This is a genomic window from Streptomyces sp. CB01373, from assembly GCF_002803075.1.
GTDB lineage: Bacteria > Actinomycetota > Actinomycetes > Streptomycetales > Streptomycetaceae > Streptomyces.
In genome coordinates this window covers 1-57,671 of the sequence record NZ_NNBK01000020.1, presented here as the reverse complement: position 1 = coordinate 57,671, position 57,671 = coordinate 1, and the positions used below count along the sequence as shown (strand labels likewise).

The window sequence follows — 57,671 nt, the reverse complement described above, 5'->3', positions numbered from 1 at the left end:
GTCTGAACTTCACCACCAACAGCCTCACGGTCAGCAGCAGCTGATCCCGGCGGGCCCATGAGTGTGCGGCCGGTCCCGTATAGGGGAGGGACCGGCCGCACGTACGTCCGCGCCCGCGCCGCGCTACCCGGCGACCGGGAGTTCGGCTCCGTCCCGCAGGAACAGCGGAATGCGGTCCAGCGGCGCGTCGACCGTCACGGCCGTACCGCCCTCGTACTCCCGGCCGGTCCACGCGTCGGTCCACCGCGCGCCCGCCGGGAGGTACGCGGTGCGGGCCGTGGCCCCGGCCGTCAGCACCGGGGCGACCAGCAGGTCCCGGCCCAGGAGGTAGGAGTCGTCCGCCGTCCACGCCGTCTGGTCCGCGGGGAACTCCAGGAACAACGGCCGCATCACCGGCAGCCCCTCCTCGTGGGCCTCCCGCATGACCTCCAGCACGTACGGCTTCAGACGCTCGCGCAGCCGCAGGTACTTCTCCAGGACCGGATAGGCCCGCTCTCCGTACGACCAGACCTCGTTGGGGCCGCCGGTCATCTCCGGGCCCAGCGGCATGCCCGGGTCCCGGAAGCCGTGCAGCCGCATCAGCGGGGACAGCGCGCCGAACTGGAACCAGCGCACCAGCAGCTCCTGGTAGGCGGGGTCGTCCGGGTCACCGCCGTGGAAGCCGCCGATGTCGGTGTTCCACCAGGGGATCCCGGACAGCGCGGTGTTCAGGCCGGCCGCGATCTGGCGGCGCAGGGTCGCGAAGTCGGTGCCGATGTCACCGGACCACAGGGCGGCGCCGTGGCGCTGACTGCCCGCCCACGCCGAGCGGTTGAGGGTGATCACCTCGTCCACGCCGGCGGCGCGCAGGCCCTCGTCGAAGGTGCGGGAGTTCTCCGCCGGATAGAGGTTGCCGACCTCCAGGCCGGGACCCGCCCAGTAGCGCAGGTTCTCGGCGAAGCCCGGCTTCAGCTCCGGCTCGCAGGCGTCCAGCCAGAACGCCGTGATGCCGTACGGGTCCAGGTAGTTCTCCTTGATCCTGGACCACACGAAGTCGCGCGCCTTGGGGTTGGTGGCGTCGTAGAAGGCCACCTGGACGGTGGAGGCGACCTGCTTGTCGGGCCAGTCGGCGTGCGCCATCGGGCCGTACTGGGTGCCGATGAAGTAGCCGCGCTGCTCCATCACCGGGTGGTTCTCGCTCAGCGGCGACACCGACGGCCAGACGGACACCACCAGCTTGATGCCGAGGTCCGCCAGCTCGCGCACCATCGCCGCCGGGTCGGGCCACTCCGCGGGGTCGAACCTCCACTCGCCCAGGTGGGTCCAGTGGAAGAAGTCGCAGACGATCGCGTCGATGGGCAGGTTCCGCCGCTTGTACTCGCGGGCCACTTCGAGGAGTTCGTCCTGGGTGCGGTAGCGCAGCTTGCACTGCCAGAAGCCGGCCGCCCACTCGGGCAGCATCGGGGTGCGGCCGGTCACCGCGCTGTAGCGGCGCTGGGCGTCGGCCGGGGAGCCCGCGGTGATCCAGTAGTCGATCTGCCGGGCGGAGTCCGCCACCCAGCGGGTGCCGTTCCCGGCCAGCTCCACACGGCCGATCGCCGGGTTGTTCCACAGCAGGGTGTAACCGCGGCTGGAGGTGAGCACGGGGATCGTGACCTCGGCGTTGCGCTGGACCAGGTCGACGACCAGGCCCTTCTGGTCCAGCCGGCCGTGCTGGTGCTGGCCGAGCCCGTACAGCCTCTCGTCGTCGTAGGCGGCGAAACGCTGCTCAAGGCGGTGGTGGCCGTTGCCGACGGCGGTGTAGAGGCGGGGGCCGGGCCACCAGAAGTGGGCGCGTTCCTCCGCCAGCAGTTCCGTGAGGTCGTCGGTGCGCAGGAAGCGGACGAGGCCCGAGGCGTCGACGTCGACCGTGAGCGCGCCGACGGTCAGGCGTCCCCGGCCGTCCTCGATCTTGACGGTGCTCTCGGTGGCCGGCGCGTGGGCGAGGAGCGCGCCGGGCAGGTCGTCCAGGACCGGGCCGCCGAGCCGGGCGCGCACCCGGACCGCGTCCGGCCCCCACGGCTCGACGCGTACGGTCTCCTGGCGGCCGCTCCACTCCAGCACGCCGTCCCGGTCGCGGAACGTGCCGACCGTGGGGGAGGACTGGGCGAGGCTGACCGGGCCGTGCGGGGGCTGGTTCTCGGCATGCTGGTTCACGGGTGCTCCTTGAAGGAGTGCGGACGGGGGAGTCCTGCGAGAAGGCGTGAGAAGGCATGGGGCGCCCTGGGCGGGTCGGGGCCCGAGACGGAGCGGAGCGGAGTCAGGAGCCGGAGGCGACCGGCCCCGAACTCGTCCGGACTGTCAACTCCGGCGCGATGAGCACCACTTCGTCCGCGCCCTGCCCGTCGAGCTTGGCCACCAGGCGCGCGACCGCGTGCCGCCCCATCTCCTGGGCGGGGATGCCCACCGAGGTCAGCCGCACCGAGGCCTGGACGGCGACCTGGTCCGGGCAGATCGCGACCACGGACACGTCCTCGGGGATCGCCCGGCCCTGCTGGCGCAGCAGGGCGAGCAGGGGTTCGACGGCGGACTCGTTCTGCACGACGAAGCCGGTGGTGCCCGGGCGCTCGTCGAGGATCCGGGCCAGGGTCAGAGCCATCGCGTCGTACCCGCCCTCGCACGGGCGGTGCAGCAGTCCCAGGCCCAGCTCGCGGGCCCGGGAGCGCAGGCCGTCGAGGGTGCGTTCGGCGAAGCCGGTGTGCCGTTCGTAGACCGCGGGCGCCTCGCCGATGACGGCGATCTCGCGGTGCCCGAGCAGCGCCAGATGCTCCACGCACAGCGCGCCCGTCGCACCCCAGTCCAGGTCCACACAGGTCAGCCCGGTGGTGTCGGCGGGCAGCCCGATCAGGACGGTCGGCTGATCGGTCTCCCGCAGCAGCGGCAGCCGTTCGTCGTCCAGCTCGACGTCCATCAGGATCATGGCGTCGGCGAGCCCGCTGCCGGTGACCCGGCGCACGGCGTCGGGGCCCTCCTCGCCGGTGAGGAGCAGCACGTCGTAGCCGTGGGTACGGGCGGTGGTGGCCACGGCGATGGCGATCTCCATCATCACCGGCACGTACATGTCGGTACGCAGCGGGATCATCAGGGCGATGATGTTCGACCTGCTGCTCGCCAGGGCGCGGGCGCCCGCGTTCGGGTGGTAGCCGAGCTTCCGGATGCTCTCCTCGACCCGTTGCCGGGTGCTCGCGGAGATGGACCGCTTGCCGCTGAGGACGTAGCTCACCGTGCTCGCCGAGACTCCGGCGTGCTGGGCGACCTCGGCGAGGGTGACCATCCAGCTCTCCAAGGTGTGTGAAGCGCTTCGACAGTGCGCAGTACCGGCATCGGGAGGTAAGGGTGGTTCGACAGTAGCCCCGGCAGGAGTGGGTGTCCATAGGCTGTCGAAGCGCTTCGACTGTTTTCTTTTCCCGCTCCCGGACGGGCCATCCGAACGGAGTACAAGGAGTGGTCGTCACGCCCCGCACACACGATGCTGGGTGGGACAGACCGAAACAGACGGTGGACTGCGAGCGTCCGTGCGCGTGGGGTGGTGGGTCCGCCCGGTATCGGGTACATACGATCCAGTAGCACCGGTCGGTAACGTACCGCACCCTCCATCCCTCTTCGCGGCGAGGTGAGCCTCATGTCCGCACCAACGTCCAACAAGCCCACCGTCACCGAGCGCGAGGCCCGCCAGGTGGCGGAGGCCGCTCGGGAGCAGGACTGGCACAGGCCGAGCTTCGCCAAGGAGCTGTTCCTCGGCCGCTTCCGGCTCGATCTCATCCATCCGCACCCGCTGCCCGCGGCCGACGACGTGCAACGCGGAGAGGAGTTCCTCGCCAAGCTCCGCGACTTCTGCGAGACGAAGATCGACTCGGCCCGCATCGAGCGCGACGCGCGGATCCCGGACGAGGTCGTCACCGGGCTCAAGGAGCTCGGCGCGCTCGGCATGAAGATCGACACCAAGTACGGCGGCCTCGGCCTGACCCAGGTCTACTACAACAAGGCCCTCGCCCTGGCCGGCTCCGCCAGCCCCGCGATCGGCGCGCTGCTCTCCGCGCACCAGTCGATCGGCGTGCCGCAGCCGCTGAAACTCTTCGGCACACAGGAGCAGAAGGACACCTTCCTGCCCCGCTGCGCCCGCACGGACATCTCCGCCTTCCTGCTCACCGAGCCGGACGTCGGCTCCGACCCGGCGCGCCTGGCGACCACGGCCGTCCCGGACGGGGACGGCTACGTCCTCGACGGGGTCAAGCTGTGGACGACCAACGGGGTCGTGGCCGACCTCCTCGTCGTCATGGCGCGTGTGCCGAAGTCCGAGGGCCACCGCGGCGGCATCACCGCGTTCGTCGTCGAGGCTGCCTCCGAGGGCGTCACCGTGGAGAACCGCAACGTCTTCATGGGCCTGCGCGGCATCGAGAACGGCGTCACCCGCTTCCACCGGGTGCGGGTCCCGGCCGCCCACCGCATCGGCGCCGAGGGCCAGGGTCTGAAGATCGCCCTGACCACCCTGAACACCGGCCGCCTCTCCCTGCCCGCGATGTGCGCGGGCGCGGGCAAGTGGTGCCTGAAGATCGCCCGCGAGTGGTCCGCGGTCCGCGAGCAGTGGGGCAAGCCGGTCGCGCTGCACGAGGCGGTCGGCTCGAAGATCTCGTTCATCGCGGCCACCACCTTCGCGCTGGAGGCGGTGCTCGACCTGTCGTCCCAGATGGCCGACGAGAACCGCAACGACATCCGCATCGAGGCCGCCCTCGCCAAGCTCTACGGCTCGGAGATGGCCTGGCGGATGGCCGACGAACTGGTCCAGATCCGCGGCGGCCGCGGCTACGAGACGGCCGCGTCCCTCGCCGCCCGCGGGGAACGCGCGGTCCCCGCCGAGCAGATGCTGCGCGACCTGCGCATCAACCGCATCTTCGAGGGCTCGACCGAGATCATGCACCTGCTGATCGCGCGGGAGGCGGTCGACGCCCACCTCTCGGTCGCCGGCGACCTCATCGACCCCGACAAGTCCCTGTCGGACAAGGCGAGGGCGGGCGCGAACGCGGGCGTCTTCTACGCCAAGTGGCTGCCCAGGCTGGTCGCGGGCCCCGGCCAGCTCCCGCGCTCGTACGCCGAGTTCCACCCGCCCGGACACGTCGACCTGTCCGGCCACCTGCGCTACGTGGAACGCCACGCCCGCAGGCTTGCCCGCTCCACCTTCTACGCCATGTCCCGCTGGCAGGGCCGGATGGAGACCAAGCAGGGCTTCCTCGGCCGGATCGTCGACATCGGCGCCGAACTGTTCGCGATGAGCGCGGCCTGCGTCCGCGCCGAACTCCTGCGCACCCAGGGCGACCACGGCCGCGAGGCCTACCAGCTCGCCGACGCCTTCTGCCGGCAGTCCCGCATCCGCGTCGCCGAACTCTTCGACCGCCTGTGGACCAACACCGACGACCTCGACCGCAAGGTCGTCAAGGGCGTCCTCGGCGGCGCCTACACCTGGCTGGAGGAAGGCGTCGTCGACCCGTCGGACGACGGCCCGTGGATCGCGGAGGCGACCCCCGGTCCGAGCGAGCGGGAGAACGTGCACCGGCCGATCAGGTGACGGCCGGCCGACGGCCGTGACACGCGGCACGGCAGCCTGTCGTCGACATCCACCGGCCGCCCGGCGGCACCGGCCGCCCGGCGGCCGACCGCGTCCCCCGACGGGGCGCGCCGGTGGCGCGTCCGCGACGCGGCGACCGGCGACTCGCTCCCCCCTTCGAGGGGGCGCGCTGTCCGTCCGGGCACCCGGTGCGGCCACAATGGGGGGATGAGCGACAGTCCAGCCCCTCTCGCCGACCCGCACCTCGTCTTCGACCCCGTCGCCGGGGACGGCCCCAAGGACGTGGTGGTGCTCGGGTCCACCGGGTCCATCGGCACCCAGGCCATCGACCTCGTCCTGCGCAACCCGGACCGCTTCCGGGTCACCGGGCTCTCCGCCAACGGCGGACGGGTCGGTCTCCTCGCCGAGCAGGCGTACCGGCTGCGGGCGCGGACCGTCGCCGTGGCCCGCGAGGACGTCGTACCGGCCCTGCGCGAGGCGCTCGCCGCGCAGTACGGGGCGTCCGAGCCCCTCCCCGAGATCCTCGCCGGACCGGAGGCCGCCACCCACCTCGCCGCCTCCGACTGCCACACGGTCCTCAACGGCATCACCGGCTCCATCGGCCTCGCCCCGACCCTCGCCGCCCTGGAGGCGGGCCGCACCCTCGCGCTCGCCAACAAGGAGTCGCTCATCGTCGGCGGCCCGCTGGTCAAGGCGCTCGCCAAGCCCGGCCAGATCATCCCGGTGGACTCCGAGCACGCCGCCCTCTTCCAGGCGCTCGCGGCGGGAACGCGGGCCGATGTGCGCAAGCTCGTCGTCACCGCCTCCGGCGGCCCCTTCCGCGGCCGGACCAAGGCCGAGCTCGCCGACGTCACCGTCGAGGACGCCCTCGCCCACCCCACCTGGGCGATGGGCCCGGTGATCACGGTCAACTCCGCCACCCTGGTCAACAAGGGCCTCGAGGTCATCGAGGCACACCTGCTGTACGACATTTCCTTCGACCGCATTGAGGTCGTCGTGCATCCGCAGTCTTATGTCCACTCGATGGTTGAGTTCACCGACGGATCCACCCTCGCCCAGGCGACGCCCCCGGACATGGGCGGGCCCATCGCCATCGGCCTGGGCTGGCCGGAACGCGTTCCCGACGCCGCGCCCAGCTTCGACTGGAGCAAGGCGTCGACCTGGGAGTTCTTCCCGCTCGACACCGAGGCCTTCCCCTCCGTGGGGCTCGCCCGGCACGTGGGCGGGCTCGGCGGCACCGCCCCGGCCGTGTTCAACGCGGCCAACGAGGAGTGCGTCGACGCGTTCCTGCGCGGCGCCCTGCCCTTCAACGGGATCATGGAGACCGTGACACAAGTGGTCGAGGAGCACGGCACACCCCCGACGGGAACTACCCTGACGGTGCCGGACGTCCTCGAAGCGGAGACCTGGGCCCGCGCCAGGGCCCGGGAACTGACAGCGCGAACGGCGACAGCGGAGGCGCGTGCATGACGTCCTTGATGATGATCCTCGGCATAGTCGTCTTCGTGGTGGGCCTGCTGGTCTCCATCGCGTGGCACGAGCTGGGGCATCTGTCCACCGCCAAGCTCTTCGGCATCCGCGTGCCGCAGTACATGGTGGGATTCGGCCCGACGCTGTGGTCCCGCAGGAAGGGCGAGACGGAGTACGGCGTCAAGGCCATTCCGTTCGGCGGCTATATCCGCATGATCGGCATGTTCCCGCCGGGCGACGACGGCCGGATCACGGCACGCTCCACCTCGCCCTGGCGCAGCATGATCGAGGACGCCCGCTCGGCGGCCTTCGAGGAGCTCGGCCCCGGTGACGAGAAGCGCCTGTTCTACACCCGTGCCCCGTGGAAGCGGGTCATCGTGATGTTCGCGGGCCCCTTCATGAACCTGATCCTCGCGGTCGCGCTGTTCCTGACCGTCCTCATGGGCTTCGGTATCTCGCAGCAGACGACCACCGTCAGCTCCGTCTCCCAGTGCGTCATCGCGCAGAGCGAGAACCGCGACAACTGCAAGAAGACCGACGCCCCGGCACCGGCCGCGGCCGCCGGCCTGAAGGCGGGCGACAAGATCGTCTCCTTCAACGGGGTGAGCACCGGCAACTGGAACCAGCTGTCCGACCTGATCCGCGCCAACCCCGGCAAGGACGTGTCGATCGTCGTCGACCGCAAGGGACAGGACGTCACCCTGCACGCGAAGATCGCCACCAACCAGGTCGCCAAGAAGGACTCACGCGGCCAGATCGTGCAGGGGCAGTACGTCAGCGCCGGCTTCCTCGGCTTCAGCGCCGCGACCGGCATCGTCCGACAGGACTTCGGCCAGTCCGTGACCTGGATGGGCGACCGGCTCGGCGAGGCCGTCCACTCCATCGCGAGCCTGCCCGGCAAGGTGCCGGCCCTGTGGAACGCGGCCTTCGACGGCGCTCCACGCCAGCCCGACTCCCCGATGGGCGTGGTCGGCGCGGCCCGCGTCGGCGGCGAGATCTTCACCCTGGACATCCCGCCCACCCAGCAACTGGCCATGGCTCTGATGCTGGTCGCCGGCTTCAACCTCTCGCTGTTCCTGTTCAACATGCTCCCGCTGCTCCCGCTGGACGGCGGGCACATCGCGGGGGCGCTGTGGGAGTCGCTGCGGCGGAACCTGGCGAGGGTGCTGCGCCGGCCTGACCCCGGTCCGTTCGACGTGGCGAAGCTGATGCCGGTGGCCTACGTGGTGGCGGGCGTCTTCGTCTGCTTCACGATCCTCGTCCTGATCGCGGACGTGGTTAACCCGGTCAAGATCAGTTGATAAACCGTCGTTTTCTGTCGTGATGGTCGTGATGGTCGCGATGCCGTGCCCTTCGCCCATTTAACTCGGGTGGGTGAAGGGCGCGGATTACTCGTACGACGTGAACGCGGGCTTCGTACTTTCTTGCTGTACATGGGTGACCCCAGCGGTGCGCCAACACCCTGGGGTCCGGCCAGTCTGAGAGGGACTGACATGCAGCAAGTTACTGCCACGCGTGCGGATGACAAGAGCCGGGGAGTGCAGACAGTCGACGTAGCCGCGTACATGCGGGTCTCGACCACCGAGCAGAGGGGCAAGTACGGGATTCCGGTCCAGGCGCAGGCCATTCGCGCCTTCGTGGAACAGCAGGACGCGTGGTGTCTGGTCCAATCCTGGGAAGACATCGGCGAATCGGGTTCGACGCACTTCCGTCCCGGTCTGGAGGCACTGCTGGCGGACATTTCTCTGGGGGGCGTCAAGCACGTCCTGGTGCATCGCCTGGATCGCCTGGGGCGGACGGAAGCGGCCATCTGGCGTTGCATCTGGCAGATCGAGGACGTCGGGGCGCAGGTGGAATGCTGCACCGAGCCCCTGGGTGAACCGGGTGTCGAGAGGTGGCTCACAGTCGACCGCCTGGCGCAGAGCGTGGAGGCGGACTACCGTCGCATTGTCGCTCGCACACAGTCAGGTCGGCAGCTCAAGGCGGTCAACGGTGGGTGGCCGGGTGGGCCTGCCCCCTACGGCTATCGCATCAGAGGCAAGGGCACCTTCGGTTCGACGCTCGAGGTGGACCCGGCTGAAGCAGGTGTGGTGAAGCTTCTGGCCGACCTCGTGATCGACGGCGGGCGCACTCTCGTCGGCATCGCCAAGGAGCTGAACAGCCGCGGAATTCTCACTCGGAGCGGCAAGCCCTGGACCGGTACGAACCTCCACCGACGGTTGAGGGGTGCGACGTTTCTCGGAGAGGCGGTATTCCGTCGCACTGATCGGCAATGGGGTGGCCACCGCACCAGACTCGGCAGTGACGGACGTCCGCTGCACGGCGAAAGCGTGGTGATCCCACTGCCTCCGATCCTCCCGGCGCACCGGATTCGTTCCTTTCAGGAGGCACTGGCCGCGTTGACCAGACCCCGCAAGAACCCGATCGGGGAGTACCTGCTCAGCGGGCTGATCCACGGGCACTGCGGGCGTCCCTACATTGGATGTTTCCGGAGCAAGGACGGGCTACGGACGTATCGCTGTTCAGGGTGGAACGCCGATGTCTCCTGCGGTTGTGTCTTTCTGCCCGCTGACCTCGTGGAGGAGGAGGTGGCGAGCCACCTCAACGCTCTGTTGGCCTCGATTCCGCCGAACAGCAGGCCGATGATGCCGCTCTTCTCTCTGGCGCACACGCAGCTGATTCAGCACCTTGAGCGGGTGAGATCGCTGGAGCGGCTCGCTGCGCGGTGCGCAGAGGAACTCGACACACTGCGGGTGAAGACGCAGCAAGACCGCGTCATCGCCGCTGCGATGCGCCAGCTTGAGTCCGAGCAGAAGGCCTTCGACCGGATCCTGGCTTACGCGCGGGACTGGCTGAGCGAACTCCATAATCTGAGCAGCAAGGATGCCCGGACGACAGCCGTTCTGGAGGCCGCCGCTCCGGACATCCGGTCGCTCTCGTCGTCCGAGCAGCGGCGCCTGTTCGAGTCGGTCAAGGTACGCGTGGACATTGTGGACCCGACGTTTCGGTACCGGGAGGGGACGAGATGCTGGACGACGAGGTGGCATCAGCGCAAGGGGACATCCGTCCCTGCCGATCCCACGGACAGCCAGTGGTCCCGTATCGAAGAATTGCTCCGCTGCAGGTATCCGGCGCATCACTTTCGGTCGCCGCTGGACCTGCGAGCGGCTTTCTTGGGCATGCTGCATCGCCTGCGTAGCGGAATCCTGTGGCGCGACCTTCCGGAGTGCTTCGGCGACCCCGAGAAAGTTCGTTGCCGGCAACGCACTTGGTTGGCGGACGGAGTGTGGGCGGAAATCGTGACGCTTCTCAACGAGGAGGGAGAGGGCACGCCGGTTCTGAGCGATGAGGCCGGCCCCGCTCTCGCTATCAGCACGGGGCTCGATGTCGAGGTTCTCCGCTGAGCGTTCCAGACGGTCCAGGCATGGTGATCAACCGGGGATCATGTCCTGCGGTGTGGCCATCATGCCCGGGCTGTCGGGATCGAACGCCAATGGGTGGACCACTGGGACGCCGTGTGCTTCCGTTCCTGCCAGTGCCGTAATCTCGATGCCTGGAGCCCGCCGCTGAACGAGGCCGGACCTTGATCCACGACTTGGGGTTGCACAGCAGATGACTGCGATTTCTCTCGGCATGCCGTCCGTTCCTACCAAGATCGCCGAGCGCCGCAAGAGCCGGCAGATCCAGGTCGGGTCCGTGGCCGTGGGCGGGGACGCGCCGGTGTCGGTGCAGTCGATGACGACGACGCGTACGTCGGACATCGGTGCGACGTTGCAGCAGATCGCGGAGCTGACGGCGTCGGGTTGTCAGATTGTGCGGGTGGCGTGTCCGACGCAGGACGACGCGGACGCGTTGGCGACGATCGCGCGGAAGTCGCAGATTCCGGTGATCGCGGACATCCATTTCCAGCCGAAGTACGTGTTCGCGGCGATCGAGGCGGGCTGTGCGGCGGTGCGGGTGAACCCGGGCAACATCAAGCAGTTCGACGACAAGGTCAGGGAGATCGCGCGGGCGGCGAAGGATCACGGGACGCCGATCCGGATCGGTGTGAACGCGGGTTCGCTGGACCGGCGGCTGCTGCAGAAGTACGGGAAGGCGACTCCGGAGGCGCTGGTGGAGTCGGCGCTGTGGGAGGCGTCGCTGTTCGAGGAGCACGACTTCCGGGACATCAAGATCTCGGTCAAGCACAACGACCCGGTCGTGATGATCGAGGCCTACCGGCAGCTCGCCGGGCAGTGCGACTACCCCCTCCACCTGGGTGTCACCGAGGCCGGCCCCGCCTTCCAGGGCACGATCAAGTCGGCGGTGGCCTTCGGCGCGCTGCTGTCCCAGGGGATCGGTGACACCATCCGTGTGTCGCTGTCCGCGCCGCCGGTCGAGGAGATCAAGGTCGGTATCCAGATCCTGGAGTCGCTGAACCTGCGCCAGCGTGGTCTGGAGATCGTGTCGTGTCCGTCCTGCGGCCGTGCGCAGGTGGACGTGTACAAGCTGGCCGAGGAGGTCACCGCCGGTCTGACCGGTATGGAGGTGCCGCTGCGCGTCGCGGTGATGGGCTGCGTCGTCAACGGTCCCGGTGAGGCGCGTGAGGCCGACCTCGGTGTCGCCTCCGGCAACGGCAAGGGGCAGATCTTCGTCAAGGGCGAGGTCATCAAGACCGTGCCGGAGTCGAAGATCGTGGAGACCCTGATCGAGGAGGCCATGAAGCTCGCCGAGCAGATGGAGCAGGACGGCGTCGCCTCGGGCGAGCCGGAGATCTCGGTCAGCGGCTGACCACCGGCGCGGCGACCGACCCCCGCCGCGTCATACCGGAGCCCCGCCCCTGAAGGGCGGGGCTTCCTGGTCTCCGGGAAGCGTTTTCAGCGAAATGTTGCGACGGTTCGTGCTTCGCCGCTGTCCACGCCCTCTTCCCGCTCGCTTGTGACTGCTAACTTGCTGACGAGCGGGCTGAGAAATCGCTGTCTCGGCACCGGACGACTCCAGGGGGGATGCGATGACCACAGCGCGGCGCACCGGAGAGCGCGCCGGGAACGGCGGCGAGGGGCCCGCGAGACGGTCCTCCGGCCGGGGGCAGAAACGCGTCACCATCGCCGACGTGGCCCGTGCCTCCGGCGCCTCGGTGTCGACCGTCTCACGGGTGATCAACCAGGTCGGCACCGTCGCCCCGGACCTCGCCGACCGGGTCCGCGAGGCCGTCGCCGACCTGGGCTACCGCCCCAACGCCGCCGCGCAGGGCCTGGCCCGGGGACGGTCCGGCACGCTCGGGGTGCTCGTCCCGGACCTGGCGAACCAGTACTTCCACGACATCATCAAGGCTCTCTCGACGGTGGCCAGATCCAGCGGGTCCCGCGTCCTGGTCATGGACTCCAACGAGGACCCCGCCGCCGAACGGGAACTGGCCGAGGACCTCGTCCGGTACGCCGACGGCCTGCTGCTCTGCTCCCCGCGCATGCCGCGCGCCGACCTCGTCGCGCTGACCGGCCGCGACACCCCGGTCCTGGTCACCAACCGGCAGGAGCCGGGCCTGGGGCTGCGGGCGATCACCGTCGACTTCTTCCGCGGCGTCCTCGCCCTCTGCGGTCACCTCGCCCAGCTGGGGCACCGGGACGTCGTCTACGTCGCCGGGCCCGGCCGCGCCTGGGCCCACCACGAGCGGGTGCGCGCCCTCGCCGCCGCCGAGGACTTCGGGCTGCGCGTGCGCACGGTCGAGGGCGGCTCCACCGCCGACGACGGGTATGCGGCGGCCGACGCCGCCCTCGGCACCGGCGCGAGTGCCGTGATGGCCTACAACGACTTCGTGGCGCTCGGTCTGCTCGCGCGGTTCGCCGAACTCGGTGTGCGGGTGCCGGGCGACGTGTCGCTGACCGGATTCGACGAGATCGACATGGCGCGCTTCTCGGCGCCGCCGCTGACCACGGTAGCGATTCCCCGGGGACGGCTCGGGCAGGCGGCCGGTGCGGCGCTGCTGCGGCTGATGGCCGGCGAGGACGACATCGAGTGCGAGTCCATCCCGGTTGACCTGCACATCCGTTTTTCGACCGGCGCACCTTCTTGACAGATCCGATGGCGGGCAGGATTTTGTTCGGGCACAAGGCCGAGAAAGCGTTTCCTCACCGTCGCTGACGATATCGGGCCGACGCCCGCAGGGAGTTGCTGCTGTGTCCCGCACCGTCCACAGAGCCAGTCTTCGTATGCCGTCCGTTCAGCGCCTCGTCGCCGCCGGCTTGTTGCTCGCGGTCACGGTGGTCGGATGCAGCGCGCCGAGCAGTCAGTCGTCGGGGGACAAGGGGCAGTCCACCCGGAAGGTGCCGGACAAGCCCAGCAAGCCGGTCTCGCTGGAGATCCTCGACGTCGCCGGGAACCTCCAGCTGACCCAGGGCATGATCGACGAGTTCCAGAAGACGCACCCGGAGATCGTCAGCAAGGTCTCGTACTCCAAGGCGCCGGCTCCGGAACTCGCCGGCAAGATCAAGGCGCAGCAGCAGGCCGGCCGCGTCCAGATCGACATGGTGCTCACCGGTACCGACGGCCTCGCCGCAGGTCTTGAGCAGGACCTCTGGGCGGACATGTCCACGCACCAGGACGCCATCGGCAATCCGGACTACCTGCCGCCGGCGGCGGAGATGGCGAAGCTGGCGCAGGGCAAGGGCACGGCCGTCGTGTACTACCCGTCGGGGCCGCTGTTCGAGTACGACCCGGCCAAGGTGCCGAACCCGCCGAAGAGCCCGCAGCAACTCCTCGACTGGGCCAAGGCGCACCCCAAGCGCTTCCAGTACGCCGACCCCGCCAACTCGGGTCCCGGCCGCACCTGGCTGATGGGGCTGCCGTACCTCCTCGGCGACAAGGACCCGTCCGATCCCGAGAAGGGGTGGGACAAGACGTGGGCGTATCTGAAGGAGCTCGACAAGTACGTCGACGTGTACGCCTCGGGCACGTCCGAGACGATGAAGAACCTGGCCACCGGTCAAGTTGACATGATCATGAGCACCACGGGCTGGTACATCAACCCGCGTGCGCTCGGCACCGTGCCCAAGAAGATGAAGGCCGGCCACTTCGACGACATGACCTGGGTGACCGACGCCCAGTACGCCGTGGTTCCCAACGGCGTCAGCGCCGACAAGATGTCCGCGGTGCTCAACCTGCTGCACTGGATGCTCACCCCCGAGCAGCAGGCGAAGGCCTACGACGACGGCTACTTCTACCCGGGCCCCGCCGTCAAGGACGTGCCCCTGTCGATGGCGCCCGCCAAGTCCCAGCAGGTCGTCAAGGAGTACGGCGTCCCCGAGTTCGACACCTGGATCGACCAGTTCCCGAAGAAGCCGTCGCTGTCCTCTCAGGCGCAGGTCAAGGCGTTCGACCTGTGGAACCGCCAGGTGGCCGGCCAGTGACGGGGGCCCGTATCTCGGCCCTGCGCCTGGACGGAGTCACCCGCAGCTTCGGCGGGCACCAGGCGCTGCGGGGACTGGACCTGGAGATCGCGGGCGGCGAGTTCGTGGCGCTGCTCGGCCCCTCCGGATGCGGAAAGTCCACTGCCCTCAACTGCCTGGCCGGACTGCTGCCGCTGACCGGCGGCCAAATCTTCCTCGACGGCGAACGCATCGACCGACTCGCCCCGGAACGGCGCGGGTTCGGCATGGTCTTCCAGAACTACGCCCTGTTCCCGCACATGACTGTCAGGAACAACGTCGGCTTCGGCCTGAAGATGGCCAAGGTCCCCAAGGCCGAGGCCGCCGAACGGGTCAACAAGGCCTTGGACATGGTGCAGTTGACCGCCCACGCCCACAAGCGGCCCGGCCAGCTCTCCGGCGGCCAGCAGCAGCGGGTCGCCATCGCCCGCGCCATCGTCCTGGAACCGCGGCTGGTGCTGATGGACGAACCGCTGTCCAACCTCGATGCCGCACTGCGCCTGGAGATGCGGGCGGAGATCCGCCGCCTGCACCAGCGGCTCGGACTGACCACCGTGTACGTCACGCACGACCAGGAGGAGGCCCTCTCCCTGGCGGACCGGCTCGTCGTGCTGCGCGACGGCCGCACCCAGCAGATCGGCACCCCGGAGGGGGTCTACAGCCGCCCGGCCAACCGCTATGTCGCCTCCTTCATGGGCTACCGCACCCTGCTCGACGCCACCGTCACCGGCACCCGCGGCCCCCATGTGGTGGTCGACATCGCGGGCAGCCCGCTCGTCGGGCTCGACCGTGACGGCGTCGCGGCCGGCGGCCGCGTCACGGCGGCCATCCGCCCCGAGGACCTGGACGCGGTGAGCGGGGACGAACCCGATGGCACCTCCGGTACGCCGGGACTGCCCGCGACGGTCGAGGTCGTCGAGTACCACGGACGCGAACTCGCCGTACAGGCACGGCTGACCGACGGGCGCCGGGTCCACTTCCGCACCGGGAAGCGGCTCGCGCCCGACGACGCGGTACGGCTCGTCGCACCGCCCGACCGGGTCCTCGTCTTCGCCGCCGAGGACGGCGACGGACAGCCGGGCGACCGCGGTGACGGGCCGTCCCACGGCCCCGGTGCCGAGGGCGGGCCGTCCGCCCCCGAGGCCGGGGAGCCGGACTCCCACCATCCGCGGAACCCGGCGGCCGCACCGGCGGACCAGGACGCGGCGGGGCCCGCGCACAAGCCGCGGGAGGCGCGGGACACCCCGAGGCAGGTGGCCACATGAGCGCCACCGACACCCGCGCGGCGCCGCAGCCCGCGCCACCGGAACCCCCGGCCGCCCGGCCCGCGCTGCGCCACCGCCTGGCCGAGCGCGGGATCGACCGCCTTCTGCTCCTCGCGGTCCCGGGCGTGCTCGTCCTCGCCGTGCTGTTCTGCTACCCGTTCTTCTACGGTCTCGGACTGTCCTTCCAACCCGCCCAGGGCGGGGGGCCGTTCGCCAACTACCGGCTCTTCTTCAGCGATCCGTACCTGCGCGAGACCCTGTGGATCACGCTCGGGCTGGCCGTGCCCGCCGCGCTGATCAACTGCCTTGCCGCCGTACCGGTCGCGTTCCGCACCCGCGGGGCGTTCCGCGGCCGACGGCTGATCACCACGCTGCTGGTCATGCCGATCACTCTCGGGACGGTCCTCACCGCGCAGGGCCTGCTCGGCTACCTAGGCCCCAACGGCTGGTTCAACAAGGCCCTGCTGGGGCTCGGCATCGTCGACGAGCCGCTCGCCCTCGTGCACAACTACTGGGGTGTGCTGGCCTCGTTGATCATCACCGGCTTCCCCTTCTCCTACCTGCTGACGCTGTCGTACCTGACCGGTATCGACCCCAGCCTGGAGCAGGCCGCGGCGACGCTCGGCGCGGACTGGCGCAAACGGCTGCGGTACGTGCTCCTGCCGCTGCTCGCGCCGGGTCTGGCCATCACCTTCTGCCTGTCGTTCGTCCTGGCGTTCGCGGTGTTCCCGTCCGCCCAACTGGTCGGTGACCCGCGCAAGTCCACGCACGTCATCTCGATCGAGGCGTACCAGGCGGCGTTCCAGAAATTCGACTACTCCCTCGGTTCCGCCATCGCCATGATCATGGCCGCGGTGATGCTCGCGGTCGTCGTCCTGGTGCTCGCCTGGCGGTCGCTGCTGTACCGAGGGGCGACGGGAGGCAAGGGCTGATGGCCGACCTCGTCCAGGACCCCGCGGCGGACGCCGTCACGGACCCGGCCGCGCCGTCCTGGTGGCGCGGGATCCGACCCGGCACCTGGATCGCCGCCGTCGTCTTCGGGTTCTTCTTCCTCCAGCTCGCCGGAGTCATCGGCGTCCCGCTCGTCGACTCCCTGGGCACCCGCTGGTTCACCAGCTGGCTGCCGGAGGGCTGGACGACGAAGTGGTACGGCTCCGCCTGGCGGGAGTTCCAGCTCGGCCAGGTCTTCTGGACGACGGCGCTGGTGTCCGTGCTCGTCGTCGTCCTGTCCGTGGTGATCGGAGTGCCGGCCGCCTACGCCCTGGCCCGGCGGGACTTCCCCGGCAAGAAGGCGGTGCTGCTGCTGTTCGTGCTGCCGATCCTGGTGCCGCCCCTCACCTACGGCATCCCGCTGGCCACCGTCCTGTACAAGTTCCAGCTCGCCGGGACCCTCACCGGGGTGGTGCTGGCGAACCTCGTGCCGTCGGTGCCGTTCGTCGTCCTGACGATGACCCCGTTCATCGAGCAGATCGACCCCAGGATCGAGGCGGCCGCCCGGATGTGCGGGGCCCGGACCGGCTCCGTCCTGCTGCGCGTCCTCGCGCCGCTGCTGGTGCCGGGCATCCTCGCCGCCTCCGTACTGGTCCTGGTCCGCACGGTCGGCATGTTCGAACTCACCTTCCTCACCGCGGGTCCGGACAGCCAGACCCTCGTCGTGGCGCTCTACTACGCCGTGTTCTCGGCCGGTATCCGCACCCAGCAGTCCATCGACGCGATGGCCGTGATGTACACGCTGTCGATGCTCGTGCTGCTGGTCGTCGCGCTGCGCTTCGTCAACCCCACCCAGTTGGTGACCCGTGTCAAGGACGACCGGTCCGCGTAGGCGGCGGCCGTCCCCACGAGCAGGGGGACGCCGTCCGGCGCTGTTCACCGCCGGGCGGCGTCCCCCGTTCCTGGCAGGTACAGTGCGGGAACCAGTAGATCCTCGTGGTGAGGCCCCGCCGACGTGTTGACCCAGACGACCACCACGGTCCTCGGACCGAGCGACCTCGACGCCGCGCTCGCGGTCCTCGGCCGTGAGCCGGTCGCGAACGCCTTCGTGGCGTCCCGCGTACAGGTCGCCGGACTCGACCCGTGGCGGCTCGGCGGCGAGATGTGGGGCTGGTACGAGAACGGCATATTGACGTCCCTGTGCTACGCGGGCGCCAACCTCGTCCTGATCTGCGCCACCCCCAGGGCCGTCCGGGCCTTCGCCGACCGCGCCCGCCGGGCCGGCCGCCGCTGCTCCTCCATCGTCGGACCGGCCGAACCCACCGCCCAGCTGTGGCGGCTCCTGGAACCCGGCTGGGGCCCCGCCCGCGAGATCCGCGCCCACCAGCCGCTCATGGCCACCGACCGCATGCCCGCCGGCATCGCCCCCGATCCCTACGTCCGCCGCATCCGCAAGGACGAGATGGAGACGATCATGCCGGCCTGCGTGGCGATGTTCACCGAGGAGGTCGGGGTCTCCCCGCTCGCCGGTGACGGAGGCCTGCTCTACCAGGCCCGGGTCGCCGAACTCGTCGGCTCCGGACGCTCCTTCGCCCGCCTCGACGAGTACGGCAAGGTGATGTTCAAGGCCGAGGTCGGCGCCGCCACCCCCGAGGCCTGCCAGATCCAGGGCGTATGGGTGGCCCCCGAGTACCGCGGCCGCGGTCTGGCGGGACCTGGCATGGCCGCGGTCCTGCGCTACGCGCTGGCCGACGTGGCCCCGGTGGTCAGCCTGTACGTGAACGACTTCAACACCGCGGCCCGGCGCACCTACCTGAGGGCGGGCTTCCGCGAGGTCGGCGCGTTCATGAGCGTGCTGTTCTGACCTGCGTCTCACTGAGCTGTTCAGCGCCCCGTGCACGCCCTGTAGTCTCCGGGCATGGCGCACTTCCCCGATCACGGACACCGCCGCTGCGACGACGTCGTGATCGGCCCCCTCGACCTGCCGGCCCATGTCGACGAGGCGCTCTCCGTGCAGGCCGTCGCCTTCGGCCTCGGCGCCGACGAGGTGGCCGTACGCCGGCAGATCGTGCTGCGCCACATGACCTGCCGGGGGGCCCGCGCCCTCGGCGCCACCACGGCCGACGGCCGGCTCGTCGGATTCGTCTACGGCATGCCCAACGACCGCACCCACTGGTGGTCCACCGTCGTCCAGCCCTATCTGCGCGCCCGCGGCCACGACGACTGGCTCGACGACTCCTTCGTGATCACCGAACTGCACGTCCACCCGAGCCACCAGAACCGCGGTATCGGACGGGCCCTGATCACCACCATCACCGACAGCGCCAGCGAGCCCCGCTCGATCCTCTCCGCGATCGACACCGACAGCCCGGCCCGCGGCCTCTACCACTCCCTGGGCTACGAGGACCTCGCCCGCCAGGTGCTCTTCCCCAGCGCGCCGAAACCGTACGCCGTGATGGGCGCCCCGCTGCCGCTGCGCCGCCGTCCGGACCCGGCGCCGGGTCGGCTTTAACCGATTTCCACCGGCGCGGCAAGCCCGGCTAACCTCCTAGCCATCAGCTTCCCCCACTCCCGGCCTCGCCCGGGCGGGGGGCCACCACGGCAGGAGTACGAGAACCATGGCCAACGCACCGGTCCAGCGCATGTCCCAGTTGTTGGCGAAGACGCTGCGCGACGACCCGGCGGACGCCGAGGTCCTGAGCCACAAGCTGCTGGTCCGCGCGGGTTACGTACGGCGCACCGCCGCCGGGATCTGGACCTGGCTGCCGCTCGGCAAGAAGGTCCTCGCCAACGTGGAGCGGATCGTCCGCGAGGAGATGGACGCCATCGGCGCCCAGGAGGTGCTGCTGCCCGCGCTGCTGCCCCGCGAGCCGTACGAGGCCACCGGCCGCTGGGACGAGTACGGCGCCGAGCTGTTCCGCCTGAAGGACCGCAAGGGCGGCGACTACCTCCTCGGGCCGACCCACGAGGAGATCTTCACGCTGATGGTGAAGGACCAGGCGACCTCCTACAAGGACCTGCCGGTCATCCTCTACCAGATCCAGACCAAGTTCCGCGACGAGGCCCGGCCCCGCGCGGGCATCCTGCGCGGGCGTGAGTTCCTGATGAAGGACTCCTACTCCTTCGACCTCGCCGACGAGGGCCTCGCCGAGTCCTACGCCCAGCACCGTCAGGCCTACCAGCGGATCTTCGACCGCCTCGGCCTGGACTACCGGATCTGCGCCGCGACCGCGGGCGCGATGGGCGGCTCCAAGTCCGAGGAGTTCCTCGCCCCGGCCGCGGCGGGCGAGGACACCTTCGCCGACTGCCCGAACTGCGACTTCGCCGCCAACACCGAGGCGATCGAGTACGAGCTGGTGCCGGTGGACGGCTCCGCCGTGCCCGCGGCCGAGGAGATCCCCACCCCGGACACCCCGACCATCGAGACCCTCGCCGCCTCCCTCGGCGTGCCGGCCTCCGCCACGCTGAAGAACCTGCTCGTCAAGGTCGACGGGGAGATCGTCGCCGTCGGCGTCCCGGGCGACCGCGAGGTGGACCTGGGCAAGGTCGAGGCGCACTTCGCCCCGGCCGCCGTCGAACTGGTCACCGCCGAGGACTTCGTGGGCCGTCCCGACCTGGTCCGCGGCTACGTCGGTCCCCAGGGCCTGGGCAAGGTCAAGTACATCGCCGACCCGCGTGTGGCACCCGGAACGGCCTGGATCACCGGCGCCAACAAGGAGCACACGCACGCGAAGAACGTGGTCGCCGGCCGCGACTTCGAGGTCGACGAGTACGTCGACGTCGTGGTCGTGCAGGACGGCGACCCCTGCCCGAAGTGCGGCACCGGCCTCAAGCTGGACCGGGCCATCGAGATCGGCCACATCTTCCAGCTCGGCCGCAAGTACGCCGACGCCCTCAAGCTCGACGTCCTCGGCCAGAACGGCAAGCCGGTCCGCGTCACCATGGGCTCCTACGGCATCGGCGTGTCCCGCGCGGTCGCGGCCCTCGCCGAGCAGCACGCCGACGACAAGGGCCTGATCTGGGCCAAGGAGGTCGCCCCGGCCGACGTGCACGTGGTCGCCGCCGGCAAGGCCCTGCAGACCGAGGTCGCCCTGGAGGTCTCCCAGAAGCTCGCCGCGGCGGGCGTCCGCGTCCTGGTCGACGACCGGGCCGGTGTCTCCCCGGGCGTGAAGTTCACCGACTCCGAGCTCATCGGCGTCCCGCAGATCCTGGTCGTCGGCCGCCGCGCGGGCGAGGGCGTCGTCGAACTGAAGGACCGCCGCACCGGCGAGCGTGAGGAGCTTTCGATCGAGGAAGCCCTCACCCGCCTCACCGCATAGCGGCACGGGCACGCGGGGCCGGGTGCGCAGGCCGCAGGACACGGCTTGCCGTACCGGGCTCCGCACCCACCGATCCTCTCCGGCCGGACGCGGATGCCGGTCAGAGCCAGGTGGCGAATTCCAGGAGGAGTTCCGCGTCCTTCGGGCGGCCCACGCGGCGGGCGCGGGCGCCGGATTCCACGGCTCGGAAGAGGGTCCAGCCGCGCAGGCGGTCGCGGTCGACCTCCAGGGACTCCGCCAGCCGCTTGATGCGGCGCCGGGTGGTGGCGGCGCCGGACGGCGAGGCGATCAGGTCCTCCACCCGGTCCCGGACCAGCCGCGCCAGGTCGAAGGCGGCCTCGCCGACCACCGGGTCCGGGCCCACCGCCAGCCACGGCATCCGGTCCCCGGCGAGCACCTTGCTCTGCCGGAACGTGCCGTGCAGCAACCGCCGTTCGGGCGGCGCGGCCAGCAGTTCCGTACGGGCCGTGAGCGCCGCCTCGACCAGCGGCGCGACCTCCGCGTCGGCCTCCGCGCTCGCCCGCATCGCCTCGGCCTGCCGCCCGGTCCGCTCCTCGACCGTCTCGAAGGAATGCCCCGCGGGCGGCTCGACCCACAGCCGCCGCAGCGTGCCCGCCGCCTCCAGCAGCGCCCTCGCCTCCGGCAGTGACCGCACCGACACCTCCGGGTGCAGCCGCTCCAGCAGCAGCACGCCCTCGCCCGGAACAGGACCGGCCGGAGCGTCCTCCAGCAGCTGCACGGCGCCCCGCCCGCCCCAGTGGGCGAGCGCGGCCCGCTCGCTCTCCGGACGGGCCCGGGCAGGGGCCAGCTTCAGCACGGCCGGCGTTCCGTCCGCCGTCCGTACCAGCACGACGAGGCTGCTGCGTCCGCCGGGCATCTGCACCCGCTCGACGGTCAGTTCGCGCAGTTCCACGGCCTGCCGCGCCAGTCCGGGCAGCTTCTCCAGCCACTCGTCCCCGTCCGGAGCGGTCTCACCCAGCGCCCGCACCAGACGACGCGGCGGTTCGAAAGCCATGCGCGAGTCGTTCCTTCCTGACTTCCTGGACGCGTTCTCAGCGTTCACAGCGTTCTCAGCGGTCCCAGCGTTCCCGGCGGTCCCAGCGTTCCCGGCGGTCCTCGCGGTCGCCGTGCGTCTGCCGCCATGCGCCGTGGGCGCCTCCTGTGCCGCTCCGTTCCTCCCGTCCGCGCCCGCCGGCGGGATCCCTACGGCGTCGGTGACGTCGAGGCCGTGGGCGTGCCCGCCGCGCCGGCCCGTTCGGCGAGACCAGGGAAGGCTACGCTCTCCCCGCGCCAGCGCACCGCCCGGACCGCCGCCTCGCGCAGCGCCCCGGCGGCCTCCCGGCGCCGCTCGCCCCCGCTCGCCCGGACCAGGTCGGAGTACACCCCGGCCACGCGTCCCTCCAGCTCGGCGGCGAACCGTACCGCCGCCGCCGAGTCCGGCACCGGAAACGGCAGAGCGTAGGCGGCCGCCGCGGCCACCGGCTGCCCGCCCAGGTCCCGGACCTCGCGCACCAGGGCGTCCCGCCGCGCCCGATGGGCGTCGTACGCCGACCGCGCCTCGGCCTGCCGGCCCTCGCCGATCCGGCCTCCGACGACGCCGTACCCGTACACGGCCGCGTGCTCGGCGGCGAGCGCCGCCTGCAGGGCCTCGCGCCGCCGCCGGTCCGTCACCTGGCTCACTTGTCACCTTCCGTCAGGAGATACGCGTGGGCGGCCCCGGCCGCCGCCACGGAGGCGAGCAGGCGGGCCAGTTCGCCGGGCACCTGGATCAGGACGGCGGTGCGCCGGTCGGACAGGGAGCGCTCGGCCGCCGCGAGCCCGGCCAGGGCGGACTTCGCGGTCTGCTGGGCGGCGGGAGAGCCGGAGGCCTCGGCTCCCGCCGGTGCCCGCGACCCGTCGGGCGAGCCGGAGCCCTCGGGCGTCGCCGAGCCCGTCGGCGCTGCGGTCGAGCCCGACGGCGGCGCGGTCGGCGCCGTCACGCCGGGCGAGGCCTTCGCCGTGCCGCCGAACGCCTCCACGTGCGCCGCGACCTGCGCGCGCAGCGGCCGCAGCCGCTCCGCAAGCGCCGGATGGGCGGCCATCACCGCGTCGTACCGCCGCGCCAGCTCCTCGCTGTCACGTGCCGCACGCGCGCGTACCCGCTCGTCGGGCGACGGGGACTCGCCCGCACCGCCGGAGTCGGAACCGGTGGAGCAGCCCACGAGCAGGGCGGCCCCCGCGGCCGAGGCGAGCAGGCTCCTTCTGCGTGGACCTGTCAGGACGCGCGGAGATGAGGGGAACGGCACGGCAGACGTCCTCGGGTGCGTACGAACGAAATGGACGGGAGGGGCAGGGGCGGCTCGCCCGTGATCACGGTACCCGCGCCCCGCGCACCCTTCACTCAGCGGCACCGCCGCTCCCCAGGTGGACGGCAACACCCCTGCGGACCGGATACCCTTTGACCAGACACGCGACCAACCCACAACAGCACACGCGGCCGAGGAGTCACCCGGATGAGCACCACCCAGAGCGAGAGGCTGCGGGAACTGCTGGAACCGCTCGTCACCTCCCAGGGCCTGGATCTCGAAGAGATCGCCGTGGACTCCGTAGGACGCAAGCGTGTGCTGCGCGTCGTCGTCGACTCCGACACCGGGGCCGACCTGGACCGGATCGCCGATGTGAGCCGTGCGCTCTCGGCGAGGCTGGACGAGACGGACGCGATGGGCGAGGGCGAGTACACCCTCGAGGTCGGCACCCCGGGCGCGGAGCGCCTCCTCACGGAACACCGGCACTACGTGCGCGCCACGGGCCGGCTGGCGAAGTTCCAGCTGGCCGACGACGGCGAGCTGGTGGCCAGGATCCTCGAGGTCGACGACGAAGGGCTCGACCTCGAAGTGCCCGGAGTGAAGGGGCGCAGGCCCACGACCCGCAGGCTCGGCTTCCCGGACGTCGTCAGGGCGCGGGTGCAGGTCGAGTTCAACCGCAAGGACCAGAAGGAAGAGGAGGCGTAGCCGTGGACATCGACATGAGTGCCCTGCGGGGCTTGGTACGAGAGAAGGAGATCTCCTTCGACCTGCTGGTCGAGGCGATCGAGTCGGCCCTCCTCATCGCCTACCACCGCACCGAGGGAAGCCGCCGCCACGCGCGCGTGGAGCTCGACCGGCAGACCGGGCACGTGACGGTGTGGGCGAAGGAGGACCCCCAGGACCTCGAGGAGGGCCAGGAGCCCCGCGAGTTCGACGACACCCCGTCCGGCTTCGGCCGTATCGCCGCCACCACCGCCAAGCAGGTCATCCTGCAGCGGCTGCGCGACGCCGAGGACGACGCGACGCTCGGCGAGTACGCCGGCCGCGAGGGCGACATCGTCACCGGGGTGGTCCAGCAGGGCCGCGACCCGAAGAACGTGCTGGTGGACATCGGCAAGCTGGAGGCCATCCTGCCGGTGCAGGAGCAGGTCCCGGGCGAGACCTACCCGCACGGCATGCGGCTGCGGTCGTACGTGGTCCGGGTCGCCAAGGGCGTCCGCGGCCCCTCGGTGACGCTGTCCCGTACGCACCCGAACCTGGTGAAGAAGCTCTTCGCCCTGGAGGTCCCGGAGATCGCCGACGGCTCCGTGGAGATCGCCGCGATCGCCCGTGAGGCCGGTCACCGCACCAAGATCGCCGTACGGTCCACCCGTTCGGGCCTCAACGCCAAGGGCGCCTGCATCGGCCCCATGGGCGGCCGGGTGCGCAACGTGATGGGCGAGCTGAACGGCGAGAAGATCGACATCGTCGACTGGTCGGACGACCCGGCCGAGATGGTGGCCAACGCGCTGTCGCCGGCCCGTGTCTCCAAGGTGGACGTCGTGGACCTGGCCGCCCGCTCGGCCCGCGTCACCGTGCCGGACTACCAGCTCTCGCTGGCGATCGGCAAGGAGGGCCAGAACGCCCGGCTGGCGGCCCGGCTCACCGGTTGGCGGATCGACATCCGCCCGGACACCGAGCAGCCGTCCGAGCGGGCACCCGAGTAGCCGTCCTGGCGCGACCGCGGACGAGTTCACCCGGACGCGCGGGGCAGTTCACCCGTACGGAGGGAATGGATCCGAGCCGCAGGTCGCTTGGAATACGACAACAGCCGTTCGATCTCTGCCCCGCGGGGGTGAGGTCGGTGCGGGGAGGTAGACTGAGCTGTGTCTGGCCGGACGCGTGCCCGCGCATGCCCTGAGCGTACCTGTGTGGGATGCCGGGAGCGAGCGGCCAAGATCGAACTGTTGCGGACCGTGGTGGTCGAGGGTGAATGCGTCCCCGATCCTCGCGGTACGCTGCCCGGCCGGGGTGCGTATGTACACCCCGCCCCGGTCTGTCTCGACCAGGCGGTGCGCCGCCGGGCGTTTCCCCGGGCGCTCCGCGTCCCGGGACCGCTCGACGTAATGGCGTTGCGCCGGTACGTCGAGCAGGCACAAGGTTGCTGCTGAGGCAACACGGCAAGGAAAACGTGTCGTACGGAAGTCCCCGTGCGGCCTGGTACCTCGCGAGTCGAAAGCAGGTCGAGATTGCGATGAGCACTCGATGAGTACGCGATGAGTACGCCCATGAACTAGCGACGGTCCGGCCGCAACCCGGACCTCAAAGGAGCGAAGTGGCTAAGGTCCGGGTATACGAACTCGCCAAGGAGTTCGGTGTGGAGAGCAAGGTCGTCATGGCCAAGCTCCAGGAACTCGGTGAATTCGTCCGATCGGCTTCCTCGACGATCGAGGCGCCCGTAGTACGCAAACTGACTGACGCCTTCCAGCAGGGCAACGGCAGCGGCAGGTCCGCCGCGAAGCCGGGTGCCCCGAAGAAGGCCGCCCCCAGGCCCGCCGCGCCCTCGCCGGCGCAGGCCGGGGGTCCCTCTCGTGCCGCCAAGCCGGCGGGCGAGCGTCCCGCCGCGCCCAAGCCGGCGGCCGCGCCCAGGCCCGCCCCGGCGCAGCCCGCGGTCCCGTCGGCGTCCGCGCCGGCTCCCGGCCCGCGTCCGGTGCCGGGTCCCAAGCCCGCGCCGCGTCCGGCTCCGGCCGCGCCCACCACGCCGGAGTTCACCGCTCCGCCGTCGGCTCCGGCTCCGGCCGCGCCGAAGCCCGGTGGTGCCCGTCCCGGTGCCCCCAAGCCCGGTGGCCGTCCCGGCCCGGGTCAGGGCCAGGGCCAGGGTGCGCGTCCCGGCCAGGGTGCCGCGCGTCCCGGTGGCCAGGGTGCGCGTCCGGGCGGTCGTCCGGCCGGTCCGCGTCCGGGCAACAACCCCTTCACGTCCGGTGGCTCCACCGGCATGGCGCGTCCGCAGGCGCCGCGTCCGCAGGGCGCGCGTCCCGGCGGCCCCGGTGCCCCCGGCGCCGGTCCCCGTCCGCAGGGCCCCGGTGCCCAGGGCGGCGGTCCGCGTCCGCAGGCTCCGGGCGGTCCCCGCCCGACCCCGGGCTCGATGCCCCGTCCGCAGGGCGGTCCGCGTCCCGGCGGTCCGCGTCCGAACCCCGGCATGATGCCGCAGCGTCCCGCTGCCGGCCCGCGTCCCGGCCCCGGTGGCGGCGGTCGTGGTCCGGGTGGTGCGGGTCGTCCCGGTGGCGGCGGCGGTGCCGGTCGTCCCGGTGGCGGCGGCGGCTTCGCCGGTCGTCCCGGTGGCGGCGGCGGTGCCGGTCGTCCCGGTGGTGGCGGCGGCTTCGCCGGTCGTCCCGGCGGTGGCGGCGGCTTCGGCGGTGGCGGCGGTGGCCGTCCCGGCTTCGGCGGCCGTCCCGGTGGTCCCGGTGGCCGTGGTGGCACGCAGGGCGCCTTCGGCCGTCCCGGCGGTCCCGCGCGTCGTGGCCGCAAGTCGAAGCGGCAGAGGCGCCAGGAGTACGAGGCCATGCAGGCCCCGTCGGTCGGCGGCGTGATGCTGCCTCGCGGCAACGGCGAGACCATTCGCCTGTCGCGCGGTGCGTCGCTCACCGACTTCGCCGAGAAGATCAACGCCAACCCGGCGTCGCTCGTCGCGGTCATGATGAACCTGGGCGAGATGGTCACGGCCACGCAGTCCGTGTCCGACGAGACGCTCCAGCTCCTCGCCGGCGAGATGAACTACACGGTTCAGATCGTCAGCCCCGAGGAGGAGGACCGCGAGCTGCTCGAGTCCTTCGACCTGGAGTTCGGCGAGGACGAGGGCGGCGAGGAGGACCTGGTCGTCCGGCCGCCGGTCGTCACCGTCATGGGTCACGTCGACCACGGAAAGACCCGACTGCTCGACGCCATCCGCAAGACGAACGTCATCGCGGGCGAGGCCGGCGGCATCACCCAGCACATCGGTGCCTACCAGGTCGCGACCGAGGTCAACGGCGAGGACCGCGCGATCACCTTCATCGACACCCCGGGTCACGAGGCGTTCACCGCCATGCGTGCCCGCGGTGCCCGGTCGACGGACATCGCCATCCTGGTCGTCGCGGCCAACGACGGCGTCATGCCGCAGACGGTCGAGGCGCTCAACCACGCCAAGGCGGCCGACGTGCCGATCGTGGTCGCGGTCAACAAGATCGACGTCGAGGGCGCCGACCCGACCAAGGTGCGCGGTCAGCTGACCGAGTACGGCCTGGTGGCCGAGGAGTACGGCGGCGACACGATGTTCGTCGACATCTCCGCCAAGCAGGGTCTGCACATCGACTCGCTGCTGGAAGCGGTCGTCCTGACCGCCGACGCCTCGCTCGACCTGCGGGCCAACCCGCAGCAGGACGCGCAGGGCATCGCGATCGAGTCCCGCCTCGACCGCGGCCGCGGTGCCGTGGCGACGGTGCTCGTCCAGCGAGGCACGCTGCGGGTCGGCGACACCATGGTGGTCGGCGACGCGTACGGCCGCGTCCGGGCGATGCTCGACGACAACGGCAACAACGTGGCCGAGGCCGGTCCGTCGACGCCGGTGCAGGTCCTGGGTCTGACCAACGTCCCGGGTGCGGGCGACAACTTCATCGTGGTGGACGAGGACCGTACGGCCCGTCAGATCGCGGAGAAGCGCGCCGCCCGTGAGCGCAACGCCGCGTTCGCCAAGCGCGTCCGCCGCGTCTCGCTCGAGGACCTGGACAAGGTGCTCAAGGCCGGCGAGGTCCAGCAGCTCAACCTCATCATCAAGGGCGACGCGTCCGGTGCGGTCGAGGCTCTCGAGTCCTCGCTGCTCCAGCTCGACGTCGGCGAAGAGGTCGACATCCGCGTGCTGCACCGCGGTGTGGGTGCGGTCACGGAGTCGGACATCGACCTGGCCATGGGCTCCGACGCCATCGTGATCGGCTACAACGTGCGCGCCGCTGGGCGTGCCGCGCAGATGGCCGAGCGCGAGGGTGTGGACGTCCGGTACTACTCGGTCATCTACCAGGCGATCGAGGAGATCGAGGCGGCCCTCAAGGGCATGCTCAAGCCGGAGTACGAGGAGGTCGAGCTCGGCACGGCGGAGATCCGCGAGGTCTTCCGTTCGTCCAAGCTGGGCAACATCGCTGGTGTGCTCATCCGGTCCGGCGAGGTCAAGCGCAACACCAAGGCGCGCCTGCTCCGCGACGGCAAGGTCATCGCGGAGAACCTCAACATCGAGGGTCTGCGCCGCTTCAAGGACGACGTCACCGAGATCCGCGAAGGCTACGAGGGTGGTATCAACCTCGGAAACTTCAACGACATCAAGATCGACGACGTCATCGCGACGTACGAGCTCCGCGAGAAGCCGCGGGCGTAACGCCGCAGACACCCCGTGCCGGCCGGCGGGACCACTCCCGTCGGCCGGCACGGCCGTGTCCAGGGCCGCGAGCCGCGCCCGGGGCCGGCGGGAGAACCCGTCCCACCCGGGCCGCGGAAAACCCCGTCGAGTCACCGGCGGGGTTCGCGGTACCGTTCTTGATGTCCCTGCCCACCGAGAAGGCAGGACCATCGAACCCGTACCGGCGGGCAACCCGGGCACACACATGTACGTGGGGACTCTGTCCTTCGACCTGCTCCTCGGCGACGTCCACTCGCTGAAGGAGAAGCGTTCCGTCGTCCGCCCCATCGTCGCCGAGCTCCAGCGCAAGTACGCGGTGAGCGCGGCGGAGGTGGACCACACGAACCTCCACCGGCGGGCCGTCATCGGTCTCGCCGCGGTCTCCGGCGACGCGACGCACCTGACCGACGTGCTGGACCGGTGCGAACGGCTGGTCGCCGGCCGTCCCGAGGTGGAGCTGCTGTCCGTCAGACGCCGCTTCCACGGCGAGGACGACTAGACCGCGCCCCACCGCACCATCCAGACCGCACCAGCAGAAGAAGAAAGAACGGGAGACGGACCAGTGGCCGACAACGCGCGGGCGAAAAGGCTGGCGGACCTCATCCGAGAGGTGGTGGCCCAGAAGCTGCAGCGCGGGATCAAGGACCCGCGGCTCGGCTCGCACGTCACCATCACGGACACCCGGGTCACGGGCGACCTGCGGGAGGCGACGGTCTTCTACACCGTCTACGGCGACGACGAGGAGCGTAAGGCGGCGGCCGCCGGCCTGGAGAGCGCCAAGGGCATCCTGCGCTCCGAGGTCGGCCGGGCGGCCGGGGTGAAGTTCACCCCGACCCTCGCCTTCGTCGCGGACGCCCTGCCGGACACCGCCCGGAACATCGAGGACCTCCTCGACAAGGCCCGTGCCTCCGACGAGAAGGTGCGCGAGACGTCCTCCGGTGCCTCGTACGCCGGTGAGGCGGACCCGTACAAGAAGCCGGGGTCCGACGACGGGACGGACGACACCACCGCATGACCAGCAAGCCCACCCCGCCCGACGGCCTCGTCATCGTCGACAAGCCGTCGGGCTTCACTTCGCACGACGTCGTGGCCAAGATGCGCGGCATCGCCAGGACCCGGCGGGTCGGCCACGCGGGCACCCTCGACCCCATGGCGACCGGTGTGCTCGTGCTCGGCGTGGAGAAGGCCACCAAGCTCCTCGGCCATCTCGCGCTGACCGAGAAGGAGTACGTCGGCACCGTCCGGCTCGGCCAGAACACGGTCACCGACGACGCCGAGGGCGAGATCACCTCCTCCACGGACGCCTCCAAGGTGCCCCGGGACGCCGTCGACGCCGCCGTCGCCAAGCTGACCGGCGACATCATGCAGGTGCCGTCCAAGGTCAGCGCCATCAAGATCAACGGCGTGCGGTCGTACAAGCGGGCGCGGGAGGGCGAGGAGTTCGAGATCCCGGCCCGGCCGGTGACGGTCTCCTCCTTCGCCGTGTACGACGTCCGCGACGCCGTCGCCGACGACGGCACCCCCGTGCTCGACCTGGTGGTGTCCGTGGTCTGCTCCTCCGGCACCTACATCCGGGCCCTCGCCCGCGACCTGGGCGCCGACCTCGGCGTCGGCGGCCACCTCACCGCGCTGCGCCGCACCCGGGTCGGCCCCTACAAGCTGGACTCCGCCAGGACGCTGGACCAGCTCCAGCAGGAACTGACCGTGATGCCGATCGCCGAGGCGGCCGCGGCGGCGTTCCCCCGCTGGGACGTCGACGCCCGGCGCGCGCGGCTCCTCATGAACGGCGTACGGCTGGAGGTGCCCGACGCGTACGCGGGCGCCGGTGCCGTCGCCGTCTACGGCCCCGACGGCCGCCTCCTCGCGCTCGTGGAGGAGCAGCGGGGCAAGGCCAAGAGCCTGGCCGTCTTCGCCTGACCGCGCCCGGCGGTGACCGTGGAGCGGCGAATACGGGGTGTTCCCCATCCGCCGCTCCACGGTTCCGTCCCCCCTCGGTTCCCCCACCCATGAGCCTTGTCCAGTGGCCCGGTTCCATTCACCCGGTTGCGCGGGCGCTCGGAGTGAACGGGGGGAGCGCAGGGGGGCGCGTTCGCCGCTCGGCCTGTTCCGCTGATCATCCGCGGCCTACCGTCGAGGAAGGCACGGCGGTACGGGCGGGGAGGTTCGGGCATGGCGGGGCGGGACCTCCATGAATCCACACAGGCGCGGGGACCACAGGGACCGGAGCGCGTGGTGGAATCGCGGGACCACGTTCTGGACCGCTCCCTGGTCCGCATCCGTGACCTGGCGGGACGGCCCCGCGGCACCGGCTTCGCGGCCGACCACCGGGGCACGCTGATCACCAGCCACGAGGCGGTCGACGGACTGCCCCAGCTCATCCTGGACGCCCCCGGCCCGGGCGAGCGCTCCCGCGTGGTGACGGCCGACGCGATCACCGCACTGCCCGCCCTGAACCTGGCCCTGATCCGCACCGAGGGCCTCGGCGTGGAGCCGCTTCCCGTCACCGTGCGCGACGGCGTCCACAGCGGCACCTACGTCCGGATCGCGGCCGACCACTGGCGCGAGGCGCGGGTGCTCGGCGCGGCCACGGTGACGTACACGGCCACGGACCGCTTCCATCTCCTCGACGGCGTCACGGAGCTGGCGATCGGCACGGCGGGCCGCGAGGCGCTCCGGCCGGGCGGCGGGGCCGCCGGGGGGCCGGTCCTCGACGCGGAGACCGGCGCGGTGGTCGCCGTCCTCGGCACGGCACTGCACTCCGGTCGCGGCGACGCCGGCTTCGCGGTACCGCTGCGCCGAACCGGCGAGGGCCCCCTCTCCGACCTCCTCACCCGCAACGAGGCCACGGTCTCCGCCTACGGCCCCGACCTGAACCTGGCCGCGGTCCTCGAACTCACGGCCACCTCCCTGGCCCAGGACGGTCCCGCCGGAGCCCTGCCGTCCCCTCTCCCGCGGGCGAGCGGGCCCGGGACGCCCGCCGGGCCGGTCGAACGTGCCGAGGTGGCGCGGGAGCTGGCAGCGTTCGGTGACAGCCCGGCCGCCGTGCTGGGGCTCGTCGGGGAATCCGGAAGCGGCCGTACGACTCAGCTCGCGGCGCTGGCCGGCCACCGTGCCCGCGGCGGCTCGCCCGCGCCCACCCTGTGGCTGCGCGGGGCCGATCTGCTGGGCACCGACGCCTCAGTCGCGGACGCGGTGGGCCGGGCACTGGACCGGGCGGCCCGGATCGTCGCGGCCGCCCGGGCACCCCTGCCCACCGAGCGCACCGACCTCACCCCCGAACGCGTCGCCCGCCTCGCCCACGCCCACGGCCGCCCCCTCCTGCTCCTCCTCGACGGCCCCGAGGAGATCCCGCCCGCCCTGGCCGACCGGCTCCCCGAGTGGACCGAGCAAACCGCGCAGTGGCTGCGCGGCACGGGGGCGCGGCTGGTGGTGGCCTGCCGGGAGGCGTACTGGGAGACGGCCGGAGCGTGCTTCCCGGCGGACCTGCTCCACACCCCGGTCACGGCGCCGGCCGGCCCGGACGGCGTCACCGGCCACCTGCCGCCCTGTCTGCCCCTCGGCGGCCTCACCCCCGCCGAGGCCCACGAGGCCCGCGCCCGTCACGGCATCCCGGACGGCGCGCTGGTGGACGCCGCCGCCCGCCACCCGCTCACCCTCAGGCTCCTGTCGGAGGTGCGCGCCGCCCTCCCCGACGCCGCCGGCCACCCCCCGCTCGACCGTGACGACGTCCTCGCGGCCCACCTGGACCTGATGTGCCTGCGCATCGCCGTCCGCCTCGCCGCGGAGAACGGGCTGCGCGGCACCGCCGTACGGCGCCTGGCGGCGAAGGTCTCCGGCCAGGTGCACGAGGCCGCCCGCCGCAGCCTCGGCCCGGGGGAACTGGCCCCGGCGGCGTTCGAGGAGCTGTTCCCCCGGGGACCCGCCCCGGCCCGCCTCGGCGGCGGCACCGGCTGGGCGGCGGCCGTCCTCACCGAGGGGCTGCTCGTCCCGGTGGGCAGCGGCTACCGCTTCGCGCACGAGGAGGTCGCCGACTGGGTCCAGGGCACCCACCTCGACCTGGACGAGGCCCTGCGCGTCCTGGTCCACCGCCGGCACACACCCGGCGGGCCACGGCCCCCGCAGCCCGTTCCGCACCACCGCGTCGGCCCCGTCGTGCACGCCCTGCTTCTCCTGGCCCGCCAGCACGGCACCCGCCGACTGGCCGTCCGGCTCGAGGAGTTGCTGTGCGCCCTCGACACCGACCCGCACTGCTGGTGGGCGTCGCGGCTGCTCGCCGGCGCACTGCTGCGCGTGGCGGACGCGACACCGTACCTCCGTGTGCTGCGGCTGCTCGCCGAGCGGATCGTGGTGTGGCAGCAGTGCGACCTGCCCGTGCCGACCGGCTTCGGACCGGGTTTCTGGACCGTTCTGCACCTGTCCGACGCCGACCGCTGCGACCTGCTCGGGCGCCTCGTCCTCGCCGACGGCGCACCGCGGGACACACGAGGCGGGGCCCGCCGCCCGTCCCGCTACCTGGACGCCGTCGCGCGCCTGCTCACCGCCGACCCCGCCGCCGTGCAACGGCACCTCACCCGCTGGTTCGACGACGAGCGTCCGCTGCCCGCCGCGCCGCACGCCACCGTGGCCACGGCCGCCCAGGCCCTGCTCCACACCCACCGCGCCCGCGCCCTGGACGACCTCACCGACACCCTGGCCGGGTGCGCCCACCCGCGCGCCGAGGAGCTGCTGGCCGTGCTCGCCGAGGAGGAGCCGTCCGCGCTGTGCCGTGCGGTGGCCCGGTGGGCGCACGACGACCGTCCCGCGCTGAGGACGCAGGCCCTGGCCCACGGCCTGCGCACCGCGCCCCGGGCGCGCACCGAGGCCGACCGCGAACTGCTGTGCCAGGCCGCCCTCGCCCTGCTCGACCGCCCCGCCGACACCGCGCTGCACGGCGGCGCGCTCGCGCTTCTCGTCCGGGATCCGCACACCCGCGCCCGCCATCTGCCGCGGGCACTGCGGCACTTCGCGGCGGGCGACCGGCACCTGCCGCCGAGCGCGCTGACGCCCGCCCTGACCACCCACCCCGAGGCGGTCCTCGCCGCCATCGGCGCGTGCCTGCGCCGGGACACCGCCGGCGGGCGCGGCAGCGGCGGCGACAGCGGCACCGGGTCCGGCACCGGCATCGGTGAGGCCCTGCGCGCGCTGGGCGAGGCCGCCACGCCCGCGCTCGCCCGCCGGGTCGCCGTCGTGGTGCGCGAGGCGGTGACACGGCATCCGGAGGGCGCCGGGCCGGTGGCGGCGTACGTCGACCAGCGCCTGGACGACGACCCCGCCGCCCGATCGGTGCTGTTCCCCCTGGTCGCGGGCCTCCTCGACGGCGACGACGCCGGAAGGGGCGTCGAGGGCGGGGGCGTCGGCGACCGGGCCCACGACGGCCGCGAGCGGCTGCGCCGCGCGCTGGCCGGCGTCCTCGCAACCCCCGGCGCCCCCGCCTCCCGCCCGCTGCGCCGGGAGCTGCTGGACTTCCTCCTGGCCCACGAGGACACCCCGGCCGTCCTGGACGCGGTGCTGCGCGCCGCCGCCTCCACCGCCGAGGAGGACCTCCGCGGCCTGGTCCACCGCGTCGGACTGCTCCTCGTCCGTACCCCCGACGGCGCGGCCCTGTTCGACCGGAGCCTGCTGGAACTGGGCCGGAACGTGCCCGGCTTCGCCGCCCGCGTGGCCTGCTGGCTGACCGACGCCCCACGGGACTGGGCCGTGGTGGTGGGTCCCGGCGCCCGCCGGACGATCGAGAACACGGCGGGCATACCCGTCCCCGTCTGACGACGTGCGCCGGATCACAGCCGCCCATGCCGGTGCGGGCGGTGACCGCCGGGCATGGCACCCTTAGACCTGCGGACAAGCAGCAGGAAACAACTAGGACAACCCGAAACAACACGGACACGGGTTCGACGAGGAGCGGTCACAGTGCAGCGCTGGCGTGGCTTGGAGGACATCCCCCAGGACTGGGGGCGCAGCGTCGTCACCATCGGCTCCTACGACGGAGTCCACCGCGGACACCAGCTGATCATCGAGCACGCCGTGGACCGCGCCCGCGACCTGGGCGTCCCTGCCGTCGTCGTCACCTTCGACCCGCACCCCAGCGAGGTCGTGCGCCCCGGCAGCCACCCGCCGCTGCTCGCCCCCCACCACCGCCGGGCCGAGCTGATGGCCGGGCTGGGCGTGGACGCGGTCCTCGTGCTGCCCTTCACCGCCGAGTTCTCGAAGCTGTCCCCGGCGGACTTCGTCGTCAAGGTGCTGGTCGACAAGCTGCACGCCAAAGCGGTCGTCGAGGGCCCCAACTTCCGCTTCGGGCACAAGGCCGCAGGCAACGTCGAGTTTCTGGCCGACCAGGGCAAGACCTACGACTTCGAGGTCGAGGTCGTCGACCTGTACGTCACCGGAGAGGCGGGCGGCGGCGAGCCGTTCTCCTCGACCCTGACCCGCCGTCTGGTCGCCGAGGGCGACGTCCGGGGCGCCGGGGAGATCCTGGGCCGCCCGCACCGGGTGGAGGGCGTCGTGGTCCGCGGTGCCCAGCGCGGCCGCGAACTGGGCTTCCCCACGGCCAACGTCGAGACCCTCCCGCACACCGCGATCCCCGCCGACGGCGTCTACGCCGGCTATCTGCACGCCCAGGGCGAGGTGATGCCCGCCGCGATCTCCGTGGGCACGAACCCGCAGTTCGACGGCACCGAGCGCACGGTGGAGGCGTACGCCATCGACCGGGTGGGCCTCGACCTGTACGGACTGCACGTCGGCGTCGACTTCCTGGACTTCGTCCGCGGCCAGGCCAAGTTCGACTCGCTGGAGGCCTTCCTGGAGACGATGGCCGAGGACGTCGAGAAGTGCCGGCGGATCGTCGCACAGGACGCGAAGACGGCGTAGCCGGACCCTCGGGTCGCTCAGCCGCCGGTAACCTCACCGGCGACCGGCGACCGGCGACCGGCGACCGGCGACCGGCGACCGGCGACCGGCGACCGGCGACCGGCGACCGGCGACCGGCGACCGGCGACCGGCGACCGGCGACCGGCCTACGCCTCTGCCTCCGTGCCCGCCTCCGTCCGCGCCTCTGCCACCGCCTGTGGCCCGGTCTCTTCCCCGGGCACGGTCACGGCGCGCGCCCAGTGGCATGCCACCTGCGCTTCCCCGCCCCCGTGCAGGATCTGCAGGTCCCGGCCGCGGCACGCGTCCGCCACGCCCGCCCGTTCCGCGTCGCCGTCCGCGAGGACCTGGCAGCGGACGTGGAAGCGGCAGCCGGAGGGGATCCGGGACGGGTCCGGGGGCTCACCCGTCAGGACGACCGGTTTCCCGGGCGCCTCGGGCAGGACGGACAACAGGGCCCGGGTGTAGGGGTGCCGGGGAGCGGTCAGGACCTGCTCCACCTCACCGGTCTCCACGATCCGGCCGAGGTACATCACCGCGACCCGGTCGGCGATGTTCCAGGCCAGCCCCAGGTCGTGCGTCACCACCAGCGCGGACAGGCCGAGTTCGGCGCGCAGCCGCAGCAGCAGGGCGAGGATCTCGCCGCGCACCGAGGCGTCCAGGGAGGCCACTGGCTCGTCGGCGACGAGGAGTTCGGGCTCCAGGACCAGGGCGCCCGCGATGACCACGCGCTGGCGCTGACCGCCGGACAGCTCGTGCGGGTAGCGCAGGAAGAAACGCTCGGGCGGTCGCAGCCCCGCCCGTGCCAGGGCCCCGGCGACGGCCGCCCGCTCGTCCCCGCGGTATCCGTGGACGCGCAGCCCCTCGGCCACGGCGTCGTACACCGTGTGCCGTGGGTTGAGCGAGCCGTTCGGGTCCTGGAGCACCAGTTGGGCCCGCTTGCGGTACGCCTTCAGCGCGCGGGAGGAGTAGTCGAGCGGGGCACCGTCGAACGTGACGCGGCCCGCGGTCGGCGGCACCAGACCGAGCAGGGAGCGGGCCAGGGTCGTCTTGCCGCAGCCCGACTCGCCGACCAGCGCCACGATCTCGCCGCGCCGGATGTCGAGGTCGACCCCGTCCACGGCGCGGGCCGCGGGCCCGCCGTGCCGACCGGGGAACACGACCCGCAGCCCTTCGACGCTCAGCAGCGCGGATGTGGTCATGGCGTGCCGCTCCTCACGTCGTCCTCCGTCGTCTCCGCTTCCGGCGTCCCCGCCTCCGCTTCCGGCGTCCCCGCCTCCGCCTCCGCGTCCACGTGGACGCAGGCCGCCCGCCGTCGCGGACCGGCCTCCCTCAGGAACTGGTCCTGGGTGCCGCACAGGTCGAGGGCGACCGGGCAGCGCGGGTGGAAGGCGCAGCCGGAGGGGACGGCGGACGGGTCCGGCGGATCGCCCGCCAGACCGCGGGGAGCGAAGCGGGACGCCGGGTCGCCGATCCGGGGGAAGGCGTCCGACAGGGCCTTGCCGTAGGGATGCCGGGCGTCCTCGTAGACCTGCCCGGCCGGGCCCTCCTCCACCACGCGGCCCGCGTACATGACCGCGAGCCGGTCGCAGGTGTCGGCCAGCACGGCGAGGTCATGGCTGATCATGAGCAGGCCCAGGTCCTGCTCGCTCACGAGCCGTTCGATCAGGCGCAGGATCTGCGCCTGGATCATCACGTCGAGCGCGGTGGTGGGCTCGTCGGCGACGACCAGCCGAGGGTCGCAGGCCAGCGCCATCGCGATCATCACGCGCTGGCGCTGTCCGCCGGACAGCTCGTGCGGGTAGGCGCCGGCCCGCGCGGCGGGCAGCCCCACCTGCTCAAGCAGTTCACCGGTCTTCTTCCGCGCGTCGGCCGGCGTGGCCTTGCGGTGCAGCAGGATCGGCTCGGCGATCTGGTCGCCGACGCGGTGCACGGCGTTGAGCGAGTGCATCGCGCCCTGGAAGACGATCGACGCCCCCGCCCAGCGGACCGCCCGCACCCGGCCCCACTTCATGGCCAGCACGTCCTCGCCGTCGAGCAGGATCTCGCCGCCGACCCGGGTCCCGGCCGGCAGCAGCCGCAGCAGCGCCAGCGCCAGTGTGGACTTGCCGCAGCCGGACTCGCCCGCGATGCCGAGCTTCTCGCCGGCGGCGAGCGTGAGGTCCACCCCGCGCACGGCGGCGGCCCCCGACGCGTACGCCACTTCCAGGTCGCGCACTTCGAGGAGACTCAACGGGACACCCCCAGCCTGGGGTTGAGAACGGCTTCGACGGCCCGCCCGCACAGGGTGAACGCCAGCGCGACGACCGCGATGGCGATGCCCGGCGGCACCAGATACCACCAGTCGCCGGAGCTGACCGCGCCGGCCTCGCGCGCGTCCTGGAGCAGCCCGCCCCAGGAGACGAGCGTCGGGTCGCCGAGCCCGAGGAAGGCGAGCGTCGCCTCCGCCAGGATCGCCGAGGAGATGATCAGGGTGGTCTGCGCGAGCACCAGCGGCATGACGTTGGGCAGCACATGCCGGGACATCACGTGCCAGTGGCCGCCGCCGAGCGCCTTGGCCCGCTCGATGTACGGCCGCGACTCCACCGCCAGCGTCTGCGCCCGCACCAGCCGGGCGGTGGTCGGCCAGGTGGTGACGCCGATCGCCAGGATGATCGTGCCCAGCGAGCGGGACATGACGGTGGCCAGCGCGATGGCGAGCACCAGCGTCGGCATCACCAGGAACCAGTCGGTGACCCGCATGATCACCGTGGCGTACCAGCCGCGGAAGTGCCCGGCGGTGATGCCGATGACCGCGCCGATCGCCACCGACAGCACGGCGGCGAGCAGCCCGACCAGCAGCGAGACGCGCGAGCCCCAGATCAGAAGGCCCAGCAGGTTCCTCCCGAACTGGTCGGTGCCCAGCGGGAAGTGGGCGCTCGGACTCTCCAGCGGCCTGCCGGGCGCGTCGGTCACGCTCCGCACGTCCGCCCCGACGGTCAGCGGCGCGGTCAGCGCGACCAGCGCGCACAGCACGAGCGCGGCGAGCCCCACCAGGCCCGCCCGGTGAGTCCGGTACTGCCTCCAGAAGCGGACGACCGAGGCCCGGCGGCGCTGCCTGGCGAGCGCGCGCGGGCCGGGGCCGGGATCGGGATCGGGGTCGGGCGCCCGGTCCGGGCCGGCGGTCGCGGTGGTGTCGGCGGTCATCGTCCCACCCTCGGGTCGAGCAGCGGATACAGGACGTCGGCAAGGGTGTTCATCAGGATCACCGCCGCGGCGAAGACGAAGAACAGCCCCTGCACCAGCGGCAGATCGGGCACGCTCAGCGCCTGGTAGAACAGTCCGCCCAGGCCGGGCCAGGAGAACACGGTCTCGACGAGGATCACTCCCGCGACCGTCCGCCCCAGATTGACGAAGATCAGCGTCACGGTCGGCAGCAGCGCGTTCGGCACGGCGTGCCGCCGTCGTACGAGATCGTCGCGAAGTCCCTTGGCGCGCGCGGTCGTCAGATAGTCGCTGCCCATCTCGTCCAGCAGCGCCGACCGCGTTACCAGCAACGTCTGCCCGTACTCGACCGCGACCAGCGTCACCACCGGCAGCACGAGGTGGTGGGCGACGTCGACGGCGTACGCGAAGCCCTCCTTGCCGCCCGACTCCATGCCCCCGGTCGGGAACAGGCCCGGGACCGGGCCCACGCCGACCGAGAGCACGATGATGAGCAGCAGTCCCAGCCAGAACGCGGGAATCGAGTAGAGCGTCAGCGCCAGCCCCGTGTTGACGCGGTCGCCGAGCTTCCCGTGCCGCCAGGCGGAGCGGGTGCCGAGGAGAACCCCGAGGGTGGTGTAGAGCACGAAGGCCGTACCGGTCAGCAGCAGGGTGTTCGGCAGCGCCTCGGTGATCTTGTCGATGACCGGTGTGCGGAACTGGTACGAGGTTCCCAGGTCCCCGGTCAGCGCCTTGCCGCAGTAGTCCGTGAACTGCCGCCACATCGGCAGGTCGAGCCCGAACTCCCGCCGGTAGGCGGCGAGCTGCTGCGCGGAGACCGGCCGGCCGGCGGTCATGAACTTCACCGGGTCGCCCGGGATCAGCCGGAAGAGGAAGAAACTGGTGACGAGGACGGCGAGCAGGGACACGGCCGCACCGGCCAGCTTGCCCGCCGCGTACCGCAGATAGGCGGTACCGGTCCGCGCCCGGGGGCCGCGGCCCGCCGCCGGTCCGGACTTCCCCGGATCGGCGGCGGGCCCTTCGGCCAGCGCGGGTGTCGCTTCAGCGGTCATGTGCGCTCACTGCCTATTCGCGGTCTTCTGCTGTTGCCCGGCGGCGCACCGCGAAGAGCGCCGCGAGGCCGCCGAGGACGACGACGCCGGCGACGATCGCGATGATGACGCCCGTCGACGTGGAACCGCCCGAGGAATCGTCGGAGTTCGCCGGAACGGCCGACCACCAGCTCCAGTAGCCGTCCTGGCCGTAGATGTTGCCCGCCTTGGACGGCATGGTCGTGATCGACTCGATCTGGTCCGTGCGGTAGGCCTCGACGGCGTTCGGATAGGCCATGACGTTCATGTACCCGAGGTCGTACAGCCGCGACTCCATCTGCTTGACCAGGTCCGCCCGCTTGGCGGGGTCGTACTCCGCCAACTGCTGGGCGTACAGCTCGTCGTACTTCTTGTCGCAGATGAAGTCGTCGGTGGCGTCGGTGTCCTTCGGGGTCGCCGGGAGCGCGGCGCAGGTGTGGATGGAGAGCACGTAGTCGGGGTCAGGGTTGACGGACCAGCCGTCGAAGGCGAGGTCGTACTTGCCCGCGAGCCACGGATCGGTCACGTTGTCCAGGCAGTTGAGCTCGACCCCGATGCCGAGCTTGCCCCACCACTCCTGGAGGTACTTGCCGACCGCCTTGTCGTTGGGGTCGGTGGCGTGGCACAGCACGCGGTAGTTCAGCGGCTTGCCGTCCTTGCCGACGCGTTTGCCGTCAGCGTTCTCCTTGTAGCCCGCCTCGTCGAGGAGCCGGCCGGCCTTCGCCGGGTCGTACGCCAGCTCCTGGTCCGCCGACGGCTTCCAGAAGTACGACTCGTAGCGCGGCGGGATGTAGCCCTGGCCCTGCTCCGCGTGGCCCTGGAAGACCTTGTCCACGATGGCCTGCCGGTCCACCGCCATGAACAGCGCGTGCCGCACCCGCTCGTCCAGCAGGGACGGGTCGCCGTCACCGAACTTCTTGCCGTTCCTGGCCCGGGCGCCCGGGTTGGTGGCGAGGGCGTAGAAGCGGCGGCCGGGGCCCTCGTTGACGTGGATGTTCTGTGCGCCCTTGAGTGAGGCGGCCTGAGCGGGTGTCAGGGCCGGCGAGCCCGCCACGAAGGAGACCTCGCCCTTGCGCAGCGCGGCGACGGCGGCGTCCTGGTCCTTGTAGTACCGGAAGACCAGCTCGTCGAACTTCGGCGCGCCTCGCCAGAAGCTCTTGTTGGCCTCCAGCCGCACGTAGCTGTCGGGCTTGTAGTCGGTCAGGACGAACGGTCCGTTGCCGACGATCGGGAAGCTCTTGTCGTTGTTGAACTTCGAGAAGTCGTCGACCTTCTCCCAGACGTGCTTGGGCACGATCGGCACGTCGAGCGCGGTCATCGTGGCCTGCGGCTTCTTCAGCCGGATCACGAGCTGGGTGGGGCTGGGCGCGGTGACCTCGGCGAAGTTGGTGACGAAGTTGCCGTTGGCGGTGGCAGCGCCCTCGTCGGTCATCATCTTGTTGAGCGTCCACGCCGCGTCCTCGGCGGTGGCCTGCTGCCCGTCCGACCACTTGGAGTTCGAGCGGATCGTGTACGTCCAGGTCAGCTTGTCCGGCGACGGCTCCCACTTGGTGGCCAGGGCCGGGACGACGTGGGCGTCCTTGGGGTCGTAGTTGGTCAGGTACTCGTACATCAGCCGGTGGACGCTCGTGCTGAGCAGACGTCCCGCGAGGAAGGGACTGAGCGAGTCGACGCTCTGCGCGACGGCGACCGTGAGGACCTTCTTGCCCTGCGCGCTCTCCGCGGCGTGGGCCTGCGGCGCGGCCGGAGCGAGGGGGGTCGCGAGCCCGGCCGTGAGGACGAGGGCGGCGGCGCCCGCGGCGAGGAGCCGTGTCCCCTTCAACCGGGGGCCGGTACGTCCTCTGCCGTGCTGATCGTGTGTCTTCATGGCTCGGTGACCTCGCGTCGTCGCTCGCAGAAGACGGTTTGCGCCTTCTGCCGGGCTGGCTTGAACGGGCTTGATCGGGTGGCGCCGGCGGAATGAAGTGAGTGTCTATCAGCGGCAGTCTGCGCGCGTCAACGGTTCGTCAAACCCCATGTGGCCTGCGGAAATAACGACTTGAGCGCGATCTTGCTCCCATTGGTGGAGACCACTGAAGCCTCCCTGGTGAGGGCGTGGCGGCGGAATCCGACCGGTTCTGACTGCGAACACGCGAAGGCCCGCGCCGTGGGAACGGCGCGGGCCCGGAGGGGGTGGAGCTACTGGTGGGGCGGGGGAGGGGTCTGCGGGTAAGGCGGGTTGGGTTGCCCCGGCTGCTGCGGGGTCTGGGGGTAGGGCTGGTCGGCCTGGCCCGGCTGAGCGGGGTGGCCCGGCTGTCCTGGCTGGTGGCCGGGGTAGGGCTGCGGTTGGGCCGGGTACGGCTGAGCGGGGGCGGGTTGGCCTGGGACCGGCGGTCCGGGGTACGCCTGGCCAGGGGCGGGCTGGCCGGGGTACGGCTGTCCGGGGTATGGCTGGCCCGGATGGGGTTGTCCGGGAACCGGCTGTCCGGGGTACGGCTGGCCCGGCATGGGCGGGGCCGCGACCGGCGGCGGGTTGCCGTCGGAGGTCCACAGCCCGTGCGCCTGCTGGTGCCGTACGAAGTCCTCCGCGACCATCGCCGCGAGGTTGAAGTACGCCTCCCGCACCTTCGGCCGCATCATGTCGAGGTCGACCTCGGCACCGGCGGACAGATGCTCGTCGAAGGGCACCACGACGACACCCCGGCAACGGGTCTCGAAGTGCGCGACGATGTCGTCCACCTTGATCATCTTGCCGGTCTCGCGCACCCCGGAGATCACGGTGAGGGAGCGGGCGACGAGGTCGGCGTACCCGTGCGCCGACAGCCAGTCCAGCGTCGTACTGGCACTGCTGGCACCGTCCACGGACGGCGTGGAGATGATGATGAGCTGATCGGCGAGGTCGAGCACGCCGCGCATGGCGCTGTAGAGCAGACCCGTACCGGAGTCGGTCAGGATGATCGGGTACTGCTTGCCGAGCACGTCGATCGCGCGCCGGTAGTCCTCGTCGTTGAACGTCGTGGACACGGCCGGGTCGACGTCGTTGGCGATGATCTCGAGACCCGAGGGCGCCTGGGACGTGAACCGCCTGATGTCCATGTAGGAGTTGATGTACGGGATCGCCTGGACGAGGTCACGGATGGTGGCCCCGGTCTCCCGGCGCACCCGGCGGCCGAGCGTGCCGGCGTCCGGGTTGGCGTCGATGGCGAGGATCTTGTCCTGCCGTTCGGTGGCGAGCGTGGAGCCGAGCGCGGTGGTGGTGGTCGTCTTGCCGACGCCGCCCTTGAGGCTGATGACCGCGATGCGGTAGCAGGACAGCACCGGCGTACGGATCAGGCTCAGCTTCCGCTGCCGCTCGGCCTCCTCCTTCTTCCCGCCGATCCGGAACCGTGCTCCGGGACCGGCGGGCCGAGTGCTGCGGGCCTTCTGCTTCTTGTTGTTGAGCAGCCGGTCGGAGGACAGCTCCACGGCCGCCGTGTAACCGAGCGGTGCCGCACCGGGGTTGATCGGCGGGCGCTGGTCGTGCTGTATGGGCTGCGGCCAACTGGCCCCGAGACGAGGGTCGACGGGCTGCTGCGGGGGAGCCGGCGGCTGAGCCTGAGCCGGCGGCTGTGCCTGAGCTCCGCCGGGCTGCGCGGGCGGGTTGGGGACACCAGGGGCGGCGGCCGGGCCCTGGCCCTGCGGGAATCCGTATCCGCCCGGCTGCTCCGCACCCACCGGGCCAGTAACCGGCGGCCGGCCCGCGGCGGGGGGCTGCGCACCGGGGGTGCCGGGCTGGGGGAAGCCGTATCCGGCTTGGGGATTGACGGGGGCCGCGGCGGGGGCGGTCGGCGGTCGGCCCCCGGGCGCGGGCTGCGCACCCGGGGTGCCGGGCTGCGGGAAGCCGTAACCGGGCTGGGAGTTGGCCGGGTCCGGGGTGGCGGCGGTTGCCGGTTGCTGCGTGGGCGGCTGCTGGGCGCCGGGGAAGCCGTATTCGGCTTGGGGAGTGGCCGGGCCCGTCGGAGGCCGGCCTGCCGACGAGGCCTGCGCGCCCGGGGCGCCGGCCTGGGGGAAGCCGTATCCGGCTTGGGGGCCGACCGGGGGCATGGGGGCGGTTGCCGGCGGCTGGGTGCCGGGAATGCCGGGACCGGGGAAGCCGTATCCGGCTTGCGGGTTGGCGGGAGGTGCGGTGGGGCTGGTCGGCGGTTGGCCGCCGGGTGCGGGCTGGGCACCGGGGGTGCCGGGCTGGGGGAAGCCGTATCCGGCCTGGGGGTTGGCCGGGGGTTCGGTGGGGGCGGTCGGCGGTTGCTGCGGGCCGGGGGTGCCGGGGTGCGGGAAGCCGTAGCCCTGCTGCGGGGCCGCCGGTGCGGACGCCGGGGGCGGCGGTGACGGTACGGCGGGCGGAGTCCAGGCAGCGGGGGCGGGCTGAGGTGCCTGCGGCTGGAAGGGCGGCTGCTGGGCCGACTCGTGCGGCTGCCCCTGCGGGGCCGTCGGCTGCGGCTCGCTGGGCCACTGAGCCGCAGCCGCGGGCACCGCGGGCTGGTACGACGGCGGCAGCGGCGGCACCGGACCCTGAGGGACCGGCGGCGGAGCCCAGGCGGCGGGCGCGCCCTGCGAAGCCTCGGCGGCCGCTGCCGGGGTGGCCTCCTGGGACGCCGTGTCCTGGGATGCCGCAGTCTCAACAACGACGTCCTGCGGAACGGCGTCCTCGGGCTCGGACTCCCGCTCCTCCCGCTCCTGCGGAACGGCGTCCCGCGGCTCCGAGTCCCGCGGGGCGGCGTCCTGCGGTTCCGCGGCGGGCGTCGAGTCTTCCGGAGCGGCGTCCTCGGGTTCGGCGGGGACGGGCTCCGAGACCGCGGCAGCGGATTCCTCGGGCGCGCCGTCCGTCACCTCGGCGTCGGACATCGAGGCATCCGCCTCCGCGTGCGACTCCGTCTCCTCCGTCTTCTCCGTCTTCTCTGCCTTCTCGGCATCCGAGGATTCGGCGGACGTCTGCTCCGCTACCTGGTCCTCCTCGGCCTCAACGTCGGCGGACTCGGCACCGGAGTCCGCCGGGACCGCGTCCACGTCGCCCGAGTCGACGTCCTCAGCCACATCCTCCGCTGCGTCGGAGCCGTCCCGAGGCCCGGCCACGTCGGCCGGCCCGGTCTCCCCGGGCCCCTCCGGCTCGTCGGCCTCATCAGCTGCGGCACCGGCACCGGTCCCGGCCTGGGAGTCCGTGTCCGCCACCGCGGCCGACTCGTCCTCCCCGTCCTCGGCGCCGGGCGCCTCGCCCTGCTCGTCGGCCACCTGCGCCGCCTCCCGCCGCACGGCGACGGCGGAGATCCGCATGGTGGCACCGCTCTCGAGGTCACCGGCCCCGGCACCCGTGACCGAGGGCGACCCGCCCACAGGAATGTGCGGCACCGCCGTCGGAGACGCGGCACCGGCCGGATCCTCCTCCGGCGAATCCGCCGCCTGCTGCGGCTCGAACCCGCCACCCAGCGGCAGCTTCGGTACGGCGACCGGGCCCCCCACCTCCGGCGGGGGAGGCGTGAAGGGCGCCCCCGGCGCGGGAGCCGGCGGCGTGAAGGACGCGCCCGGCGCGGGCGGAGGCGGAGAGAAGGGAGCCCCCGGCGCGGGAGCGGGTGGAGTGAACGACGCTCCTGGTGCAGGAGCCGGCGGCGTGAAAGGCGCGCCCGGCGCGGCCGGAGGCGGAGGGGACGGCGCCCCCGGTGCAGGCGCGGGCGGGGTGAGGGACACCCCCGGCGCGGGAGCCGGCGGCGTGAACGGCGCCCCCGGCGTCGGCTGAGGAGGTGTGAAGGGCGCCCCCGGCGTCGCCGTGGCGTGCGGCGGCGGAGTCAGCCCGGGCACCGGACCGCTCGGAGCGGCGGGGCGCCCGGGACCGCCCGGCGCAGCCGGAGCCCCCGGCGGAACCGGTGCGTCAGAAGAAGGGCCCCCGGTGGTACCGGCCGCCCCGGCCCCACCGGCCGACTGCCCCGGCCCGCTCGACGCGTTCTGCGTGTACCAGGCGGGCGGCGCGTAGTCGATCGTGAACTCGCCCGTCGTCTCGATGGCGGACGCCGCGTCGGGCTGGTCGTCGCCGGGCGTGGCCCAGCCCCCGCGGATCCCGTCCCGATCGCTGCTCACAGTTCCTCCTGGTGTGGTCGAGCGCCCTCAATGCCGTGCGGGGGCGACCATTTCTCGTCGTCCTTGGTCGTTCGAGGTCGTCCGATCCACCGACTTCCCCCCGTGACGACGATGCCCGGTCCACGGGTTCCGACATCGCGCCCCCTGTCCCAGCCTAATCACCAGGAGACTCACCATGGCAGGCCCGTCCGTCCCCCGGTGCCCGCCCACTTGACGACAACCTGCCCCGAATCGCGGTGCACAGCAAGGCATCCGCAAGCAGAACGGACACATCCGTACTCAAGCCGTACAGAAGGTGAACCCTGAACCCCGAGGCACCACGGCTCACGAACCGGCCTGCCCAGAGGGGCCATTGAAGGACCGATCCGTCAACCACGCCCATCCGTCAAGCGGGTTGACGAATGGGGGCGGCACGCGCACGTGCCGCCCCCATTCATGTCCGCGCGCCCCTCACTCGGACGCGAGCCCCCCGTTGTGAGGGGCGGGCTCCAGGTCGAACTCGCCGTCCCGTGCGCCCAGCACGAACGCCCGCCACTCCGCCTCCGTGTAGCGCAGCACCGTCTCCGGGTCGAGGGAGGACCGCATGGCGACGGCGCCGTCGGGCAGATAGGCGATCTCGACGCGCTCCTCGTGCTCCTCCGTGCCCGGCGCGCAGTGCCACCGCACACCGGAGATGTCGAGCGCGTACAGTTCGTCGCGCTCGCGTTCCTTGCGGGCCTTGATCTCCGCTTCCGTCTCCGCCATGTCGCAGCGACCCCTTCCAGACGAGCCCAACGTGCCGCGCTCACCCTAGTGGCCCGCCGGCCCCTCTCGGCAGGATCGGAGAACCGGGGGAAAACGGGCCGTCGCGGCCTGGTACGCTGTGTGACGGCCGTTTGTGTACGCACCCCCGGAGCCCTCGCAGGAAGCCCTGCGGGCCCTGGAGGCCGCGCCCAGCGGATCCCCGCCTCCCGAGTCAGGGAAGCTCCCCCGAGACGAAGACCGGGGGCACTCGGAGGCCACTCACGGAGCACGAGGAGTACGAGTGTCGCTCGACGCCGCAACGAAGAAGCAGATCATCACCGAGTTCGGTACCAAGGAGGGTGACACCGGCTCCCCCGAGGTCCAGGTCGCTCTGCTGTCCCGTCGGATCTCCGACCTGACGGAGCACCTCAAGACCCACAAGCACGACCACCACTCCCGCCGCGGCCTGCTGATCCTGGTCGGTCAGCGCCGCCGCCTGCTGCAGTACCTCGCCAAGAAGGACATCCAGCGCTTCCGCGCGCTGGTCGACCGCCTCGGCATCCGCCGTGGTGCGGCGGGCGCCAAGTAGGACGTCGTGAAGGGAGCGGTTCCCGGGAGACAGGGGACCGCTCCCTTTGCCGTACGTAAGGGAACGTACGGGAACGTGCGGAGTGTCGGTGCCGCTTTGTAGTGTGGTAGCACGACGCAGTAGAACGCAGTACCTGTGACACGGCGTGACAGGGCCTGCCCCAGGCGGGCACGGCATGTCCGCCCATGACGAAACGAGGAGGAGCGCACCTCGCCGCCGCCGGTCCTCGGTAGTGGCCCCCGGGAGAAGTGAACCCCGGGTGCTTCGATCGAAGACCGGCCCGTACCGGACGGAGCGCCTCTCCGCCACCGTCCCCCCGCCACACGGGCGGGAGGACGACGACGAGGAGAAAACGCTAGTGGAGAACGAGACCCACTACGCCGAAGCCGTGATCGACAACGGCCCCTTCGGCACCCGTACCATCCGCTTCGAGACGGGCCGCCTGGCCAAGCAGGCCGCCGGCTCCGCCGTCGCGTACCTGGACGACGACACCATGGTGCTGTCAGCCACCACCGCGTCCAAGAACCCCAAGGACCAGCTCGACTTCTTCCCGCTGACGGTCGACGTCGAGGAGCGGATGTACGCGGCCGGGAAGATCCCCGGTTCCTTCTTCCGCCGTGAGGGCCGTCCGTCCGAGGACGCCATCCTCACCTGCCGCCTGATCGACCGCCCGCTGCGCCCGTCCTTCAAGAAGGGCCTGCGCAACGAGATCCAGGTCGTCTGCACCGTCATGGCGCTCAACCCCGACCACCTGTACGACGTCGTGGCGATCAACGCCGCGTCCGCGTCGACGCAGCTGGCCGGCCTGCCCTTCTCCGGCCCGATCGGCGGCGTCCGCGTCGCGCTGATCCGCGGCCAGTGGGTCGCGTTCCCGACGCACACCGAGCTCGAGGACGCCGTCTTCGACATGGTGGTCGCCGGCCGCGTCCTGGAGGACGGCGACGTCGCGATCATGATGGTCGAGGCCGAGGCCACCGACAAGACCATCAAGCTGGTCGACGGCGGCTCCGAGGCCCCCACCGAGGAGGTCGTCGCCGCCGGTCTGGACGCCGCGAAGCCCTTCATCAAGGTGCTCTGCCGCGCCCAGTCGGACCTCGCCGCCAAGGCCGCCAAGCCGACCGGCGAGTTCCCGATCTTCCTCGACCACCAGGACGACGTCCTGGAGGCGCTGACCGCCGCCGTCCGCCCCGAGCTCGCCCAGGCGCTCACCATCGCCGGCAAGCAGGAGCGCGAGACGGAGCTGGACCGCGTCAAGGGTCTGGCCGCCGAGAAGCTGCTGCCCGAGTTCGAGGGCCGCGAGAAGGAGATCTCCGCCGCGTACCGCTCGCTGACCAAGACCCTGGTCCGTGAGCGCGTCATCAAGGAGAAGAAGCGCATCGACGGCCGCGGTGTCACAGACATCCGCACGCTGGCCGCCGAGGTCGAGGCCATCCCGCGGGTGCACGGCTCCGCGCTGTTCGAGCGTGGCGAGACCCAGATCCTGGGCGTCACCACCCTGAACATGCTCCGCATGGAGCAGCAGCTGGACACCCTCTCCCCGGTGACCCGCAAGCGCTACATGCACAACTACAACTTCCCGCCGTACTCCACCGGTGAGACCGGCCGCGTCGGCTCCCCCAAGCGCCGCGAGATCGGCCACGGAGCCCTCGCCGAGCGCGCGCTCGTGCCGGTGCTGCCCGCGCGCGAGGAGTTCCCGTACGCGATCCGTCAGGTCTCCGAGGCCCTCGGGTCCAACGGCTCGACCTCGATGGGTTCGGTCTGCGCCTCCACCATGTCGCTGCTGAACGCCGGTGTGCCGCTGAAGGCCCCGGTCGCCGGTATCGCCATGGGCCTGATCTCCCAGGAGATCGACGGCGAGACGCACTACGTGACCCTCACCGACATCCTCGGTGCGGAGGACGCCTTCGGCGACATGGACTTCAAGGTCGCCGGCACCAAGGAGTTCGTCACCGCCCTCCAGCTCGACACCAAGCTGGACGGCATCCCGGCCTCCGTCCTGGCCGCCGCCCTGAAGCAGGCCCGTGACGCCCGCCTCCACATCCTCGACGTGATGATGGAAGCGATCGACACGCCGGACGAGATGTCCCCGAACGCGCCGCGGATCATCACCGTGAAGATCCCGGTCGACAAGATCGGTGAGGTCATCGGCCCCAAGGGCAAGATGATCAACCAGATCCAGGAGGACACGGGCGCCGAGATCACCATCGAGGACGACGGCACGATCTACATCGGTGCCGCCGACGGGCCGTCCGCCGAGGCCGCCCGTGCCACGATCAACAGCATCGCCAACCCGACGATGCCCGAGGTCGGCGAGCGTTACCTGGGCACGGTCGTGAAGACGACCACCTTCGGCGCGTTCGTCTCCCTGATGCCCGGCAAGGACGGTCTGCTGCACATCTCGCAGATCCGCAAGCTGGCAGGCGGCAAGCGCGTGGAGAACGTCGAGGACGTGCTCGGCGTGGGCCACAAGGTCCAGGTCGAGATCGCCGAGATCGACTCCCGCGGCAAGCTCTCCCTGGTCCCCGTGATCGAGGGCGAGGAAGACGGCAACGACAAGAAGGACGACGCCGACAAGTGACGTCCCGTGGCTTCAAGGCGACGGCCCGCACCTCTTCGGAGGCGCGGGCCGTCGCCCGTACCCAAACCCTCGTCAAGGGCCAGAACGGCATCGGCACGGTCCGCAGGACCACCCTCCCGGGCGGCCTGCGCATCGTCACCGAGACCCTGCCCTCCGTGCGCTCCGCCACCTTCGGCATCTGGGCGCACGTCGGCTCCCGCGACGAGACGCCCGCGCTCAACGGCGCCACGCACTATCTGGAGCACCTGCTCTTCAAGGGCACGTCCCGCCGGTCCGCCCTGGACATCTCCGCCGCGATCGACGCTGTCGGCGGCGAGATGAACGCGTTCACGGCCAAGGAGTACACGTGCTACTACGCGCGCGTGCTCGACACCGACCTGCCCCTCGCCATCGACGTCGTCTGCGACATGCTCACCGGCTCGCTGATCCTGGAGGAGGACGTCGACGTCGAGCGCGGCGCGATCCTCGAAGAGATCGCGATGACCGAGGACGACCCCGGCGACTGCGTGCACGACCTGTTCGCGCACACCATGTTCGGCGACAACGCCCTCGGCCGCCCGGTCCTCGGCACGGTCGACACGGTCAACGCCCTCACCGCCGACCGCATCCGCCGCTTCTACAAGAAGCACTACGACCCCACCCACCTGGTGGTCGCCTGCGCCGGCAACATCGACCACGCCAAGGTCGTACGCCAGGTCCGCGCCGCCTTCGAGAAGGCCGGCGCCCTCGGCAACGCCCAGGCCGTCCCCATCGCCCCGCGCGACGGCCGCCGCACCCTGCGCACCGCCGGCCGGGTCGAGCTGCAGAACCGCAGGACGGAGCAGGCGCACGTCGTCCTCGGCATGCCGGGCCTGGCCCGCACCGACGACCGGCGCTGGGCCCTGGGCGTGCTGAACACCGCCCTCGGCGGCGGCATGTCCTCCCGCCTCTTCCAGGAGGTCCGGGAGAAGCGCGGCCTGGCCTACAGCGTGTACTCCTACACCTCCGGCTTCGCCGACTGCGGACTGTTCGGCGTCTACGCCGGCTGCCGCCCGAGCCAGGTGCACGACGTGCTGAGGATCTGCCGGGACGAACTCGACCAGGTCGCCGAGAACGGGCTGACCGACGACGAGATCGGCCGCGCCATCGGCCAGCTCCAGGGCTCCACCGTCCTCGGCCTGGAGGACACGGGTGCGCTGATGAACCGTATCGGCAAGAGTGAACTGTGCTGGGGCGAGCAGATCTCCGTCGACGACATGCTGGCCAGGATGGCCGCGGTCACCCCGGACGAGGTCCGCTCGGTCGCCCGGGACATCCTGGGACAGCGTCCGTCGCTGTCGGTCATCGGCCCGCTCAAGGACAAGCAGGCCGAGCGTCTGCACGACGCGGTCGCCTAACCCTCTGTCCGTCCGTCGGTGGTAAGGAAGCAAGAGATGAGCAAGCTGCGCGTGGCGGTCCTCGGTGCCAAGGGCCGGATCGGGTCCGAGGCGGTACGGGCGGTGGAGGCCGCCGAGGACATGGAACTGGTCGCCGCCCTCGGCCGGGGCGACAAGCTGGAGACCCTCGCCGAGACCGGCGCGCAGGTCGTGGTCGAACTGACCACCCCCGGGTCGGTCATGGGCAACCTCGACTTCTGCGTACGGCACGGCATCCACGCCGTCGTCGGTACCACCGGCTGGACCGACGAGCGCCTCGCGCAGCTGCGGGGCTGGCTGGCCCTGTCCCCGCAGACCGGTGTGCTGATCGCGCCGAACTTCTCCATCGGCGCCGTGCTCACCATGAAGTTCGCGCAGATCGCCGCGCCCTGGTTCGAGTCCGTCGAGGTCATCGAGCTGCACCACCCGAACAAGGCCGACGCCCCGTCCGGCACCGCCACCCGCACCGCGCAGCTCATCGCCGAGGCCCGGGCGGAGGCGGGCTCGGCCCCCGCGCCGGACGCCACCGTCACCGCCCTGGACGGGGCGCGCGGCGCCGTCGTCGACGGGGTGCCGGTCCACTCCGTGCGCCTGCGCGGACTCCTCGCCCACCAGGAGGTCCTGCTGGGCGGCGAGGGGGAGACGCTCACCGTCCGCCACGACTCGCTCCACCACAGCAGCTTCATGCCGGGCATCCTGCTCGGCGCGCGCCGCGTGGTGACCACTCCGGGCCTGACCGTCGGCCTGGAGCACTTCCTCGACCTGAACTGAGCCCCGAAGCCCCTCATGCGCGCGAAGATCACCTACCTCGTCACGGCCGCCGTCCTGGTCTTCTACTTCGTCCTGGTCGGCAGCCGCGGCGTCATGCTCATCCAGTACGGCACACCCGTCACCGTCGCCTTCGGGATCGCCGTGCTGATCCTGCCGGTGATCGGCCTGTGGTTCCTGTGGAAGAACACCCAGTTCGTCCGCCGGGCCAACCAGCTCGCCGCCGAGCTCGATGCCGAAGGGGGCCTGCCCGTCGACGAGTTGAGCCGCACGCCCAGCGGGCGCATCGACCGTGACTCGGCGGACCGGGTCTTCGCCGAGCGCAGGGCCGAGACCGAGGCGGCACCCGACGACTGGCGCACCTGGTTCCGCCTCGCCGTCGCCTACCACGATGCCCGCGACACCCCCCGGGCCCGCAAGGCGATGCAGCGGGCGATCGCCCTGCACGACGGCAAGCCGGTGCAGACCGTCTGACACCCGGAACACCTCGTGTACGCGAAGGGGCCCGGTCCGCACGCGCGGACCGGGCCCCTCACGCATATCGGCGGCCGGGGTCAGCTCTGCCTGTTCTCCTCCGCCCACGCCTCCACCGTGTCCGCCGCCCGGTCGAACGCCTCGGCACGTCCCAGGAAGTCGGCGTTGTGCGTGGTCATCAGCGGCGGCAGCTCCTGCTGCCCACGGCCCGTGCGGCCGAGCGTCAGCGCCTGCCCCTGCACCGTGCGCGGCAGCCCCAGCCAGCGCACCGGCTGCTGCACGGTCCGCACGCCGGCGACCTGCGCCCACGGCGTCGTACGGGTGACGAGGAGGCTCACGTGCCGCAGCCCGCGCGCGCTGACCCAGACGCCCATGCGCAGCATCCGCAGCGCGCCCGCGATCAGGACCAGGGCGACGACGAAGCAGAAACCGGCGGAGGACAGCGTGGCGGTGAGCGCCGTGACGACCCCCGCGAGCAGCACGAAGGAGGCGAGCAGCAGCACGAGGGCGGCCACCCCCACGCGCCACGGACCGGGCCGGTAGGGGCGTCGCCAGCGCTCGCGGTCGTCGAAGGGAAGCGCTACGTCGTCCGCCGCGTCGAAGGCGCGGTCGGCCGTCAGGAAGGACAGGGGCACGGCTGGTCCTCACTCAATCCATGCGTGGGCTGTGCCCGGTGAGGCTATCCGCATGGGTCCGCGCCCACCACCCGTGGGGGTCCGGGGGAGGTGCCCGCCGGGCCACCGGGCGGCGGCACGGCGCCCGCACCGGCTCAGTGTCCGGGGGAGACCTGGGACTGCTGGGTCTCGGCGGGGGAGTGGCTGATGGTCAGCGCGGGCGTGCCGAGGATCACGGAGCCCACGAGCGCGGCGACGATGGTCAGCCCCAGCAGGCAGCGCCCGGCTATTCGCCCGGTGGACGCGCGCTCGCGGGGCGGGGGAGCGACATTGCTGCGGAACCGGTCGGCTTCGGCGACGAAGGCGAACGGTACGGGCTCGCGCCGACGGAGCATCGGGTACGACTCCTTCCGGGGGTCGAACGGGGGTGTCTCACCCATACAGACGACCGAGTGTCCCGAAAGGTGCCCGGTTCCTCCGAAATCGCAGATCTTCACCAAAGATGTCGCGCCCCGGCACCGAACGCCCCGATGCCGGAGGCGGGCCGTAGAGTGGGCGCCGCCCGTCAGACGTGAAGGAAGGGACCCGCCCAGCCGTGACCGCCACCCCCGCCGACGACCCGAAGCCCAGCTTCCGCAGCGACGTCACCGTCGAACTGGTCAAGCACGCCGCGTCGGACGCCGACGTGCTGTTCGCGGCCCGCGTCTCCACCCTCGGCGAGCAGTCCCTGGCCGAGCTGGACAAGGACCCCGAGCGCTCCAAGGGCCTGATCAACTTCCTCATGCGCGACCGGCACGGCAGCCCCTTCGAGCACAACTCGATGACCTTCTTCATCAGCGCCCCCATCTTCGTCTTCCGCGAGTTCATGCGGCACCGCGTGGGCTGGTCGTACAACGAGGAGAGCGGCCGCTACCGCGAGCTGGAGCCGGTCTTCTACGTCCCCGACGAGTCCCGCAAGCTCGTCCAGGAGGGACGCCCGGGCAAGTACCGGTTCGTCGAGGGCACCCAGGCCCAGCAGGAGCTGGTCGGCCGGGTCATGACGGACTCCTACCGGCAGGCGTACGAGGCCTACCAGGAGATGCTCGAGGCCGGTGTCGCCCGCGAGGTGGCCCGCTCGGTCCTGCCGGTCGGCCTCTTCTCGTCGATGTACGCCACCTGCAACGCCCGCTCGCTCATGCACTTCCTCGGTCTGCGCACCCAGCACGAGCTGGCCAAGGTGCCGTCCTTCCCGCAGCGGGAGATCGAGATGGCGGGCGAGAAGATGGAGGCCGAGTGGGCCAGGCTCATGCCGCTGACCCACGCCGCCTTCAACGCCAACGGCCGGGTCGCGCCGTAACCGGCGCCCTCCGCCCGGTCAGGCACAGATGTACGGTTCAGCCGGGCGAAGTGTCCGGATTGCGGGGCTTGCAGAAGTTCATCTAGCCTGATCAAACGGACCCGGCACTGCTTGAACCCCCGAGCAGGCAGTGCCGGGCTCCATCTTTGCCGGCACCCGTCGGTCCGCCCCCCGAGGGCAGTCCCCACCTTGAGCAGCGAGTAGCGTGTTACCCATGGCTCCGACCTCGACTCCGCAGACCCCCTTCGGGCGGGTCCTCACCGCCATGGTCACGCCCTTCACGGCGGACGGCGCACTCGACCTCGACGGCGCGCAGCGGCTCGCCGCCCACCTGGTGGACGCAGGCAACGACGGCCTGATCGTCAACGGCACCACCGGCGAGTCCCCCACCACCAGTGATGCGGAGAAAACGGACCTGGTGCGCGCGGTCCGGGAAGCGGTCGGCGACCGTGCCCACGTCGTGGCGGGCGTCGGCACCAACGACACCCGGCACAGCATCGAACTGGCCCGCGCCGCCGAGCAGGCCGGCGCGCACGGCCTGCTGACCGTCACGCCGTACTACAACAAGCCCCCGCAGGAGGGCCTGTACCGGCACTTCAAGGCCATCGCCGACGCGACCGGCCTGCCGGTCATGCTCTACGACATCCCTGGCCGCAGCGGCGTCCCGATCAACACCGAGACGATCGTCCGCCTCGCCGAGCACCCGCGGATCGTCGCCAACAAGGACGCCAAGGGCGACCTCGGCCGGGCTAGCTGGGCCATCGCGCGCTCCGGCCTCGCCTGGTACTCCGGCGACGACATGCTGAACCTGCCCCTGCTCTCGGTCGGCGCGGTCGGTTTCGTCTCCGTCGTCGGCCACGTCGTCACCCCGGACCTGCGCGCCCTGGTCGAGGCGTACACCTCCGGCGACGTCCAGAAGGCCACCGAGATCCACCAGAAGCTGCTCCCGGTGTACACCGGCATGTTCCGCACCCAGGGCGTCATGACCACCAAGGCCGCGCTCGCCCTCCAGGGCCTGCCCAGCGGTCCGCTGCGGGCTCCGATGATCGGGCTCACGCCCGAGGAGACCGAGCAGCTCAAGATCGATCTTGCCGCCGGCGGGGTACAGCTCTGACAACGAGACTTCGCACCACCCCGTGAACCCGAGGCCTGACAACTGAATAGGCGGGCCACCGGTGCCCGCAACCCACCATGACAACTGCTTCTGCACGAACGTCACGCGCGCCACGTGCCCACCGGTACGTGGCGCGCGTGTTTGAGGAGAGTCTTTTGAGTCATCCGCATCCTGAACTGGGTTCGCCCCCGCGCCTCCCCGAAGGCGGTCTGAGGGTCACCCCCCTCGGCGGTCTCGGCGAGATCGGCCGGAACATGACCGTCTTCGAATACGACGGCCGTCTGCTGATCGTCGACTGCGGAGTGCTCTTCCCCGAGGAGGAGCAGCCCGGAATCGACCTGATCCTGCCGGACTTCACGTCCATCCGTGACCGCCTCGACGACATCGAGGGCATCGTCCTCACCCATGGACACGAGGACCACATCGGTGGTGTCCCGTTCCTCCTGCGCGAGAAGCCGGACATCCCCCTCATCGGCTCCAAGCTGACGCTCGCCCTCATCGAGGCCAAGCTCCAGGAGCACCGCATCCGCCCGTACACCCTGGAGGTGGCGGAAGGACAGCGTGAGCGCGTCGGCCCCTTCGACTGCGAGTTCATCGCGGTCAACCACTCCATCCCGGACGCCCTCGCGGTCGCCATCCGCACCCCCGCGGGCATGGTCGTGCACACCGGCGACTTCAAGATGGACCAGCTCCCGCTGGACAACCGCCTGACCGACCTGCACGCGTTCGCGCGGCTGAGCGAGGAAGGCATCGACCTTCTCCTCGCGGACTCCACTAACGCCGAGGTGCCGGGCTTCGTCCCGCCCGAGCGGGACATCTCCAACGTGCTGCGCCAGGTCTTCGGCGCCGCCCGCAAGCGGATCATCGTGGCGAGCTTCGCCAGCCACGTCCACCGCATCCAGCAGATCCTGGACGCCGCGCACGAGTACGGCCGCCGGGTCGCCTTCGTCGGCCGGTCCATGGTCCGCAACATGGGCATCGCCAGGGACCTGGGCTATCTGAGGGTCCCGCCGGGCCTGGTGGTCGACGTCAGGACCCTGGACGACCTGCCCGACCACGAGGTCGTGCTCGTCTGCACCGGCTCGCAGGGCGAGCCGATGGCGGCGCTGTCCCGCATGGCCAACCGCGACCACCAGATCCGTATCGTCGAGGGCGACACGGTGATCCTGGCGTCGTCGCTGATCCCGGGCAACGAGAACGCGGTGTACCGGGTCATCAACGGCCTGACCCGCTGGGGCGCCGAAGTCGTGCACAAGGGCAACGCGAAGGTGCATGTCTCGGGCCACGCCTCGGCCGGCGAGCTGCTGTACTTCTACAACATCTGCCGGCCGCGGAACCTCATGCCGGTCCACGGCGAATGGCGCCATCTGCGGGCCAACGCCGAGCTGGGCGCCCTGACCGGAGTCCCGCACGACCGGATCGTCATCGCCGAGGACGGTGTGACCGTCGACCTGGTCGAGGGCAAGGCCAGGATCTCCGGCAAGGTCCAGGCCGGCTACGTCTACGTGGACGGCCTCTCGGTCGGCGACGTCGGCGAGCCCGCGCTGAAGGACCGGAAGATCCTCGGCGACGAGGGCATCATCTCGGTCTTCGTGGTGGTCGACTCCACCACGGGCAAGGTCACCGGCGGCCCGCACGTCCAGGCCCGCGGCTCGGGCATCGAGGACTCCGCCTTCGCCGCGGTCATCCCGAAGATCGCGGAGGCGCTGGAGAAGTCCGCCCAGGAGGGCATCGCGGACTCCCACCAGCTCCAGCAGCTCATCCGCCGCACCCTCGGCAAGTGGGTCTCGGACTCCTACCGGCGCCGGCCGATGATCCTCCCGGTCGTCGTGGAGGTCTGACCCGCGTACGTCCCCCGGGACGCGCGAACTGGGAGCGGGGCACCTCGATTTGCATCGGGGCGCCCCGCTCCAGTACGTTTACGGCTCCGCCAGGACGGGAACCCGAAGGCTTCAAGCGCTTCGGGGGACACTCCCGGAACCGGCGGAAAACCGACTCAGAATCTCTGATAAAGTCGGAACCGCCGGAAAGGGAAACGCGAGAGCGGAAACCTGGAAAGCACCGAGGAAATCGGATCGGAAAAAGATCTGATAGAGTCGGAAACGCCGAAGGGAAGCCCGGAGGAAAGCCCGAGAGGGTGAGTACAAAGGAAGCGTCCGTTCCTTG

General features: G+C 71.6%; 45 protein-coding genes and 1 pseudogene (1 of these 46 running past the window's edge). 31 read left to right on the top strand and 15 right to left on the bottom strand.

Translation table 11 applies throughout. The annotated features are described in order from the left end of the window. Positions 1-44 carry the 3' end of a glycoside hydrolase family 12 protein gene (locus CG719_RS28940; protein WP_100571667.1) on the top strand. It extends 670 nt beyond the left edge of the window, so only the last 44 of its 714 coding nucleotides appear in the window; its start codon lies off the left edge, out of view; it ends in the stop codon at positions 42-44. 79 nt (positions 45-123) lie between these two features. Here CG719_RS28940 and CG719_RS28935 read toward each other — a convergent pair whose 3' ends face one another. Both CG719_RS28935 and CG719_RS28930 read right to left on the bottom strand, forming a co-directional pair. Next, the gene (locus tag CG719_RS28935; protein WP_100571666.1) at positions 124-2,175 is read right to left on the bottom strand and encodes a glycoside hydrolase family 31 protein; all 2,052 of its coding nucleotides are present in this window, start codon (positions 2,173-2,175) and stop codon (positions 124-126) included. A 103-nt stretch (positions 2,176-2,278) separates the two neighbouring features. Beyond that, positions 2,279-3,292, bottom strand: coding sequence for a LacI family DNA-binding transcriptional regulator (locus CG719_RS28930; RefSeq protein WP_100571665.1), 1,014 nt, complete (start codon positions 3,290-3,292; stop codon positions 2,279-2,281). A gap of 348 nt (positions 3,293-3,640) precedes the next feature. On the opposite strand from CG719_RS28930, the gene CG719_RS28925 reads away from it, so the two are divergent. The 13 genes from CG719_RS28925 to CG719_RS28865 all read left to right on the top strand — a co-directional run bounded on the left by CG719_RS28925 (position 3,641) and on the right by CG719_RS28865 (position 20,968). Beyond that, positions 3,641-5,581, top strand: coding sequence for an acyl-CoA dehydrogenase family protein (locus CG719_RS28925; protein ID WP_100571664.1), 1,941 nt, complete (start codon positions 3,641-3,643; stop codon positions 5,579-5,581). A gap of 207 nt (positions 5,582-5,788) precedes the next feature. Continuing rightward, on the top strand, positions 5,789-7,051 hold the full coding sequence (dxr, locus tag CG719_RS28920; protein ID WP_100571663.1) for a 1-deoxy-D-xylulose-5-phosphate reductoisomerase: 1,263 nt from the start codon (positions 5,789-5,791) through the stop codon (positions 7,049-7,051). An 8-nt stretch (positions 7,052-7,059) separates the two neighbouring features. Next, positions 7,060-8,352: a M50 family metallopeptidase gene (locus CG719_RS28915; RefSeq protein ID WP_199836828.1), complete on the top strand. Its 1,293-nt coding sequence runs from the start codon at positions 7,060-7,062 to the stop codon at positions 8,350-8,352. 237 nt (positions 8,353-8,589) lie between these two features. Continuing rightward, the gene (locus tag CG719_RS28910) at positions 8,590-10,455 is read left to right on the top strand and encodes a recombinase family protein (protein WP_159024973.1); all 1,866 of its coding nucleotides are present in this window, start codon (positions 8,590-8,592) and stop codon (positions 10,453-10,455) included. 208 nt (positions 10,456-10,663) lie between these two features. Beyond that, positions 10,664-11,821 carry a flavodoxin-dependent (E)-4-hydroxy-3-methylbut-2-enyl-diphosphate synthase gene (ispG, locus tag CG719_RS28905; protein ID WP_100571660.1) on the top strand — a complete coding sequence of 386 codons (1,158 nt, stop codon included), beginning with the start codon at positions 10,664-10,666 and terminating at the stop codon, positions 11,819-11,821. A 220-nt stretch (positions 11,822-12,041) separates the two neighbouring features. Then, entirely contained in the window at positions 12,042-13,103 is a 1,062-nt protein-coding gene (locus tag CG719_RS28900) for a LacI family DNA-binding transcriptional regulator (protein ID WP_100571659.1), read from the top strand. A gap of 136 nt (positions 13,104-13,239) precedes the next feature. Beyond that, on the top strand, positions 13,240-14,436 hold the full coding sequence (locus CG719_RS28895) for an ABC transporter substrate-binding protein (protein ID WP_100571658.1): 1,197 nt from the start codon (positions 13,240-13,242) through the stop codon (positions 14,434-14,436). Next, positions 14,433-15,719 carry an ABC transporter ATP-binding protein gene (locus CG719_RS28890; protein ID WP_234375809.1) on the top strand — a complete coding sequence of 429 codons (1,287 nt, stop codon included), beginning with the start codon at positions 14,433-14,435 and terminating at the stop codon, positions 15,717-15,719. Before CG719_RS28895 ends, CG719_RS28890 begins: the two co-directional genes overlap by 4 nt. Next, positions 15,716-16,651 carry an ABC transporter permease gene (locus CG719_RS28885; RefSeq protein WP_100571657.1) on the top strand — a complete coding sequence of 312 codons (936 nt, stop codon included), beginning with the start codon at positions 15,716-15,718 and terminating at the stop codon, positions 16,649-16,651. The genes CG719_RS28890 and CG719_RS28885 overlap by 4 nt, the downstream gene beginning before the upstream one ends. Then, positions 16,651-17,541, top strand: a complete 891-nt coding sequence (locus CG719_RS28880; RefSeq protein ID WP_100571656.1) for an ABC transporter permease — start codon at positions 16,651-16,653, stop codon at positions 17,539-17,541. Before CG719_RS28885 ends, CG719_RS28880 begins: the two co-directional genes overlap by 1 nt. A 123-nt stretch (positions 17,542-17,664) precedes the next feature. After that, the gene (locus tag CG719_RS28875) at positions 17,665-18,513 is read left to right on the top strand and encodes a GNAT family N-acetyltransferase (RefSeq protein WP_100571655.1); all 849 of its coding nucleotides are present in this window, start codon (positions 17,665-17,667) and stop codon (positions 18,511-18,513) included. 54 nt (positions 18,514-18,567) lie between these two features. Next, positions 18,568-19,161, top strand: coding sequence for a GNAT family N-acetyltransferase (locus CG719_RS28870; protein ID WP_100571654.1), 594 nt, complete (start codon positions 18,568-18,570; stop codon positions 19,159-19,161). Between the two features lie 106 nt (positions 19,162-19,267). Further along, the gene (locus tag CG719_RS28865) at positions 19,268-20,968 is read left to right on the top strand and encodes a proline--tRNA ligase (protein WP_100571653.1); all 1,701 of its coding nucleotides are present in this window, start codon (positions 19,268-19,270) and stop codon (positions 20,966-20,968) included. Positions 20,969-21,068: 100 nt separating this feature from the next. Here CG719_RS28865 and CG719_RS28860 read toward each other — a convergent pair whose 3' ends face one another. From CG719_RS28860 to CG719_RS28850, 3 genes are all read right to left on the bottom strand, one after another. Then, positions 21,069-21,983, bottom strand: coding sequence for an aminoglycoside phosphotransferase family protein (locus CG719_RS28860; protein WP_100571652.1), 915 nt, complete (start codon positions 21,981-21,983; stop codon positions 21,069-21,071). 188 nt (positions 21,984-22,171) lie between these two features. Further along, positions 22,172-22,648, bottom strand: a complete 477-nt coding sequence (locus tag CG719_RS28855; protein WP_199836819.1) for a ferritin-like domain-containing protein — start codon at positions 22,646-22,648, stop codon at positions 22,172-22,174. Then, positions 22,645-23,253 carry a hypothetical protein gene (locus tag CG719_RS28850; RefSeq protein WP_100571651.1) on the bottom strand — a complete coding sequence of 203 codons (609 nt, stop codon included), beginning with the start codon at positions 23,251-23,253 and terminating at the stop codon, positions 22,645-22,647. Before CG719_RS28850 ends, CG719_RS28855 begins: the two co-directional genes overlap by 4 nt. 207 nt (positions 23,254-23,460) lie before the next feature. On the opposite strand from CG719_RS28850, the gene rimP reads away from it, so the two are divergent. The 9 genes from rimP (at position 23,461) to CG719_RS28805 (ending at position 35,560) form a co-directional block, all read left to right on the top strand. Further along, complete coding sequence (gene rimP / locus CG719_RS28845; protein ID WP_100571650.1) at positions 23,461-23,958, top strand: ribosome maturation factor RimP; 498 nt, start codon at positions 23,461-23,463, stop codon at positions 23,956-23,958. Positions 23,959-23,960: 2 nt separating this feature from the next. Beyond that, entirely contained in the window at positions 23,961-24,959 is a 999-nt protein-coding gene (gene nusA, locus CG719_RS28840; RefSeq protein ID WP_100571649.1) for a transcription termination factor NusA, read from the top strand. 159 nt (positions 24,960-25,118) lie between these two features. Further along, positions 25,119-25,403 (top strand): YlxR family protein, encoded by a 285-nt coding sequence (locus CG719_RS28835; protein ID WP_100571648.1) that lies wholly within the window; start codon positions 25,119-25,121, stop codon positions 25,401-25,403. Between the two features lie 164 nt (positions 25,404-25,567). Then, complete coding sequence (gene infB, locus CG719_RS28830; RefSeq protein ID WP_100571647.1) at positions 25,568-28,636, top strand: translation initiation factor IF-2; 3,069 nt, start codon at positions 25,568-25,570, stop codon at positions 28,634-28,636. A gap of 226 nt (positions 28,637-28,862) precedes the next feature. After that, the gene (locus tag CG719_RS28825) at positions 28,863-29,156 is read left to right on the top strand and encodes a DUF503 domain-containing protein (RefSeq protein ID WP_100571646.1); all 294 of its coding nucleotides are present in this window, start codon (positions 28,863-28,865) and stop codon (positions 29,154-29,156) included. Positions 29,157-29,219: 63 nt separating this feature from the next. Beyond that, the gene (rbfA, locus tag CG719_RS28820; RefSeq protein ID WP_100571645.1) at positions 29,220-29,672 is read left to right on the top strand and encodes a 30S ribosome-binding factor RbfA; all 453 of its coding nucleotides are present in this window, start codon (positions 29,220-29,222) and stop codon (positions 29,670-29,672) included. After that, positions 29,669-30,574: a tRNA pseudouridine(55) synthase TruB gene (gene truB / locus CG719_RS28815; protein WP_100571644.1), complete on the top strand. Its 906-nt coding sequence runs from the start codon at positions 29,669-29,671 to the stop codon at positions 30,572-30,574. Before rbfA ends, truB begins: the two co-directional genes overlap by 4 nt. A gap of 252 nt (positions 30,575-30,826) precedes the next feature. After that, positions 30,827-34,459 (top strand): trypsin-like peptidase domain-containing protein, encoded by a 3,633-nt coding sequence (locus CG719_RS28810; RefSeq protein WP_442802753.1) that lies wholly within the window; start codon positions 30,827-30,829, stop codon positions 34,457-34,459. 144 nt (positions 34,460-34,603) lie between these two features. Then, positions 34,604-35,560, top strand: a complete 957-nt coding sequence (locus CG719_RS28805) for a bifunctional riboflavin kinase/FAD synthetase (protein ID WP_100571642.1) — start codon at positions 34,604-34,606, stop codon at positions 35,558-35,560. Positions 35,561-35,706: 146 nt separating this feature from the next. Here the strand turns inward: CG719_RS28805 and CG719_RS28795 are convergent, their stop codons facing one another. The 8 genes and pseudogenes from CG719_RS28795 to CG719_RS28765 form a co-directional block, all read right to left on the bottom strand. Further along, complete coding sequence (locus CG719_RS28795; RefSeq protein WP_100571641.1) at positions 35,707-36,759, bottom strand: ABC transporter ATP-binding protein; 1,053 nt, start codon at positions 36,757-36,759, stop codon at positions 35,707-35,709. Then, entirely contained in the window at positions 36,756-37,790 is a 1,035-nt protein-coding gene (locus tag CG719_RS28790) for an ABC transporter ATP-binding protein (RefSeq protein WP_234375808.1), read from the bottom strand. Before CG719_RS28790 ends, CG719_RS28795 begins: the two co-directional genes overlap by 4 nt. Beyond that, positions 37,787-38,743: an ABC transporter permease gene (locus tag CG719_RS28785; RefSeq protein ID WP_100571640.1), complete on the bottom strand. Its 957-nt coding sequence runs from the start codon at positions 38,741-38,743 to the stop codon at positions 37,787-37,789. The genes CG719_RS28790 and CG719_RS28785 overlap by 4 nt, the downstream gene beginning before the upstream one ends. Continuing rightward, on the bottom strand, positions 38,740-39,813 hold the full coding sequence (locus CG719_RS28780) for an ABC transporter permease (protein WP_199836818.1): 1,074 nt from the start codon (positions 39,811-39,813) through the stop codon (positions 38,740-38,742). The genes CG719_RS28785 and CG719_RS28780 overlap by 4 nt, the downstream gene beginning before the upstream one ends. A 13-nt stretch (positions 39,814-39,826) precedes the next feature. Continuing rightward, complete coding sequence (locus CG719_RS28775; RefSeq protein WP_100571639.1) at positions 39,827-41,698, bottom strand: ABC transporter substrate-binding protein; 1,872 nt, start codon at positions 41,696-41,698, stop codon at positions 39,827-39,829. Between the two features lie 311 nt (positions 41,699-42,009). Beyond that, positions 42,010-45,117 carry a MinD/ParA family ATP-binding protein gene (locus CG719_RS28770; protein ID WP_159024972.1) on the bottom strand — a complete coding sequence of 1,036 codons (3,108 nt, stop codon included), beginning with the start codon at positions 45,115-45,117 and terminating at the stop codon, positions 42,010-42,012. Positions 45,118-45,783: 666 nt separating this feature from the next. Further along, positions 45,784-45,915: pseudogene (locus CG719_RS37455) on the bottom strand (SCO5717 family growth-regulating ATPase); the annotation flags it as partial. A 450-nt stretch (positions 45,916-46,365) separates the two neighbouring features. Next, on the bottom strand, positions 46,366-46,659 hold the full coding sequence (locus CG719_RS28765; RefSeq protein WP_100571637.1) for a DUF397 domain-containing protein: 294 nt from the start codon (positions 46,657-46,659) through the stop codon (positions 46,366-46,368). 280 nt (positions 46,660-46,939) lie between these two features. Between CG719_RS28765 and rpsO the strand changes: the two genes are divergently transcribed. The 5 genes from rpsO (at position 46,940) to CG719_RS28740 (ending at position 52,441) form a co-directional block, all read left to right on the top strand. Further along, positions 46,940-47,227: a 30S ribosomal protein S15 gene (gene rpsO, locus CG719_RS28760; RefSeq protein WP_100571636.1), complete on the top strand. Its 288-nt coding sequence runs from the start codon at positions 46,940-46,942 to the stop codon at positions 47,225-47,227. A 358-nt stretch (positions 47,228-47,585) separates the two neighbouring features. Continuing rightward, positions 47,586-49,805 carry a polyribonucleotide nucleotidyltransferase gene (locus CG719_RS28755; protein WP_100571635.1) on the top strand — a complete coding sequence of 740 codons (2,220 nt, stop codon included), beginning with the start codon at positions 47,586-47,588 and terminating at the stop codon, positions 49,803-49,805. Then, a complete protein-coding gene (locus tag CG719_RS28750; protein WP_100571634.1) occupies positions 49,802-51,181 on the top strand; it encodes a M16 family metallopeptidase in 1,380 nt (459 codons plus the stop codon). The genes CG719_RS28755 and CG719_RS28750 overlap by 4 nt, the downstream gene beginning before the upstream one ends. A gap of 36 nt (positions 51,182-51,217) precedes the next feature. Then, positions 51,218-51,970 (top strand): 4-hydroxy-tetrahydrodipicolinate reductase, encoded by a 753-nt coding sequence (gene dapB, locus CG719_RS28745; protein ID WP_100571633.1) that lies wholly within the window; start codon positions 51,218-51,220, stop codon positions 51,968-51,970. 15 nt (positions 51,971-51,985) lie between these two features. Next, on the top strand, positions 51,986-52,441 hold the full coding sequence (locus CG719_RS28740; protein ID WP_100571632.1) for a tetratricopeptide repeat protein: 456 nt from the start codon (positions 51,986-51,988) through the stop codon (positions 52,439-52,441). A gap of 80 nt (positions 52,442-52,521) precedes the next feature. On the opposite strand, the gene CG719_RS28735 is transcribed toward CG719_RS28740, so the two are convergent. After that, positions 52,522-53,076 (bottom strand): PH domain-containing protein, encoded by a 555-nt coding sequence (locus CG719_RS28735; RefSeq protein ID WP_100571631.1) that lies wholly within the window; start codon positions 53,074-53,076, stop codon positions 52,522-52,524. Positions 53,077-53,210: 134 nt separating this feature from the next. Beyond that, entirely contained in the window at positions 53,211-53,450 is a 240-nt protein-coding gene (locus tag CG719_RS28730) for a hypothetical protein (RefSeq protein ID WP_100571778.1), read from the bottom strand. Positions 53,451-53,650: 200 nt separating this feature from the next. On the opposite strand from CG719_RS28730, the gene thyX reads away from it, so the two are divergent. The 3 genes from thyX to CG719_RS28715 all read left to right on the top strand — a co-directional run bounded on the left by thyX (position 53,651) and on the right by CG719_RS28715 (position 57,346). Next, a complete protein-coding gene (thyX, locus tag CG719_RS28725) occupies positions 53,651-54,391 on the top strand; it encodes an FAD-dependent thymidylate synthase (RefSeq protein WP_100571630.1) in 741 nt (246 codons plus the stop codon). Positions 54,392-54,605: 214 nt separating this feature from the next. Further along, entirely contained in the window at positions 54,606-55,505 is a 900-nt protein-coding gene (gene dapA, locus CG719_RS28720) for a 4-hydroxy-tetrahydrodipicolinate synthase (RefSeq protein ID WP_100571629.1), read from the top strand. Between the two features lie 155 nt (positions 55,506-55,660). Next, on the top strand, positions 55,661-57,346 hold the full coding sequence (locus tag CG719_RS28715; protein ID WP_100571628.1) for a ribonuclease J: 1,686 nt from the start codon (positions 55,661-55,663) through the stop codon (positions 57,344-57,346). Positions 57,347-57,671 lie beyond the last annotated feature (325 nt).

Bases quoted from the DNA above. Each gene is read 5' to 3' on its own strand.
- dxr (WP_100571663.1), top strand. From the start codon at position 5,789: ATGAGCGACAGTCCAGCCCCTCTCGCCGACCCGCACCTCGTCTTCGAC.
- CG719_RS28860 (WP_100571652.1), bottom strand. From the start codon at position 21,983: ATGGCTTTCGAACCGCCGCGTCGTCTGGTGCGGGCGCTGGGTGAGACC.
- CG719_RS28785 (WP_100571640.1), bottom strand. From the start codon at position 38,743: ATGACCGCCGACACCACCGCGACCGCCGGCCCGGACCGGGCGCCCGAC.
- CG719_RS28740 (WP_100571632.1), top strand. From the start codon at position 51,986: ATGCGCGCGAAGATCACCTACCTCGTCACGGCCGCCGTCCTGGTCTTC.
- CG719_RS28930 (WP_100571665.1), bottom strand. From the start codon at position 3,292: ATGGTCACCCTCGCCGAGGTCGCCCAGCACGCCGGAGTCTCGGCGAGC.
- CG719_RS28925 (WP_100571664.1), top strand. From the start codon at position 3,641: ATGTCCGCACCAACGTCCAACAAGCCCACCGTCACCGAGCGCGAGGCC.
- truB (WP_100571644.1), top strand. From the start codon at position 29,669: ATGACCAGCAAGCCCACCCCGCCCGACGGCCTCGTCATCGTCGACAAG.
- CG719_RS28810 (WP_442802753.1), top strand. From the start codon at position 30,827: ATGGCGGGGCGGGACCTCCATGAATCCACACAGGCGCGGGGACCACAG.
- dapB (WP_100571633.1), top strand. From the start codon at position 51,218: ATGAGCAAGCTGCGCGTGGCGGTCCTCGGTGCCAAGGGCCGGATCGGG.
- ispG (WP_100571660.1), top strand. From the start codon at position 10,664: ATGACTGCGATTTCTCTCGGCATGCCGTCCGTTCCTACCAAGATCGCC.
- CG719_RS28730 (WP_100571778.1), bottom strand. From the start codon at position 53,450: ATGCTCCGTCGGCGCGAGCCCGTACCGTTCGCCTTCGTCGCCGAAGCC.
- rimP (WP_100571650.1), top strand. From the start codon at position 23,461: ATGAGCACCACCCAGAGCGAGAGGCTGCGGGAACTGCTGGAACCGCTC.
- CG719_RS28880 (WP_100571656.1), top strand. From the start codon at position 16,651: ATGGCCGACCTCGTCCAGGACCCCGCGGCGGACGCCGTCACGGACCCG.
- CG719_RS28870 (WP_100571654.1), top strand. From the start codon at position 18,568: ATGGCGCACTTCCCCGATCACGGACACCGCCGCTGCGACGACGTCGTG.
- CG719_RS28765 (WP_100571637.1), bottom strand. From the start codon at position 46,659: ATGGCGGAGACGGAAGCGGAGATCAAGGCCCGCAAGGAACGCGAGCGC.
- CG719_RS28795 (WP_100571641.1), bottom strand. From the start codon at position 36,759: ATGACCACATCCGCGCTGCTGAGCGTCGAAGGGCTGCGGGTCGTGTTC.
- CG719_RS28825 (WP_100571646.1), top strand. From the start codon at position 28,863: ATGTACGTGGGGACTCTGTCCTTCGACCTGCTCCTCGGCGACGTCCAC.
- CG719_RS28865 (WP_100571653.1), top strand. From the start codon at position 19,268: ATGGCCAACGCACCGGTCCAGCGCATGTCCCAGTTGTTGGCGAAGACG.
- CG719_RS28900 (WP_100571659.1), top strand. From the start codon at position 12,042: ATGACCACAGCGCGGCGCACCGGAGAGCGCGCCGGGAACGGCGGCGAG.
- CG719_RS28770 (WP_159024972.1), bottom strand. From the start codon at position 45,117: ATGCGGATCTCCGCCGTCGCCGTGCGGCGGGAGGCGGCGCAGGTGGCC.
- CG719_RS28895 (WP_100571658.1), top strand. From the start codon at position 13,240: ATGCCGTCCGTTCAGCGCCTCGTCGCCGCCGGCTTGTTGCTCGCGGTC.
- dapA (WP_100571629.1), top strand. From the start codon at position 54,606: ATGGCTCCGACCTCGACTCCGCAGACCCCCTTCGGGCGGGTCCTCACC.
- CG719_RS28915 (WP_199836828.1), top strand. From the start codon at position 7,060: ATGATGATCCTCGGCATAGTCGTCTTCGTGGTGGGCCTGCTGGTCTCC.
- CG719_RS28775 (WP_100571639.1), bottom strand. From the start codon at position 41,698: ATGAAGACACACGATCAGCACGGCAGAGGACGTACCGGCCCCCGGTTG.
- CG719_RS28780 (WP_199836818.1), bottom strand. From the start codon at position 39,813: ATGACCGCTGAAGCGACACCCGCGCTGGCCGAAGGGCCCGCCGCCGAT.
- CG719_RS28885 (WP_100571657.1), top strand. From the start codon at position 15,716: ATGAGCGCCACCGACACCCGCGCGGCGCCGCAGCCCGCGCCACCGGAA.